Origin of the sequence: Paraburkholderia aromaticivorans, from assembly GCF_002278075.1 — a bacterium.
Lineage (GTDB): Bacteria > Pseudomonadota > Gammaproteobacteria > Burkholderiales > Burkholderiaceae > Paraburkholderia > Paraburkholderia aromaticivorans.
Genome location: NZ_CP022990.1, coordinates 863,829 through 918,970 on the forward strand (window position 1 = coordinate 863,829; position 55,142 = coordinate 918,970).

54 protein-coding genes and 2 pseudogenes (2 of these 56 cut by a window edge) are annotated in these 55,142 nt (G+C 64.5%); 26 read left to right on the plus strand and 30 right to left on the minus strand.

Features of this window, described 5'->3' with window-relative positions:
* Together CJU94_RS23555 and CJU94_RS23560 are read right to left on the minus strand one after the other, a co-directional pair.
* A protein-coding gene (locus CJU94_RS23555) for a CsbD family protein (RefSeq protein WP_095421085.1) crosses the window boundary here: on the minus strand, window positions 1-106 show its 5' portion. It extends 77 nt beyond the left edge of the window; the window shows 106 of its 183 coding nt (coding positions 1-106); it begins with the start codon at window positions 104-106; its stop codon lies beyond the left edge, outside the window.
* 306 nt (window positions 107-412) lie between these two features.
* On the minus strand, window positions 413-1,990 hold the full coding sequence (locus CJU94_RS23560; RefSeq protein ID WP_095421086.1) for a helix-turn-helix transcriptional regulator: 1,578 nt from the start codon (window positions 1,988-1,990) through the stop codon (window positions 413-415).
* 363 nt (window positions 1,991-2,353) lie between these two features.
* Here CJU94_RS23560 and CJU94_RS23565 point away from each other — a divergent pair, with 363 nt between their 5' ends.
* Window positions 2,354-2,794, plus strand: coding sequence for a DUF3429 domain-containing protein (locus CJU94_RS23565; protein ID WP_095421087.1), 441 nt, complete (start codon window positions 2,354-2,356; stop codon window positions 2,792-2,794).
* Between the two features lie 84 nt (window positions 2,795-2,878).
* Here CJU94_RS23565 and CJU94_RS23570 read toward each other — a convergent pair whose 3' ends face one another.
* From CJU94_RS23570 to CJU94_RS23595, 6 genes are all read right to left on the minus strand, one after another.
* Window positions 2,879-4,027, minus strand: coding sequence for an enoyl-CoA hydratase/isomerase family protein (locus CJU94_RS23570; RefSeq protein WP_095421088.1), 1,149 nt, complete (start codon window positions 4,025-4,027; stop codon window positions 2,879-2,881).
* Entirely contained in the window at window positions 4,027-4,842 is an 816-nt protein-coding gene (locus CJU94_RS23575; protein ID WP_095421089.1) for an enoyl-CoA hydratase, read from the minus strand. Before CJU94_RS23575 ends, CJU94_RS23570 begins: the two co-directional genes overlap by 1 nt.
* Entirely contained in the window at window positions 4,839-5,744 is a 906-nt protein-coding gene (mmsB, locus tag CJU94_RS23580) for a 3-hydroxyisobutyrate dehydrogenase (RefSeq protein WP_095421090.1), read from the minus strand. Before mmsB ends, CJU94_RS23575 begins: the two co-directional genes overlap by 4 nt.
* A gap of 37 nt (window positions 5,745-5,781) precedes the next feature.
* Window positions 5,782-7,293, minus strand: coding sequence for a CoA-acylating methylmalonate-semialdehyde dehydrogenase (locus tag CJU94_RS23585; RefSeq protein ID WP_095421091.1), 1,512 nt, complete (start codon window positions 7,291-7,293; stop codon window positions 5,782-5,784).
* A gap of 59 nt (window positions 7,294-7,352) precedes the next feature.
* Complete coding sequence (locus CJU94_RS23590; protein ID WP_095421092.1) at window positions 7,353-9,044, minus strand: AMP-binding protein; 1,692 nt, start codon at window positions 9,042-9,044, stop codon at window positions 7,353-7,355.
* A 160-nt stretch (window positions 9,045-9,204) separates the two neighbouring features.
* Complete coding sequence (locus CJU94_RS23595) at window positions 9,205-10,338, minus strand: acyl-CoA dehydrogenase (protein WP_095421093.1); 1,134 nt, start codon at window positions 10,336-10,338, stop codon at window positions 9,205-9,207.
* Between the two features lie 301 nt (window positions 10,339-10,639).
* Between CJU94_RS23595 and CJU94_RS23600 the strand changes: the two genes are divergently transcribed.
* The 7 genes from CJU94_RS23600 to CJU94_RS23630 all read left to right on the plus strand — a co-directional run bounded on the left by CJU94_RS23600 (window position 10,640) and on the right by CJU94_RS23630 (window position 17,323).
* Window positions 10,640-11,677 (plus strand): AraC family transcriptional regulator, encoded by a 1,038-nt coding sequence (locus CJU94_RS23600; RefSeq protein WP_095421094.1) that lies wholly within the window; start codon window positions 10,640-10,642, stop codon window positions 11,675-11,677.
* An 84-nt stretch (window positions 11,678-11,761) separates the two neighbouring features.
* Entirely contained in the window at window positions 11,762-13,342 is a 1,581-nt protein-coding gene (locus CJU94_RS23605) for an NfeD family protein (protein ID WP_095421095.1), read from the plus strand.
* A complete protein-coding gene (locus CJU94_RS23610; RefSeq protein WP_095421096.1) occupies window positions 13,339-14,112 on the plus strand; it encodes a slipin family protein in 774 nt (257 codons plus the stop codon). Before CJU94_RS23605 ends, CJU94_RS23610 begins: the two co-directional genes overlap by 4 nt.
* Window positions 14,113-14,240: 128 nt before the next feature.
* Window positions 14,241-14,501, plus strand: coding sequence for a DUF4148 domain-containing protein (locus tag CJU94_RS23615; protein ID WP_095421097.1), 261 nt, complete (start codon window positions 14,241-14,243; stop codon window positions 14,499-14,501).
* Window positions 14,502-14,701: 200 nt separating this feature from the next.
* Window positions 14,702-15,199, plus strand: coding sequence for a YaiI/YqxD family protein (locus CJU94_RS23620; RefSeq protein ID WP_095421098.1), 498 nt, complete (start codon window positions 14,702-14,704; stop codon window positions 15,197-15,199).
* A 139-nt stretch (window positions 15,200-15,338) separates the two neighbouring features.
* On the plus strand, window positions 15,339-16,640 hold the full coding sequence (locus CJU94_RS23625; protein ID WP_095421099.1) for an NCS2 family permease: 1,302 nt from the start codon (window positions 15,339-15,341) through the stop codon (window positions 16,638-16,640).
* A gap of 152 nt (window positions 16,641-16,792) precedes the next feature.
* On the plus strand, window positions 16,793-17,323 hold the full coding sequence (locus tag CJU94_RS23630; RefSeq protein WP_095421100.1) for a cytochrome b: 531 nt from the start codon (window positions 16,793-16,795) through the stop codon (window positions 17,321-17,323).
* 222 nt (window positions 17,324-17,545) lie between these two features.
* On the opposite strand, the gene CJU94_RS23635 is transcribed toward CJU94_RS23630, so the two are convergent.
* The gene (locus CJU94_RS23635) at window positions 17,546-17,836 is read right to left on the minus strand and encodes a DUF1488 family protein (RefSeq protein WP_095421101.1); all 291 of its coding nucleotides are present in this window, start codon (window positions 17,834-17,836) and stop codon (window positions 17,546-17,548) included.
* Window positions 17,837-18,258: 422 nt separating this feature from the next.
* Between CJU94_RS23635 and CJU94_RS23640 the strand changes: the two genes are divergently transcribed.
* Complete coding sequence (locus CJU94_RS23640; protein ID WP_095421102.1) at window positions 18,259-20,247, plus strand: sigma-54-dependent Fis family transcriptional regulator; 1,989 nt, start codon at window positions 18,259-18,261, stop codon at window positions 20,245-20,247.
* Window positions 20,248-20,293: 46 nt separating this feature from the next.
* Entirely contained in the window at window positions 20,294-20,593 is a 300-nt protein-coding gene (locus CJU94_RS23645; RefSeq protein WP_095421103.1) for a 2Fe-2S iron-sulfur cluster-binding protein, read from the plus strand.
* Between the two features lie 68 nt (window positions 20,594-20,661).
* Here the strand turns inward: CJU94_RS23645 and CJU94_RS23650 are convergent, their stop codons facing one another.
* From CJU94_RS23650 to CJU94_RS23665, 4 genes are read right to left on the minus strand one after another with little or no spacing between them, the layout of a single operon-like run.
* Window positions 20,662-21,879: an acyltransferase family protein gene (locus CJU94_RS23650; RefSeq protein WP_095421104.1), complete on the minus strand. Its 1,218-nt coding sequence runs from the start codon at window positions 21,877-21,879 to the stop codon at window positions 20,662-20,664.
* Window positions 21,879-22,073, minus strand: a complete 195-nt coding sequence (locus CJU94_RS23655; RefSeq protein WP_095421105.1) for a YqaE/Pmp3 family membrane protein — start codon at window positions 22,071-22,073, stop codon at window positions 21,879-21,881. Before CJU94_RS23655 ends, CJU94_RS23650 begins: the two co-directional genes overlap by 1 nt.
* On the minus strand, window positions 22,074-22,292 hold the full coding sequence (locus CJU94_RS23660; RefSeq protein ID WP_095421106.1) for a DUF1653 domain-containing protein: 219 nt from the start codon (window positions 22,290-22,292) through the stop codon (window positions 22,074-22,076).
* 60 nt (window positions 22,293-22,352) lie between these two features.
* Window positions 22,353-22,997 carry a helix-turn-helix transcriptional regulator gene (locus CJU94_RS23665; protein WP_095421107.1) on the minus strand — a complete coding sequence of 215 codons (645 nt, stop codon included), beginning with the start codon at window positions 22,995-22,997 and terminating at the stop codon, window positions 22,353-22,355.
* Window positions 22,998-23,221: 224 nt separating this feature from the next.
* Between CJU94_RS23665 and CJU94_RS23670 the strand changes: the two genes are divergently transcribed.
* The 3 genes from CJU94_RS23670 to infA all read left to right on the plus strand — a co-directional run bounded on the left by CJU94_RS23670 (window position 23,222) and on the right by infA (window position 24,713).
* On the plus strand, window positions 23,222-23,440 hold the full coding sequence (locus CJU94_RS23670; RefSeq protein ID WP_091807738.1) for a hypothetical protein: 219 nt from the start codon (window positions 23,222-23,224) through the stop codon (window positions 23,438-23,440).
* Window positions 23,441-24,027: 587 nt separating this feature from the next.
* Window positions 24,028-24,309, plus strand: coding sequence for a hypothetical protein (locus tag CJU94_RS23675; protein ID WP_095421108.1), 282 nt, complete (start codon window positions 24,028-24,030; stop codon window positions 24,307-24,309).
* A 131-nt stretch (window positions 24,310-24,440) separates the two neighbouring features.
* On the plus strand, window positions 24,441-24,713 hold the full coding sequence (infA, locus tag CJU94_RS23680; RefSeq protein ID WP_012427521.1) for a translation initiation factor IF-1: 273 nt from the start codon (window positions 24,441-24,443) through the stop codon (window positions 24,711-24,713).
* A 274-nt stretch (window positions 24,714-24,987) separates the two neighbouring features.
* Here the strand turns inward: infA and CJU94_RS23685 are convergent, their stop codons facing one another.
* From CJU94_RS23685 to CJU94_RS23695, 4 genes and pseudogenes are all read right to left on the minus strand, one after another.
* A complete protein-coding gene (locus CJU94_RS23685; protein WP_244221061.1) occupies window positions 24,988-25,731 on the minus strand; it encodes a GntR family transcriptional regulator in 744 nt (247 codons plus the stop codon).
* 167 nt (window positions 25,732-25,898) lie between these two features.
* Window positions 25,899-26,130, minus strand: a pseudogene (locus tag CJU94_RS42540) (alcohol dehydrogenase); the annotation flags it as partial.
* 42 nt (window positions 26,131-26,172) lie between these two features.
* Window positions 26,173-26,343, minus strand: a pseudogene (locus CJU94_RS42545) (hypothetical protein); the annotation flags it as partial.
* Window positions 26,344-26,562: 219 nt separating this feature from the next.
* Complete coding sequence (locus CJU94_RS23695; RefSeq protein ID WP_095421109.1) at window positions 26,563-27,132, minus strand: MarR family winged helix-turn-helix transcriptional regulator; 570 nt, start codon at window positions 27,130-27,132, stop codon at window positions 26,563-26,565.
* A gap of 430 nt (window positions 27,133-27,562) precedes the next feature.
* Between CJU94_RS23695 and CJU94_RS23700 the strand changes: the two genes are divergently transcribed.
* The 4 genes from CJU94_RS23700 to CJU94_RS23715 are packed head-to-tail and all read left to right on the plus strand — an operon-like array spanning window position 27,563 to window position 30,653.
* Complete coding sequence (locus tag CJU94_RS23700) at window positions 27,563-28,432, plus strand: transporter substrate-binding domain-containing protein (protein ID WP_095421110.1); 870 nt, start codon at window positions 27,563-27,565, stop codon at window positions 28,430-28,432.
* Between the two features lie 21 nt (window positions 28,433-28,453).
* Window positions 28,454-29,098 (plus strand): amino acid ABC transporter permease, encoded by a 645-nt coding sequence (locus CJU94_RS23705; RefSeq protein WP_095421111.1) that lies wholly within the window; start codon window positions 28,454-28,456, stop codon window positions 29,096-29,098.
* Complete coding sequence (locus CJU94_RS23710) at window positions 29,095-29,754, plus strand: amino acid ABC transporter permease (protein ID WP_095421112.1); 660 nt, start codon at window positions 29,095-29,097, stop codon at window positions 29,752-29,754. The genes CJU94_RS23705 and CJU94_RS23710 overlap by 4 nt, the downstream gene beginning before the upstream one ends.
* On the plus strand, window positions 29,751-30,653 hold the full coding sequence (locus tag CJU94_RS23715; RefSeq protein WP_095421113.1) for an amino acid ABC transporter ATP-binding protein: 903 nt from the start codon (window positions 29,751-29,753) through the stop codon (window positions 30,651-30,653). The genes CJU94_RS23710 and CJU94_RS23715 overlap by 4 nt, the downstream gene beginning before the upstream one ends.
* A gap of 116 nt (window positions 30,654-30,769) precedes the next feature.
* Here CJU94_RS23715 and CJU94_RS23720 read toward each other — a convergent pair whose 3' ends face one another.
* From CJU94_RS23720 to CJU94_RS23760, 9 genes are all read right to left on the minus strand, one after another.
* Window positions 30,770-31,600, minus strand: coding sequence for a phytanoyl-CoA dioxygenase family protein (locus CJU94_RS23720; RefSeq protein WP_095421114.1), 831 nt, complete (start codon window positions 31,598-31,600; stop codon window positions 30,770-30,772).
* A gap of 74 nt (window positions 31,601-31,674) precedes the next feature.
* The gene (locus tag CJU94_RS23725; protein WP_095421115.1) at window positions 31,675-32,892 is read right to left on the minus strand and encodes an amidase; all 1,218 of its coding nucleotides are present in this window, start codon (window positions 32,890-32,892) and stop codon (window positions 31,675-31,677) included.
* Window positions 32,889-33,278: an oxalurate catabolism protein HpxZ gene (hpxZ, locus tag CJU94_RS23730; protein ID WP_095421116.1), complete on the minus strand. Its 390-nt coding sequence runs from the start codon at window positions 33,276-33,278 to the stop codon at window positions 32,889-32,891. Before hpxZ ends, CJU94_RS23725 begins: the two co-directional genes overlap by 4 nt.
* The gene (locus tag CJU94_RS23735) at window positions 33,275-34,456 is read right to left on the minus strand and encodes a YlbE family protein (RefSeq protein WP_095421117.1); all 1,182 of its coding nucleotides are present in this window, start codon (window positions 34,454-34,456) and stop codon (window positions 33,275-33,277) included. The genes hpxZ and CJU94_RS23735 overlap by 4 nt, the downstream gene beginning before the upstream one ends.
* Before the next feature lie 3 nt (window positions 34,457-34,459).
* Window positions 34,460-35,143 carry an SRPBCC family protein gene (locus CJU94_RS23740; RefSeq protein WP_095421118.1) on the minus strand — a complete coding sequence of 228 codons (684 nt, stop codon included), beginning with the start codon at window positions 35,141-35,143 and terminating at the stop codon, window positions 34,460-34,462.
* Between the two features lie 25 nt (window positions 35,144-35,168).
* Window positions 35,169-35,690 carry a (2Fe-2S)-binding protein gene (locus CJU94_RS23745; RefSeq protein ID WP_095421119.1) on the minus strand — a complete coding sequence of 174 codons (522 nt, stop codon included), beginning with the start codon at window positions 35,688-35,690 and terminating at the stop codon, window positions 35,169-35,171.
* Window positions 35,687-36,523 (minus strand): FAD binding domain-containing protein, encoded by an 837-nt coding sequence (locus CJU94_RS23750; RefSeq protein WP_095421120.1) that lies wholly within the window; start codon window positions 36,521-36,523, stop codon window positions 35,687-35,689. The genes CJU94_RS23745 and CJU94_RS23750 overlap by 4 nt, the downstream gene beginning before the upstream one ends.
* Window positions 36,520-38,928 carry a xanthine dehydrogenase family protein molybdopterin-binding subunit gene (locus CJU94_RS23755; RefSeq protein WP_095421121.1) on the minus strand — a complete coding sequence of 803 codons (2,409 nt, stop codon included), beginning with the start codon at window positions 38,926-38,928 and terminating at the stop codon, window positions 36,520-36,522. Before CJU94_RS23755 ends, CJU94_RS23750 begins: the two co-directional genes overlap by 4 nt.
* A 20-nt stretch (window positions 38,929-38,948) precedes the next feature.
* Window positions 38,949-40,211 (minus strand): amidohydrolase/deacetylase family metallohydrolase, encoded by a 1,263-nt coding sequence (locus CJU94_RS23760; protein ID WP_095421122.1) that lies wholly within the window; start codon window positions 40,209-40,211, stop codon window positions 38,949-38,951.
* 357 nt (window positions 40,212-40,568) lie between these two features.
* On the opposite strand from CJU94_RS23760, the gene CJU94_RS23765 reads away from it, so the two are divergent.
* The 4 genes from CJU94_RS23765 (at window position 40,569) to CJU94_RS23785 (ending at window position 45,046) form a co-directional block, all read left to right on the plus strand.
* Window positions 40,569-41,135, plus strand: coding sequence for a MarR family winged helix-turn-helix transcriptional regulator (locus tag CJU94_RS23765; protein ID WP_095421123.1), 567 nt, complete (start codon window positions 40,569-40,571; stop codon window positions 41,133-41,135).
* A 745-nt stretch (window positions 41,136-41,880) separates the two neighbouring features.
* On the plus strand, window positions 41,881-43,122 hold the full coding sequence (locus tag CJU94_RS23775; protein ID WP_095422763.1) for a cyanate transporter: 1,242 nt from the start codon (window positions 41,881-41,883) through the stop codon (window positions 43,120-43,122).
* Window positions 43,123-43,302: 180 nt separating this feature from the next.
* Entirely contained in the window at window positions 43,303-43,878 is a 576-nt protein-coding gene (locus tag CJU94_RS23780) for an ANTAR domain-containing response regulator (RefSeq protein WP_095421125.1), read from the plus strand.
* A 10-nt stretch (window positions 43,879-43,888) separates the two neighbouring features.
* Window positions 43,889-45,046 (plus strand): CmpA/NrtA family ABC transporter substrate-binding protein, encoded by a 1,158-nt coding sequence (locus CJU94_RS23785; protein ID WP_095421126.1) that lies wholly within the window; start codon window positions 43,889-43,891, stop codon window positions 45,044-45,046.
* Between the two features lie 14 nt (window positions 45,047-45,060).
* On the opposite strand, the gene CJU94_RS23790 is transcribed toward CJU94_RS23785, so the two are convergent.
* Window positions 45,061-46,479, minus strand: a complete 1,419-nt coding sequence (locus CJU94_RS23790; protein ID WP_095421127.1) for a sensor histidine kinase — start codon at window positions 46,477-46,479, stop codon at window positions 45,061-45,063.
* Complete coding sequence (locus CJU94_RS23795; protein WP_095422764.1) at window positions 46,476-47,147, minus strand: response regulator; 672 nt, start codon at window positions 47,145-47,147, stop codon at window positions 46,476-46,478. Before CJU94_RS23795 ends, CJU94_RS23790 begins: the two co-directional genes overlap by 4 nt.
* A gap of 139 nt (window positions 47,148-47,286) precedes the next feature.
* On the opposite strand from CJU94_RS23795, the gene CJU94_RS23800 reads away from it, so the two are divergent.
* The 5 genes from CJU94_RS23800 (at window position 47,287) to CJU94_RS42415 (ending at window position 53,035) form a co-directional block, all read left to right on the plus strand.
* On the plus strand, window positions 47,287-48,375 hold the full coding sequence (locus tag CJU94_RS23800) for an ABC transporter substrate-binding protein (protein WP_095421128.1): 1,089 nt from the start codon (window positions 47,287-47,289) through the stop codon (window positions 48,373-48,375).
* A 102-nt stretch (window positions 48,376-48,477) separates the two neighbouring features.
* Entirely contained in the window at window positions 48,478-50,232 is a 1,755-nt protein-coding gene (locus tag CJU94_RS23805; RefSeq protein WP_095421129.1) for an ABC transporter permease, read from the plus strand.
* Window positions 50,225-51,292 (plus strand): ABC transporter ATP-binding protein, encoded by a 1,068-nt coding sequence (locus CJU94_RS23810; protein ID WP_095421130.1) that lies wholly within the window; start codon window positions 50,225-50,227, stop codon window positions 51,290-51,292. Before CJU94_RS23805 ends, CJU94_RS23810 begins: the two co-directional genes overlap by 8 nt.
* A 54-nt stretch (window positions 51,293-51,346) precedes the next feature.
* Window positions 51,347-52,423: a porin gene (locus CJU94_RS23815; RefSeq protein ID WP_095421131.1), complete on the plus strand. Its 1,077-nt coding sequence runs from the start codon at window positions 51,347-51,349 to the stop codon at window positions 52,421-52,423.
* Between the two features lie 285 nt (window positions 52,424-52,708).
* Complete coding sequence (locus CJU94_RS42415) at window positions 52,709-53,035, plus strand: STY0301 family protein (RefSeq protein WP_095421132.1); 327 nt, start codon at window positions 52,709-52,711, stop codon at window positions 53,033-53,035.
* A gap of 165 nt (window positions 53,036-53,200) precedes the next feature.
* Here CJU94_RS42415 and rhaS read toward each other — a convergent pair whose 3' ends face one another.
* On the minus strand, window positions 53,201-54,208 hold the full coding sequence (rhaS, locus tag CJU94_RS23825) for a rhamnose ABC transporter substrate-binding protein (RefSeq protein ID WP_095421133.1): 1,008 nt from the start codon (window positions 54,206-54,208) through the stop codon (window positions 53,201-53,203).
* Between the two features lie 102 nt (window positions 54,209-54,310).
* Window positions 54,311-55,142, minus strand: partial view of an ABC transporter permease gene (locus tag CJU94_RS23830; RefSeq protein ID WP_095421134.1) — the 3' portion only. The gene runs 185 nt beyond the window's last position; the window shows 832 of its 1,017 coding nt (coding positions 186-1,017); its start codon lies beyond the right edge, outside the window; the stop codon is at window positions 54,311-54,313.

Here is a 55,142-nt window from a genome sequence, read left to right on the forward strand (position 1 = left end):
CCGCGCCTTCGGCCTGCGTCGTCCGGTTGCCGGTGACCTTGCCGATCGCTTCCTTCACGGAACCCTTGACCTGTTTCGCCGCACCTTCCACACGATTCTTGTCCATGACGGTTTCCTTAAAACGGTTGAGTTGCACAGAAACGCCGAGACGCCAGCCGCGCGATGCATGGGTGAGCGTCGCCGCTTCAACCCCTGGCACTCGACGCACGATTGCATTGTCGCCACTCGGCGCGGCTGCCGACAGTCACGCATGCACGTGATCGCCTGGTGCATTTGAACGCGTCTTGCCATGCATCGGTGTGCGGAGCGCCGGCGTGCCTGTCGTCGTCCGCTTCGGGCCGGCCGAACCTCGTCAGCACGGTTCGTTCCCGGCCACCGTTGCCCGCTGAAACCCGGCGGGCCCACAACGGGTTCAGGCCGGTTTGGCGCCTTTGCGGCGCGGCGCGCTGCCGGGAGCAAGCCCGAAATGGCCACGCGCGCGTGCCCATACGATCGCCTCGGCACGACTGTGCACGTCGAGCTTCGCGTAGATCGTGGCGACGTGATTGCGCACGGTGTTCGGCGCCAGCCCCAGTTCGCGCGCGATCTCCTTGTCGGCGAGGCCGCCGCACAGGCAGGCGAACACGTCGCGCTCGCGCGCGGTCAGATCGGCGAGATGGCCGCCCGCGTCGGGCGCATTCGCGCGCCGCACGTTGACCAGCTTTTCGATCAGCGTCTGGCTGAACCACGAGGCATCCTGCATGACGGTTTCGATCGCCGTCACCAGTTCCATTTCGGAACGCTTGCGCTCGGTAATGTCGAGCAAGGTCATCAACACGCAGTCCTTGCCGTGGATGCTGACCGCCTCCGCGGAGACGAGGCAATTCAGCGTTTCGCCCGCGTGGCTCGTCACGATGAACTCCACGTTGCGCAGGCTGCCGCTCTCCTCCAGCGCGGCGCTGATGCGCGCGCAGGCGTCGTCGGTCCACAAGCGGCTTTGATCGAGCGGTTTGCCGAGCAACTCCTCCGGGGTGAAGCCGGTGGTCGCGGTGAAGGCGTCGTTGATATCGAGCGTGATGTAGTCGCCGGCCGCGAAGAGCGCGGTGGACACGGGCGTCATCCTGAACGACTTCTCGAAGCGCTCCTCGCTCTGACGCAGCGCGCTTTCGGCGCGCTTGCGCGGCTCCAGATCCATGAAGGTGAACAGCATGCAGGCCTCTTCGCCGATGTCGATCGGCTGACCGGCCACCACCACGAACTTCGTGCCGCCTTTGGGCAGCCGCAGCGAGGCTTCCATTTGCGGAATAGTCGCGCCTTCGCTGAGCCGTTCGACCGCGAGTTCGCGCCTCTCGGCGCCTTCGAACACGTCGAGCTCGTACACCGAGCGGCCGATCACGTCCTCGCGCACATAGCCGGTCATTTCCAGAAAGCCCTGGTTGACCTTGATATAGCGCTGGTCGCTCAGGCGGCAGATCACCGCCGGCGCGGGATTGGCGTTGAAGGTCTTTTCGAAGCGCTTCTCCGCGCTCGCCCATTCGCTCGCGTCGTGCAGGATCAGCGCGAGACAGTCGGGCTCGCCGCGCGCATTGGTCAGCACGAGGCTGCGCACGCGATGCACCCAGTTCACCTCGTCGTCGTGCGCCGGAAAGACTTCGACGACCACATCGCTGAAGCACTCGCCCGCAACCACGCGTTCGATCGGATAACTGCCTTCCGGCAGCGGATGGTTGTTGCGATAGCGCAACCGGAAACGCTCGCGGTATTCGGTGACGTCGGCGCCCAGTTGCGCGACTTCGGTGATGCCGTGCATGTCGAGCGCGGCCTGATTCGCCCAGACGATCGTCTGGTCCGGTTCGACGAGGATCACACCCTCGGTCAGCCCCGTGATGATCTGGTGCAACTGGCGACGGTCGGTCTGCGAGCGCAGCACCGTGTCGTCGGTGGGCGGCGCGCCGTCGGGTTCATTGGATTGCACCACGGAAGAGAGTGCAGCGGAGCTTGTGGTCGTCATTGTCGATGATGAGCGCGAGTAGCACGCGCGAAAGCCTGTCCAGCATGCAGAATCGCCCAGAACGCGGCCGGGCGCCAATAGCCAATGCACCATGCCGCCTGGTGCACATGCACCAGGCGCAGCGGGCCGAGCCGCCAGGCGAGACTTCAGTGCCAGTTTCGAGGCTTCGGGCGGGAGGACGATGAAGGGCGCCGGCGCAAGTGTCGCGACGTGCAAAAAATACAATTACCGTTTCAACGACTCCATATTCACGTGTCATTTTCCATATTTGACCCATATTTTTGCTTCATGATGCATCCGATATAGCCTATTATCAACCTATCACGAGTCAAATTGCCGCAGTATCGCGCAAGAGGTGCAAACATGACACCGACCGCCACGGCATCGCCGGGACTGCCGATCGCACTGGGTCTGGCGGGGGCGATTCCGTTTGTGGGGCTGGCGGTGCTGGTCAACACGTTCGGCGCGCACGAAGCGTTCTTGCGCCACGCCATGCTGGCGTACGGCGCGTGCATCGTGTCGTTCGTGGGCGCGGTGCATTGGGGAATCTGGCTGGCGGCAGCGGGTTCGCAGCCGCATTCGGCCATGGCGCTCGGCTGGAGTGTTCTGCCGGCTGTCGCCGCGTGGGCGCTGCTGGCGATCGGCACGCGCTACGCGTTGCCGGGCATGGCGGCGCTGCTTGCGGCGTGCCTGCTGGTCGATCTGGCGCTCTGGCGTATCGACGCGCTGCCGGGCTGGTATCTGCGCATGCGCGCGTTGCTGACCACCGTCGGCGCGCTGTGCCTGTTGTCGGCTATGCAATGATGCAGGTGGATGCCTGCGCGGCGTGCGCCACGCAAGCGTCCACTTTTTTCAACCCTTTTTTCAACCCTTTTTTCAACCTTTAGTTCACCCCTCCTCCGCGCCCAACGCGGCGAGCGGATGCGCCTCCCGCTTCCACGGCGAAGCGAGAAAGTGCCTGACGCGTTCGGGCCGCACCTCGGCGAGTGTGGCAGGCGCCCAGCGGGCGTTGCGATCCTTGTCGATCAATTGGGCTCGCACGCCTTCGCAGAAGTCGCCCTCCTCGATCACGCGTTTGACGATGCCCAGCTCCATGCGAAAGCATTCCGCCAGCGTCATCTGCCGGCCGCGCAAAAGCGCCTCACGGGTGACGTAAAGCAGGGTGGGCGAATGGCTCGTCAGCGCGTCGTAGGCGGACTGCAACCATTGCTTCACCTCGCGCGGCGGCTCGCGCTCGAGGTCGTGACGCAGCGTCGCGACCATCCGCTCGATGCTCGAGCGCCGGTCGAAGTGGCGCAGGATCAGTTGCGTGAACGGCCCCAGCGCCGCGTGCGGAACGATATTGCACGGCGGCTCGAACACGCCGCGCAACGCGGCGAGCAGGTCGCCTTCATGCGAGATGCGCTGCAAGCGCTCTTCGAAGCTGGAGAGCCAGTCGGCCGGCACGCATAGATCCGCCAGTTGCAGGCGCAAGGCGTCGGCGCCGGACAAGGTCGCGCCGGTCAGCCCGACATACAGCTCGAGTTCCGCGGGCATCACGCTGAGAAAACGCGTCGCGCCGACGTCCGGCAGGAAACCGATACGAGTCTCCGGCATGGCGATCTTGCTGCGCTCGGTCACGATGCGCAGCCGCGCCGCCTGGCCCAGCCCCATGCCGCCGCCCATCGCAATACCGTCGAGCAGCGCGACCACCGGCTTCGGGAACGTATGCAGCGCGTAGTCGAGCCGGTATTCGTCGACGAAGAACGCGAGCCAGCGGCTGTCGCCGTCGCGGGCAAGCCGCTGCACTTCGCGCACGTCGCCGCCGGCGCAGAAGCCCTTGGCGCCCGCGCCCTTCAGCACCAGCGCGACGATGCCCTCGTCGCTGCGGCAATGCTCGACCAGCACGGCCAGCTCGCGCACCATGGCATGCGAAAGCGCGTTGAGCGCGGCCGGCCGGTTCAGCGTGATGATCGCCACGCGGTTGACGACGCGAAACAGAATCTCGCGTTCCGCTTCGAGACCCGCATCGGGTACGGCGCTTTGCAAGGCGCTCATCAGCTCGTCTCCTGATCGGCCTGCGTGGTCTGCGTGGTCTGCGTCACCTGCCAGCGTGGCGTGCGTTTCTCGAGGAACGCGTTGACGCCTTCGCGCTGATCGGCGCCGTCGAACAGATCGACAAAGCGCTCGCGTTCCAGCGCCAGCGCCGCCGTGCGCGGCACGCCGTTGCGAGCCTGATGGATCAGCGTCTTGCTGAAGCCGACCGCCTGCGGGCTCAACGTGGCGACGCGCGCGGCCATGGTCAGCGCGGCCTCGCGCGCCGCGCCCTTCTCCACCACTTCTTCGACGAGCCCAATGCGCAATGCCGTCGCCGAGTCGACGCGCTCGCCGGTGAGGATCATCCGTTTGGCCCAGCCTTCGCCGACCAGCCACGGCAGCGTCTGCGTGCCGCAACCGCAGGGCAGCAGGCCGACCGCGGTCTCGGGCAGCGCCAGCAACGCGTGCTGTTCCGCGATGCGGATATCGCAAGCCAGCGCGCATTCGAGGCCGCCGCCCATCGCATAACCGTTGATCGCCGCGATCACGACAGGCCGCGCGTTCTGCAAGGTTTCGAATGCCGCGCCGAAGCGTGCCGCCGCCGAGCGTGCGACTTCGCGATCGCCGTCGGCGAACCTATTCAGATCGGCGCCCGCGCTGAAGAACCTGGGGCCGTCGCCGGTAATCACGATTGCCCGCACGCGCGCCTCGCCGTTCAGGCGCTCGACCGTCTGTTGCAATTGCAACAAGCCCTCGGGCGTGAACGCATTGGCGGGCGGCCGCTTGAGCGTGAGCTGCGCGACGGCGCCGTCGTGCGCGTAGTCCAGTTCGATCATGACGCGCCTCCGTCCTTGCCGTCCTGGCGATAGAGCTTGATGACCGCGGAAAAGTCGAGGCGTCCCGCGCCTTTGCTGCTCATCGTCTGATAGAGCTGCTGAGCCAACGCGCCGAGATAGACCGGTTGACGCGCCGCTTTCGCGGCGTCGGTGGCGAGGCCCAGGTCCTTGAGCATCAGATCCGTGCCGAAGCCGCCGGTGTAACCGCGTGTGGACGGCGCCGTCTCGATCACGCCCGGCATCGGGTTATACGTATCGGAACTCCAGCAGCGCCCCGTCGACGTATTGATGATGCCGCCCAGCACTTTCGCGTCGATGCCGAGCGCCTCGCCGAGCGACATGGCCTCCGCCACACCCGCCATCGTGATGCCGAGCACGAGGTTGTTGCAGATCTTCGCGACCTGGCCCGTGCCGGTATCGCCGCAATGCACGATGTTCTTACCCATTGCCGCGAGCACCGGCTTGACCTGCTCAAACGCGCTCGCGCTGCCCCCGACCATGAAGGTCAGCGTGCCCGCCGCCGCGCCGCCAGTCCCGCCTGAAACCGGCGCATCGACGAAGCTGTTGCCGTGCTGCTGCGCGAGTTCGGCGAACGCCTTGACGCTCACGGGATCGATCGTGCTCGAATCGATGATGGTCACGCCCCTGGCGATGCCCGCGAAGATGCCGTCGTCCGCGGTCAGCACGCTGCGCACATGCGCGGCGGCGGGCAGCATGGTGATCACGCATTCCACGTCGGTCACCGCCGCTTGCGGCGAAGCGGCGGCCTTCGCGCCCGCGTCGACGAGCGCCTGCACCGCTTGCGCGTTGAGGTCGAACACATTGACCGCGTGGCCCGCCTTGAGCAGGTTGTGCGCCATGGGCGCGCCCATGTTGCCGAGTCCGATAAAGCCTATTTTCATGATGTCGTCTCCGTGTGTCCGCTCGCTCGCCACGCGCTCAGCGCAGGCTGATGGTCGTGTTGACGCCGTCGTTCACCGTGTCGTCGTCGAACCAGCGGGCGGTGACGGTCTTGGTCTGCGTATAGAACTGCACGACCTGTTTGCCGTACGGGCCGAGGTCGCCGAGCTTCGAGCCGCGCGAGCCCGTGAAGCTGAAGAACGGCACCGGCACCGGAATCGGAATGTTGATACCGACCTGGCCGATATCGATCTCGCTCTGGAACTTGCGCGCCGCCGCGCCGCTCTGCGTGAAGAGGCCCACGCCGTTGCCGAACGGATTGCGGTTCACGAGTTCGATCGCGTCGTCGAGCGAGGCGACGCTCAACACTACTAGCACCGGGCCGAAGATTTCCTGGCGGTAGATGTCCATTTCGGTGGTGACGTCGGTAAACACCGTCGGCCCGATAAAGTTGCCCTGCTCGTAGCCCGGCACCTTGACGTCGCGGCCGTCGAGCGCCAGCGTGGCGCCTTCTTTCACGCCCGTTTCGATCAGGCCGAGAATGCGCTGCTTCGCGGCACGCGAGACCACCGGGCCGATGTCCGTGTTCGGTTCGTTGCCCGCGTTGACCTTAAGCGTCTTCGCCTTCGCCACCAGGTCCGGCAACCATTGCTGCGCGGCGCCCACCAGCACGACTACCGAAGTCGCCATGCAGCGCTGCCCCGCGGCACCGAAACCCGCGCCGGCCAGCGCGTTGAGCGTCTGCTCGCGGTTCGCGTCGGGCAGCACGACCGCGTGATTCTTCGCGCCCATCATCGATTGCACGCGCTTGCCATGCTCGCTGCCGAGGCGGTACACATGCGTGCCGACCGCCGTCGAACCGACGAACGAAATGGCCTTGACGAGTTCATGCGTGCACAGCGCGTCGACCACGTCTTTACCGCCGTGCACCACGTTCAGCACGCCCTTCGGCACGCCGGCTTCGAGCGCGAGTTCGACCAGTTGCATGGTCGAGAGCGGATCCTGCTCGGACGGCTTGAGCACGAACGTATTGCCGCACACGATCGCCATCGGGAACATCCACAGCGGGATCATCGCCGGGAAGTTGAACGGCGTGATGCCGGCGCACACGCCGATCGGCTGACGCAACGTGTACGTGTCCACGCCGCCCGCCACGTTCTCCGCGAATTCACCCTGCTGCAACGTGCCGATCGAACACGCATGCTCGACCACTTCGAGGCCGCGGAAGATATCGCCTTCGGCGTCGGGAATCGTCTTGCCCTGCTCGGCGCTCAAGGTCTTTGCGATACGCGGCATATGCTCGCGAATCAGCGCCTGGTACTTCAGCATGATGCGCATGCGCGCGCCGATCGGCGTGTCCTTCCAGATCTTGAAAGCGGAGTGCGCGCAGCGGATCGCTTCGTTGACCTCATCGGCGGTGGCGAACGGTACGCGCGCCAGCACCTCCTGCGTGGCGGGGTTGACGATGTCGCGCCATTCGGTGGTCTTCGATTCGACGAACTCGCCGTTGATCAACAGCTTGACGGTGGCAATGGCCGCAGTTGCGTTCATGCTGAAACTCCTGTGCAGTGGCCGCGAGGCGGCCGGGCAATGATTGGGGATGAAAAGAATCAACGCAGATCCGGGAAGTCCTCTTCCCAATACTCGCCGGGCAGGCGCGCGGGTTCAGCCGCGCGCTCCATTTCGCGGCGCCGCAATTCGACGCGGCGGATCTTGCCGGAGATGGTCTTGGGCAGTTCGCTGAATTGCAGGCGGCGAATCCGCTTGTACGGTGCGAGTTTTTCGCGCGAGAAAGCGAACACGGCGCGCGCGAGTTCGGGTCCGGCTTCGTAGCCGTGACGCACGGTGACGAATGCCTTGGGCACCGACAGACGCAGCGCGTCGGCGCTCGGCACCACGGCGGCTTCGCCGATCGCCTCATGTTCGATCAGCACGCTTTCCAGTTCAAAAGGACTCAGGCGGTAATCGGACGACTTGAAGACGTCGTCGGCGCGGCCGACATACACGTAGTAACCGTCGTCACGGCGCAGCGCGACGTCGGACGTGCGGTAGAAGCCGTTGCGCATGGCCTGCGCGGTGGCGCTGGCGTTGTTCGCATAGCCGGTCATCAGGCCGAGCGGCCGCTCGGCCAGCGGCAGCGCGATTTCGCCCTCGGTGACGGGCTGATCGTCGGCATCGAGTAGCTCGATCCGGTAGCCCGGCAGCGGACGTCCCATCGAACCGGGCACGACCGGCTGGCCCGGCGAATTGCCGATCTGGCAGGTGGTCTCGGTCTGGCCGAAACCGTCGCGAATCGTAATGCCCCACGCGTGCTTCACCCGTTCGATGATCTCGGGATTGAGCGGCTCGCCGGCGCCGACGATCTCGCGCAGCTTGACCGGGTAATCGGTCAGAGGCTCCTGCACGAGCATGCGCCACACGGTGGGCGGCGCGCATAGCGTGGTGACCTTGAAACGCACCAGCACGTTCAGCGTCTCTTTCGGCACGAAACGCGGGAAGTTGAACACGAACACGCAGGCCTGCGCATTCCACGGCGCGAAGAAGCAGCTCCACGCGTGCTTGGCCCAGCCCGGCGAGCTGATATTCCAATGGATGTCGTTCGGTTGCAGGCCGATCCAGTACATGGTCGACAGATGGCCGACCGGGTAGCTTTGATGCGTGTGTTCGACGAGCTTGGGCTTCGAGGTCGTACCCGACGTGAAGTACAGCAGCATCGGATCCGTGGCTTGCGTGACGCCTTGCGCAGTGAATTGCGGCGACGCGTCATGGGCCGCGGCCAGATCGATCCAGCCGTCGCGCGGCGCGCCGACCGACAGGCGCGTGAGCGGCGTTTCGAGCGTGTCGAATTTGGCAAGCTCCGCGCTGTCGACCACCACGAACTTCGCGCCGCCGATCTGCACGCGGTCGCGCACGTCGTCGGCGGAAAGCTGGGTGGTGGCGGGCAGCACGATCGCGCCGAGCTTCATGGCCGCGAGCATCACGTCCCAGAGTTCGACGCGGTTCGGCAGCATCAACAGCACACGGTCGCCGCGGCCCACACCCACACCGCGCAGAAAATTCGCCATGCGCGCGGAGCGCTCCGACATCTGCGCGTACGAGAGGCGCAAGCCGTCACCGGCGGGATCGTCGACGATCCACAGCGCTGGATTGTGGTTGTCGCGCGCGATCACGTCGAAATAGTCGAGCGCCCAGTTGAACTCGCCCAATGCCGGCCACGCGAATTCGCGGTACGCGCGGTCGTAGTCGGTTCGATGGCGCAGTAACAGATCGCGCGCGTCGAAAAAGTGTTTCGCTGCAGTCATCGTCGTCTCCTGTGTCGACCGGAGTCGGCGCTTTGAACGCTTACTCCGATCCCATGCACTGCCGGCGCGATATGCGCTCCGATTTTTTGGTCCCGCTGCTGCACTACTTGCCTGCTCGACGGGCAAGCTATTTTGCGCTCAAACGCCGCCCCGTCTGTATTTACACGTGGCGTGCAATCACCATGCGCTGCACTTCACTCGTTCCTTCGTAAATCTGCGTGATGCGCGCATCGCGATAGTGGCGCTCCACTGCATAGTCCTCCAGATAACCATAGCCGCCGTGAATCTGGATCGCGTTCGAGCAGATTTCCTCGGCCAGCTCCGACGCGAACAGCTTCGCCTGCGAGGCCTCCGACAAACACGGCCTGCCTTGCGTGCGCAGGCGCGCCGCGTGATGCACGAGCAGCCGCGCGGCGTTCAGACGTGTTGCCATATCGGCGAGCATGTTGGCGATGGTCTGATGCTCCTTCAGCGCCTTGCCGAACTGGATGCGTTCGTTCGCATAGAGACGCGCGGCATCGAACGCAGCCCGCGCGATGCCGACCGCCTGCGCGGCTATGCCGATGCGCCCGCCTTCGAGATTCGACAGCGCGATGCGCAGGCCCTCGCCCGGTTGGCCGAGCAGATTGGCCTCGGGTATGGCGCAGTCGTCGAGCGAGATCGGGCAGGTGTCGGAGGCGCGAATGCCGAGCTTGTGTTCCGGCTTGCCGACGTTGAAGCCCGGCGTACCGGTCGGCACGATGAACGCCGACAGGCCGCGTTTGCCGCGATCGGGGTCGGTGACGGCGAACACGATCGCGACGTCGGCGCGTGAGCCGTTGGTCACGAACTGCTTGCTGCCGTTGAGAATCCACTTGCCGTCGCGCAGCACGGCGCGGGTGCGCAGGTTGTTCGCTTCGGAGCCCGCCTGCGGTTCGGTCAGGCAGAACGCGCCGATGCGGCGGCCGGTCGCGAGGTCCTGCAGATAGCGGTCTTTTTGCGCGTCCGTGCCGAAGTTGAGGATCGGTCCGCAGCCGACCGAGTTGTGCACGCTCATCAGCGTGGCGCAGGCGGCGCAGCCCGCGGCGATCTCTTCGAGCGCGAGCGCGTAGGCCACATAGTCGGTGTAAGAGCCGCCCCACTCCGCCGGCACGATCATGCCGAGAAAGCCGAGCTCGCCCATTTGCGTGACGACTTCGGCGGGCAGTTGCGCGTCGCGGTCCCACTGACCCGCGTAAGGCGCAAGCCGCTCGGTGGCGAAGTCGCGCGCGGCGTCGCGAATCATCCGTTGTTCGTCGGTGTAGAAGCTGTCCATGGCGCTCGGTCCTGTGCTGTGCTGTGCGTCTGATCGCGGCTGGTTTGCCGCCTCGCGGTGGCCTCCCGGGACGCGTTGCACGCGATCGGTTCGGGCTCAGTGTAGGCAAGCCGCAGCGCCGGTTCGATGCTCAGCCCGATCATTATGAGTGAGCGCATTTACCATACTGGTACGATGCGAAGCTGACTCCAGCCGCAATTTCAAGGACTTGGCGAATCGCCACGGGCAAAATGCTGAGCGATTTTGCCAGCTTGACCCGATCATCCAAACACGCCGAACACGCCGGAGACACCGCATACGCATGAAAAACGATAAGGGCACGATTTCCGTCAGCATGGTCGAGGAAGCGCTCGCGCTGGCGCACGCGCGCGGCCTCGACGCGCTGCCGCTTGCCGAAGCCGCCGGCATCGCGGCGCCGATGCTGACGTCGCCGAAAAGCCGGGTGTCGTCGGCGCAATACGGCGCGCTGTGGGCCGCGATTGCGCGCGCGCTGGACGACGAATTCTTCGGCCAGGATTCGCATCGCATGAAAAGCGGCAGCTTCATCGCCATGACGCAAACCGCGCTGAGCGCGCGCAACGGCGCGCAGGCGCTGGCGCGCGCGGTCGGCTTCATGCGGCTGGTGCTCGACGATCTCGGCGTGCAGGTCGACACCGACGCGCAGCGCGTCCGGCTACGCTTCGTGGAAAACCCTGGCGCGCCGCCACCGGCCATGTTCGCCTATGCGACCTACTTCATCCTCGTGTACGGCCTGCTGTGCTGGCTGGTCGGGAGGCGCATTCCGTTGCTCGAAGCGCGCTTTCGCTGCGCCGAGCCGCCCGCCGCGCACGAGTATCGCCTGATGTTCTGCGATCAGATGAGCTTCGACCAGGCCGAGTCGTACGTCGACCTCGCACCGCTTTTCCTCGATCTCCCCGTGATCCAGACCACCAAGTCGGTCAAGCCTTTCCTGCGCGACGCGCCGGGCAGCTTCATCGTCAAGTATCGCAATCCGGGGTCGCTCGCGGCGCGCGTGCGCAAGATGCTGCGCGCCATGCCGATGGCCGGCTGGCCCTCCGCCGATCAGATGGCCGACCGGCTGCATGTGGCCGAGGCCACCATGCGGCGGCGTTTGAAACAGGAAGGCTATACGTACCAGTCGATCAAGGACGACCTGCGGCGCGACATCGCGATCGGCGAATTGCAGGACACCGATCGCACCATCGCCGATATCGCCACCTCGGTGGGGTTTGCCGAACCGAGCGCGTTTCATCGCGCGTTTCGCAAATGGACCGGCATGCGGCCGACCGATTACCGGCCGGCGCGCGCGGATTTCACGCGCCGGGCGGAATCGGACTAAGCTGTAAGGAGCAAGCCAGCCTTCTTGTGGGGTATCGGCCCGCTCCAGTCGAAACGTGTCGACAGGGTGCGGCAGCCGTCAGCGATGAGCACGGATCCGCGTCTCCCGTTCCGGCAGTCTGGCTCGCGCATGTCGCTTATCCGCGGCGATATCGTGGGCCGGTTGATGCGCGGCGTGACCGTGCTCGGCGCGCTATTGGCATTCGGGTTCGCGTCGTGCGAATCGGAGGTGCCGGTTCGCGCCGCCGTCGCGCCCAACAGCGTGGTGGTCATCCCGGTGAACGGCGCGATCAGTCCGGCGAGCGCCGACTTCATCGTGCGCAGTCTGCAGCGCGCCGCCGACGACCGCGCGCAACTGGCCGTGCTGCAACTCGATACCCCTGGCGGGCTCGATACGTCGATGCGGCAGATCATCAAGGCGATTCTCGCCTCGCCGGTACCGGTCGCCACCTTCATCGCGCCGGGCGGCGCGCGCGCGGCGAGCGCCGGCACTTATATCGTCTATGCGAGCCACATCGCGGCGATGGCGCCGGGCACCAATCTCGGCGCGGCGACGCCGATCCAGATGGGCATCGGCGGCGCCGAGCCGCCGGGGGGCGGCGCAGCGCCGGGCTTGCCCGGTGTGGGCGGCGGCGCCGGCGGCGGGCCGGCCAAACCCGCCGCCTCCGCGCCCGACGGCGCCGCCAGCGCCCTGCCGCTCGACACCCAATCGACCGAAACGCGCAAGCAGGTCCACGACGCCGCGGCCTATATCCGCGGCCTCGCGCAGATGCGCGGGCGCAACGCCGACTGGGCCGAACGCGCGGTGCGCGAAGCCGTGAGCCTGACGGCGGCGGACGCGCTCGCGCAGCATGTCGTCGACCTCAATGCGCGCGACGTACCCGACCTGCTGCGCCAGGTGGACGGCCGCACACTCGTCACGAGCGTCGGCAACGTCACGCTCGGCACGGCCCACGCGCCGATCGTCACGCTCGAAGCCGACTGGCGCAGCCACTTCCTCGCCGTGATCACCGATCCCAACGTCGCGCTGATTCTGCTGATGCTCGGCATGTACGGCCTGTTCTTCGAATTCGCCAATCCGGGCTTCGTGCTGCCCGGCGTGGTCGGCGCGATCAGCCTGCTGCTCGGCCTCTTCGCGATGCAGATGATGCCGGTCAACTACGTCGGCCTCGGCCTGATCTTTCTCGGCATCTCGTTCCTGATCGGCGAGGCGTTTCTGCCGACCTTCGGCTCGCTCGGCTTCGGCGGCGTGGTCGCGTTCGTGATCGGCGCCCTGATGCTGATCGACACCGACGTGCCCGGCTACGGCATCCCGCTGCCGATGATCGCCGCCGTGACCGTGTTCAGCGTGCTGTTCGTGCTCGGCGTGTCGAGACTCGCGCTGCGCGCGCGGCGCCGGCCGGTGGTGACGGGTTCGGAAGCGCTGATCGGCAGCGTCGGCGTGGTGCTCGACGGCGGCCTGTTGCCGGAGAACGCCCCCGCAAACGCGAGCGCGGACCTGAGCGCGGGCGGCGCGCTGGGCGGTTGGGCGCGCGTGCATGGAGAGCGCTGGCGGGTGTCCAGCACGGCCCCGGTCGCGGCGGGCCATGCGGTGCGCGTTACCGCGCGGCGCGGCCTGACGTTGACCGTGGTGCCCGCGGAAGCACAACAAGGAGAAAACTCATGATCGGTTTCACATTCGGCTTCAGCAGCATTCTGATTCTGCTGGTGGCCGCGCTGATTGCTTCGTCGATACGGATTTTCCGCGAGTACGAACGCGGCGTCGTGTTCATGCTCGGACGCTTCTGGAAGGTCAAGGGGCCCGGCCTCGTTCTGATCATTCCGATCGTGCAGCAGGCCGTGCGCATGGACCTGCGCACTGTCGTGTTCGACGTGCCGCCGCAGGACGTGATCACGCGCGACAACGTGTCGGTGAAGGTCAACGCGGTGGTGTATTTCCGCGTGGTCGATCCGGAGAAAGCGGTGATTCAGGTGGCTCGTTATTTCGAGGCGACCAGCCAGCTCTCGCAGACGACCTTGCGCGCGGTGCTCGGCAAACATGAACTCGACGAACTGCTGGCGGATCGCGAGCAGCTGAACGCCGATATCCAGAAAGTGCTCGACGCCCAGACCGATGCATGGGGCATCAAGGTATCGATCGTGGAAATCAAGCATGTGGATATCAACGAAACGATGATCCGTGCGATTGCTCGCCAGGCCGAAGCCGAGCGCGAGCGGCGCGCCAAGGTGATTCACGCCGAAGGCGAATTGCAGGCCTCGCAGCACTTGCTGGAAGCGGCGCAGACGCTGTCGCGCCAACCCCAGGCCATGCAATTGCGCTATCTGCAAACGCTGACCACGATTGCCGCGGACAAGAACTCGACCATTGTGTTCCCCCTGCCAATCGACCTGTTGAGCACCGTGCTGGAGCGTTTCAGCAAGCCGTCGTCGCCCTGACTGGCAGGATTGTTCGTGCAGTTTGATTCGCTGGGTGAAATGGTGCATTGCCTTCAATCGCCTTACTCGAAATGCATGCAAAAACTAGAATTCGGGGGTCGTTTTTAACCGCTCCATAGGAGCTCGTCATGAAAATCGTTTCCAGAGTTGGACTCGGCGCGCTGTTGGCCGCCGTGAGCATGAGCACCGCGTTGGCGCAGACTTCGGCGCGGCCTTACGACCCGTCGGCGCCGAAAACGCGCGCCGAAGTGAGGGCTGATCTGACCGAATGGCGTGCCGCCGGCTACGATCCGCTCGACTGGATCGACTATCCGCAGAATGCGCAACGCGCGGGCCGCATCGTCGCGGCGCGGCGGGCGCAGCAGTCGGGTGCGTCGCTGACCCAGTAAGCGCGAGCCGCCGCGCGGCATGCGGCGCCGCCTGCGACTGCAACGGTCGTGGGCGAGGTTGGCACCGCATGCCTTTCCCGTTCCACCGCTTCACCGCTGTCCCGCGCCCCCACCGCGTAAATTCGCTTGCCGCGCCGCCCCGGCCGCTGGCCGGGGTATCATCTCGCCCCTTCGACAACCCCGCTGCCGGAATCCGAACCATGCCAATCTGGGTTGACGCCGACGCCTGTCCGGTCGTGATCAAGGACATGCTGTACCGTGCCGCGCGCCGCACCGGCATCACGCTGACACTGGTCGCCAATTCGTTTCTGCGCGTGCCGCCCTCGCCGCTGATCCGCGCGATCCAGGTGCCGGCCGGCTTCGACGCCGCCGACGATCTGATCGCCGAGCGCGTGGCCGCCGGCGATCTCGTGATCACCGCCGACATCCCGCTCGCCGCCGCCGTGCTGGCAAAAAATGCGCAGGCGCTCGATCCGCGCGGCAACTGGTACACGCCCGGCACGATCGAAGAGCGGCTGCGCATGCGCTCCATGCTCGATCAGTTGCGCAGCAGCGGCGTCGACACCGGCGGCCCGGCCGCCTTCAGCGCGCGCGACAGCAAGAGCTTCGCGGGCGAGCTGGACCGCTGGCTGGCGCGGCAACGGCCGCAGCCTGATGCGCCGGCGCCACAAAGTCCCGGCGCACCGCCCGCCGCATGAGCTTTGCACGGCGGCTCGCCGACACAAGGCCGCACGCCGCCGCCAATCCTGACTACAATCCGCCCGTAACGCCGGCGACGCGGCGCACGTACCGCTCCAACCACAAAAAACGCTTTCTGAACGACGAGAGACTCGCCTCATGGACTCCATAAAACGCTACTTCGGCTTCGAAGCCGCCGGCACCAACCTGCGCACCGAAGTGCTCGCCGGGCTGACCACCTTCCTCACGATGGCCTACATCATCTTCGTGAACCCGGCGATTCTCGGCGACGCCGGCATGCCGAAGGACGCCGTGTTCGTCGCGACCTGCATCGTGGCCGCGCTGGCCTCGCTGATCATGGGTCTGTATGCAAACTATCCGATTGCGCTTGCGCCGGGCATGGGCCTGAACGCGTATTTCGCGTACACCGTCGTGAAGGGCATGGGCTTCACGTGGCAGGCAGCGCTCGGCGCGGTGTTCATCTCCGGCTGCCTGTTCCTGATCGTCACGCTGTTCCGCGTGCGTGAAGTGATCGTCAACGGCATTCCGCATTCGATACGCATTGCCATCACCGGCGGCATCGGCCTCTTTCTCGCGATCATTTCACTGAAGTCGGCCGGCGTGGTGGTCGGCAATCCGGCCACGCTCGTCACGCTCGGCGATCTGCACAACCCGCACGTGATTCTCGCGGTGATCGGCTTCTTCGCGATCGTCACGCTCGACCATCTGCGGGTGCGCGGCGCGATCCTGATCGGCATTGTCGGGGTGACGGTGCTGAGCTTCTTCTTTGGCGGCAATCAGTTTCACGGCATCGTCTCCGCGCCGCCGTCGATCGCGCCCACGCTGTTCCAGCTCGACATTCGCGGCGCGCTGTCGGGCGGCGTGCTGAACGTGATCCTCGTGTTCTTCCTCGTCGAACTGTTCGACGCGACCGGCACGCTGATGGGCGTGGCCAATCGCGCCGGACTGCTGGTGGAAGGCAAGATGCACCGGCTGAACCGCGCGCTGCTCGCCGACAGCACGGCGATCCTGGCGGGCTCGATGCTGGGCACCTCGTCGACCACCGCGTACATCGAAAGCGCGTCGGGCGTGCAGGCGGGCGGACGCACGGGCGTGACCGCCATCACCGTGGCCGTGCTGTTCCTCGCGGCGCTCTTCTTCGCGCCGCTGGCGGGCGTGGTGCCCGGCTACGCGACCGCGCCGGCGCTGCTGTACGTGTCGTGCCTGATGCTGCGCGAAATGCTCGACCTGCCGTGGGACGACGCCACCGAAGTCGTGCCGGCGGCGCTCACCGCGCTTCTGATGCCGTTCACCTATTCGATCGCCAATGGCGTCGCGTTCGGCTTCATCTCGTATGCGGGGCTGAAACTGCTCACCGGTCAGGCACGCAAGGTGAAACTGGTAGTGTGGATCATCGCGGCGATTTTCCTGTTCCGCTATTTCTATCTCGGCAGCGAATAGGCACCGCGAGCACCGCGGCGGGTGCTGACCGGGCGCACCGGGTCACTGGATCGAATCACGGATGGTGTTTGAGAGTGCCCATTCGGGCCGGGCACCGTTTATCATCTGATGATTAATAAAAACGATCGACCAGGTCTCGGGAGCCCCCTTTCATGTCTTACAGCCGCGCCCCGGAGCGCTACACGCCGCCCGCCATTTTCTTTCACTGGGTCATGTTTCTGCTGATCGCGCTAGCCTATCTGGCAATCGAGATTCGCGGGCCCAAGGGCAGCGACAGCCGCGCGCTCTGGAGCAGCGTGCACTGGTGGTGCGGCACACTCGTGCTGGCGCTGGCCTGCTTGCGTCTGCTGTGGCGACTGTGGGCCGGCGCGCCCGCCGAAGTCGAAGGCAACCGCCTGCTCGCATGCCTGGCGCGCGCCGCGCATCTCGCCCTCTACCTCTTCATCTTCGCGCAGCCGCTGCTCGGCATCCTGATGATCAACACCGGCGGACATCCGGTCACGCTCGCGTGGGTCAATCTCCATTACACGCTGGTCGGCGCCGATCCTGTTGCGCGACCATGGCTCAAGAGCGCGCATGAATGGCTCGGCAATGCGTTCTATTGGGTGATAGGCGTGCACGCACTGGCGGCGCTCGGGCATCACGTGGTGTTCAAGGGTCGCACGCTGCGGCGGATGATTTGAGCGCGTTCGCACACACGGGCGACAGCGTGCGCGCGTATTGTGCGTGGCTTGTGTCGGGGCTTGTATCGTGGCTTGTGCCATCTTGACGCCGGCGACACGCATGGCCGCGGGCGGTTTTGAATGATCGATTGATGCCGCGCACTGGTTACCTCTTTCTGATTCTCGCGCGGCGTTCCTGCTGCGTCCGGCGTTGGCACTTGCGGCCGCCGGAAACGCCCTCAATCAATTACGCCAGTTGGCCTCGTAAAAGCGCACATAACCGCTCCTGAGCACGAGACATTGCGCCCTCGTTTCCGATAGCAAACGCCGCGTGGCGGCTTCGATCCGGGCGCGATGCGTATCGAATGCGCCGACCATGTCTTCCAGGCGCGGCGAGGCGGCGCCGAAGTGGTCTTCCAGTGCCTCCGCCGTGATCATGCACTCCACCCTCTGCCCATCGACCATCGCCGGGAACGCCAAGGTAAGTTCGCGACCTGAATATTCAGGGGTTTCATTCGGGAAATGGATCTGCATGGGAGTTCACCTGGAAGATAGGTGCTGCGCATGGTCTGGCCTGGTAATGCGCATGCTGGTTGCATCTGGTCGCGTCTGCAGCGCCAACCTCCTTGTCCAATACTGACGACGCGGGCTCGTCACCTGGCGGCAGCGACGCTCGAGTTCGCAGCCCGCGGAGGTGATTTGATTCACTTTAGACGAGTTCGGGCGCGGCGCAAGTTTTCCTTTTGATTGGCCTGATGGTTTGCCTGGGTTTGCCTGGTTTTGGTGCCCCGCGCATTTTTTCGACGCATACCGTGAATGCCGCCTCCGTTTTTTCCCTGCCGCGCGCTGCGCGCTTCGTCCTGTAAGATCGGTGTTCGGCAGTCCGCGCGCATGTTGCGCTGCGGCATCGCGCGGAGGGCAACGTACCCGCCGTGTCCGTTTACCGGAGACATGCCTTGACTCAACGTTCTGCCACGCCGCCCGCCGTCGGTCGGCCTGATGTGATCGCGCAGGCTCACGCCCGCTCGCTCGAACTCGGGCTGCGCGCGTCCGAGACGCCGGACTTTCATCCGCTGCGGCGGCCCGCGCTGCGTGAGCTCGTCGATCGCAATCAATCGCTCTACACACATGCGCTTCCCGTCATGGAAACGCTGCACGCGCAGATCGTCGATACGCAAAGCATGGTGCTGCTCACCGACAATCACGGCGTGATCCTTCACAGTCTGGGCGACAGCGACTTCGTCGAAAAGGCCAATCGCGTCGCGTTGTGTCCGGGCGTGTCGTGGGCCGAGGCGGATCGCGGCACCAACGCGATCGGCACGGCGCTCGTCGACGGACAGCCGACCGTCGTGCACGCGGGAGAGCACTTCCTGCACGCCAACCGCATTCTCACCTGCTCGTGCGCGCCGATTGCCGATCCGTTCGGGCGCACCATCGGCGCGCTCGACGTGAGCGGCGACACGCGCGGCTTTCATAAGCACACGCTCGCGCTCGTCAGGATGTCGGCGCAGATGATCGAAAATCATCTGTTCTCCAATCAATTCGTCGACGCGATCCGCGTTCACTTTCACGCGCGCGCGGAATTCATCGGCACGCTGTTCGAAGGGCTCGCGGCGTTCGCGCCGGACGGCACGTTTCTGTCAGCCAACCGCAGCGCGCTGTTTCAATTCGGGCAGCCGCTCGCCGAACTGCAAAGACAACCCTTCGAGGCGCTGTTCGGTATCGCGTTCGCCAGGTTGCTGCAGCAGACCACGCGCGCGCCTGGCGAGACCGTTCTGCTGACGCTGCCAAGCGGCGTGCGCGTGGTGGCGCGCGGTGAATACACGTCGGCCCGATATGCCGCGCCGGCGCGCGGCCTCGACACCTCGCGCGCGCCGCTGACCGGTAACGCGCGCGAGGCGCCGCACACGGCCGACCCGGTACCGCTCGCCACGCTCGAAACGCTCGACACGGGCGATGAGCAGGTCGCCGCGATCCTGCGGCGCGTGGCCAAACTGCGCGGCCGCGATATTCCGATTCTCGTGCTCGGCAAGACCGGCACCGGCAAGGAATGGCTCGCGCGAGCCATCCATCACGATTCGCCGCGGCGGGCCGCGCCTTTTGTCGCGCTGAATTGCGCCTCGTTGCCGGATACGCTGATCGAAGCGGAGTTGTTCGGCTATGAAGACGGCGCGTTTACCGGCGCGAAAAAACGCGGCAGCGTCGGCAAGATCGTGCAGGCCGACGGCGGCACGCTGTTTCTCGACGAAATCGGCGACATGCCGCTCGCCCAGCAAGTGCGTCTGATGCGCGTGCTGCAGGAGCGCACTGTGGTGCCGCTCGGCGGAACCCGGGCGATTCCGGTGGATCTGCGCATTGTCTGCGCGACCCATCGGAATCTGCGCGCGATGATCGAGGCCGGCACCTTCCGCGAAGACCTGTATTACCGCATCAACGGACTCGTCGTCACCTTGCCCGCGCTGCGCGAGCGCACCGATCTTCGCGCGCTCGTCACGCGCATGCTGGCCTTGCAGCCCGATGGCGAGCGCCTGCCGCGCCGCGTGTCGGCCGAGGTGCTCGAGCGATTTACGCAATGCCGCTGGCCGGGCAATCTGCGGCAACTGGCCAATGTGTTGCGCACCGCGAGCATCATGGCCGAAGGCGCGCAACAGATCGAACTCGACGATTTGCCCGAGGACTTCTTGCAGGATTGCGCCGACGCTGACGCGGCGCAAAGCGTGCAATCCCCGCTGACGCCTGCGGATCCAGGGGCGGCCGGCGACGGCCGTGCCGAGGCGCGAACGCAAGGCCCGCCGGCATCGGGCAAGATGGAAGCGTGGCAGGCCACGTTGATTGCGCAAACGCTGGAGCGGCTCGACGGCAACGTGTCGGCGGCGGCGCGCGAGTTGGGATTGGCGCGCAATACGGTGTACCGGTATTTGCGGCGCGGCGGCACGACGCATTGAAGCGGCAACGTGTAAAGTGTGGCGCAATCCGTCACCGACTCACACGATGTCCGACTCCAGCCGTCCGCCTCTGGTTCGCGTCGAACCACTTGGTCAAACCTTCGAAGCGCCCGATTCGCTCACCATTCTCGAAGCCGCAGGCTTTGCGAATCTGCGTTTGCCGCGCTCGTGCAGGAATGGGACGTGCCGTACCTGTATCTGCCGTCTGGTCAGCGGAACGGTGTCTTACACGATCGAATGGCCCGGCCTGAGCCGGGAAGAAAAGGCGGAAGGTTTCATTCTGCCGTGCGTCGCCATTGCGGCGTCTGACCTCGTGATCGACGTCCCGGACGCTACCCGGACGTAATCCATCCGCCTCATGGAGCGGGCGTTGACGGCGCGGCCGCTCCGCGGGAATCGCCACGGCGGGTGGCATCAACCCGTGGCGTTGTCAGACAGACGCGGCCGCCCGTCCACCGGTTCCAGCTTCTTGTTCGACGAAAAACGCTTGATCATTGGCAGTTCGATCTTTCGATAGCTGAAGTCCGCGGCCACGAAAGAGAGGCACACCACCGCGAATGCAGAGGGCGGGAACGTCCAGACGGGCGACAGGTTTTCGAACCCGGGTATGCCGGCTACCACCTTCCTCAGGCAAAAAATGACGGAGAAATGGCACAGGTAAAGCGAGTAGGACCGCTCGCCAATCCATTCGAGCACGCGCGAGACACGCGCGGGGTAGGTCAGGCCCACGCTCAAGGTCGAGAACAGAGCGATCCCTGCGCCGATGCTCACGGCCGGAATCACAAACGGCTCGCTCAGATGATTGGGCGCGCAAAACGTCACGAGCAGCCCCAGAAACAGGACTGAACGCTTGAACCACGCGCTTTGAACCGAAGGCCCAACCACCCATCCAGGGTGCGCCTGTACGACCACGAAGATGAGCGCACCGAGAAAGAATGCCTGAGGACGTAAAGCCCATGCGTAGCTGAAACTCGGCGCGGAAAACAACGATGCGATCAAGGCAATCACAGCAAATATGGCCATCGCGGTTCTCAGCCGGAAAAAGGCGACGAGCAAAGCGAGCAATATGTACAACTGCCATTCGAGCGCAAGAGACCAGAAGTGACTGTTGTAATCCGCTTGAACGCAGTGGGACGCTCCGTGCTGTGCGCAATATGTCCAGTAGAGGTTTGCAACGCCAAACACGCCGACGATCGCGCCTTTGGTCGCGTCCCATGCGCCCTGAGCCGCCGAGGCGCCCACGAATGCGCCGACTGCAATCGAGGCGGCCGCCCAGAAGATCAGGGCCGGCAGCAATCTGGCACAGCGTCTGCGCCAAAAGTTGGCAAAAGCGGATCCCCTCGCCTCGCGTCCCAGATGCTCGATCAAGGTCTTGCAAACGAGGAAGCCGGAAATCGCAAAGAAGAGATCCACGCCCGTCCACGGCGCCACGAAGTCGAACAATGTGTGATACAGCGGCGGCGTCGGCAGGCGATTTCGATAATGCTGCAACATCACAAAGATAATCGCGACCGCACGAAGACACTGGATGTCGACGTTCTTACCGGCTCTCTTGCTAGATAGGGTATCCATAAGGTCTTCACGTTGCGGCTCAGTGTTTGTGACGACACCGATCCGCCCTTCAACACCCATTAACGCCAGCTACCCATCGCCCGGGCGATTTTCTTGTCGGTGTTGTACTGGCTCAGCGCATACACCGACCAGATCGCAGCCGGAATCCAGCCGATCAGCGTGATCTGCAGGATCAGGCAAATGATCCCCGCGAACGGACGGCCGATCGTGAAGAACTGAAACCACGGCAAAAAGATCGCAAGCAGTAGACGCATTCAGATTCCTGGTGTTGGTGGTGCCGGGTTGATCGGTGCGAAGCGCGGCACCCTGGCGCCGTTCACTTCGATCAATTCGAAAAATACCGAAGCCGGACGCGTCCAGATCGTACCATTGCCGGCTTTGTACACGATCATCGTGACTGTCGGATCGGACTCGAGCGTGGCCTCGCAAACCAGTTCGTAAATCCCGCCTTTGTAGTGCCGGTAACGCACCATTCGCATCTTCCTCTTGAGTTGAAAAAACGCAGCGCCTGTGCGCGGCTTGCGGTCGAATCGTCAGCCGCCCTCTTTCATCTGCTTCAGAATCTTGTAGACGGTGGCGCGTCCCATGGTCAGCACCGCGGCCACGTAGTTCGCGGAGCTGCGGCCGCGAAACGCGCCCTGTGCGTGCAGCGCCTCGACGATCTCCCGCTTATGTTCGCGCGTGAGCGCATTGATGCCGATCTGCCGTTCGCGCAGCCACGTGTGCAGGTACGTGTTGATGCGGTCCTGCCAGTCGTCGCGGAACAGTTCCTCCGCGGGCGCGTCCGTCAGATTGCCGCCCTTGATGAACAGATCGAGTGTGGAACGCACATCTTCGAACACCGCGATATTGAAGTTGATACACAGCATGCCGGCCGGCTTGCCGTCGTCGTCGAACAGGATGTTGCTCACGCAACGCATGCGCCGGCCGTCCCAGTTGAGCTTTTCGTACGGTCCGATCGTCTGGCCGCGCGCCGCGTAATGGACTTCGTCCAGCACCGACGGGCCGCCCACTTCGAGCTTCGACAGGTTGTTCACGAGGTACGCGATGGTTTGATCGCGCAGGTCGTGAATCACCACTTCGGCGCACGGATAGAACAGCGCCGCGATGCCGTCGGCGATCGGAGCGTAGCGCTCGAGCAGCAGGTCTTTCACAGGAGACACGTTTGGGTTGCGCATGGGGAAATCGCAGTGTTCGGAGGATGCGGCAACTCGCCATTGTAGCCACCCGGCCCGGCCGCGGCGAACACGGCGCCGATCACGCCCTCAAAAAAACGGGCGCGGCAGCCGGCCCTTCGACGCCACCCGGGCAGTCGCCCCTTTGTCACGCGGCGAATTTTGTCCGCTTGGCGAGCGATTTTTTTTCGTGCGATAAAAGGAACATCTATTTCACGGAGCCACAGATGGCCACGCTCGAAGCGTTTCGCGCCGTGCTCGATGACGAAGGCACGCCGGAGATCATTCGCAATCACATCATCGATTCGCTGCAATACACGCTGCGCAATCACGGACAGATTTTCACGTCGAAGGAAGTCGAATGGCTGGCCGGCTGGGACGACGCCCGCATTCCGCTGGCGGCAACACGCGAGCTGCAGAAGCGCGTCGCGGAAACGTCCCGCTGAAACACGAGACTGTCGCCCGCGAGCGTGCGCGCCGCGACGGCGCAGCCCCACACCCGGCGTGCCACTCATGGCGAGGCATGCCGCGCGCGACCGCCGTGTCGCCTTGCAGGCCCCGCCGGCTGGGCGGTTTGCCCCTGTGCGGAAGTTTTTGCTATCCAATTAGCCCCATTTAGTGCATCATATTGGAATAGCTCTATCCGCATTCGTAGTTCCGGCGTTGCCAGGCAAGACCGCAGGTAGAACCACAGGCAATACCGGGCAGGCTCAAACCGGCATCTCCGCACCACCCCCGACTGTTCGACCGCCGCCTGTTGGCGGTCCCGTCATTCCGGCAATGCGCCGCATGCATTCGCCGTCGCGAGTTGTGCAGCTGAGGGTTCATTCACGCGCCCGATGTCCGCGCGACATCAGCGTGTTTCTTCTCCATCGAATCCGCGATTTTGCGCGGCCGCGCTCAAGCCCTTGTCACCGGGCCTGTGCCAACCTTTTTCCATGGCGGCGCGCCTCAAGGTGCTGCGCTGCCCGGCCTGTCTTGCCTCGCGTAACACGCGTGACACGCCGGCCACGTAATACAGGACACAAGCTTCATGAATTCAGCTGTCAAGACGTACAAGGGTTACGAAATTCACCCGCTCGTCTATCCGCGCCGCCCGACGGACGGTCAGACGAGCCGCAACCCGGACGCCGGTTACGACGCATCGGTGCGCATCTGCCGCGTGGGCGCCAATCCGGCCGCCGACGGCCGTGTGTTCCGTCTGCAGTACCTGTTTCCGTTCGACGGCACGGGCAAGGCGCGCATTGCGTGCATGGCCCACGCCGAGCAATTGATCGACGGCCGTGTAGACGGCCAGTCCGTCGCCGATCTTTGAGCGGTACTATCAGCGCATAGGCTGATGCCGCAGGACAGCGGGCTCGAAAAACCCGCTATCGCCCCAATCTGATGTTGTGCTGCCCGGCGTGGGCGACCAACACCCCTTATCCCATCGACCAGGAGTTATGCATGGCGAAAGAAGAACTGCTTGAACTTGACGGTATCGTCGACGAAGTACTTCCGGATAGTCGTTACCGCGTGACGCTCGACAACGGCGTCGTGGTTGGCGCTTACGCGTCCGGACGCATGCGCAAGAACCACATCCGTATTCTCGCGGGCGACCGCGTGACGCTTGAGTTGTCCGTCTACGATCTGACCAAAGGCCGGATCAATTTCCGTCATAAAGACGAGCGCGCCACCGGTGGCGGCGGTGCTCGCAACACGCAATTCCGTCGCCGTTAAGGCCGGCGGCACGCTGACCGCGCTCCGCACGGTCCCGGCGTGACCCATTGCGATTGAGTTGTACGCGAAGCCATTCGCGCGCTTCTCCGGCTTGACTCGCTGATTCATCGACTCGAGCCTGAGCGGCGCGCTGCGGCGTCGCTTCGTTGCAGCCTGGTTTTGACGGCTTGTGTGCCGCACCCGGCGCTTTCCTTCTGCTGCCGGCAGCGGTTTTACCGCATTCCTCGCTTTCTTCCTTCCTCGCTTCCGTCCTCGCTTCCTTCCCTGGTCGTGCTCACAGACCGAACACCGTCCCGAGATCTTCTCCGGCGGCGCTCCTGCGCACCTGCTCGACCACCCGCTCCTCCAGTTCCGCCAGATGCTCGCGCATGGCCGTCAGTGCCGCGGCGAGCTCGCCCGCGTCGAGCGCGTCGATGATTTGCGTGTGTTCGTCCGCGGAGCAGCTGGAGCCCTTCGACGGGTCGAACAACGCTTTGTACAGTTCCGTTTTGGCGACCAGTTGCCCGACCAGTCCCAGCAACTCCGTGCCGCCCGCCAATTCGGTCAGCAGCACGTGAAACTGGCCGGCAAGACGCACGGAATCGTCGACCGCCCCCGCGCGCAACGCCTTCTCCTCGCTGCGAACGTGCGCGCGCAGACGCCGCTTGTGCTGCGGGCTCAAGGCCCCGCACAAAGCGGCGACGATGCCCGCCTCGACGATCTGCCGCGCGCGATACACCTGGCGAATATCCTCTTCCGACGGCGACGGCACGAACGCACCGCGATTCACCGCCAGCACGAGCTTGCCTTCGAATCCCAGTCGCGCCAGCACCTTGCGCAGCGCCCCGCGCGTGCAGCCGAAGGCGGCGGCGAGATCCCGCTCGACCAGTTGCGCGCCCGGCCGCAGGCGCCCTTGCAATAACGCCGTGGTGATCGACGCATAAATACGTTCTTCGACGCTGGCCGAGTCGTCTTCGCGTGTGGGTTGAATGGGCGGTTCGGTGGCGGGAGACGACGAACGCCGGGGACGTGAGGACATGGATTCAGTAATCGGGAATGGAGCGGTATCGGCAGGCATTCTAGCCGCATGTTTCCCGTCTCGCCGCAGACTTTCTCGCCGACTGTCCAGCACGGCGCGGCATCGTCGGCGCGTCGAGCGCGCCGACCTGAAGGCCTCGGCCCGGTTGGCCGCCGTACCGCCGTAAGCTAACGCCGCGTGTTGAGCACCACCCTGAACCGTGCGCGTCGCTCATCATCCGGTCGTAGGCTTCGGCCGCTTGCGTGAGTGAGAATTCCTCGATCATCGGTTTGATTCCGGATAGCGCGCTGAAAGCGAGCGTGTCCTGAGAATCCGCCGACGTGCCCGACGCCAGCCCTGCACCGAATTTCGCCCCATGATGAACTGCGCGATCGGCACTTCGACGGGCTCTTCCGAGAGCACCCGCGGATATTCCTGGCCCGGCCACTGTCCCTCTTTGGTCAACACGTCACTGTGGCAGATACCGCACGCCTGGATCTTGATGAGCACCTGTCCGGCACCTGGTTCCGGCACCTCCCGTTCGACCAGTTCCAGGGGCGCATTGCTTTGCTCCTCCGTGAAAGAGACGAACGCGAGTCGATCGAACCCGCTTCGCAGATTTGCCGCCCACACTGCCCGCCAGTGAAGCGCTCGGCTTACGCCATCTTTTTCGGCGCCATGTCCGGCTGCCAGTCAGGCAATGGACGTCGGCTCTGTTTCGGCACACGGCCCCATGCGATCCCTCTGAAGTCATTGCACCACCGCTCGTGGAAGCAGGGGCCAGTCTCCCACCCGCTGCGCGCCATGGCCGCAATGATCGAGCGCTTCGATCTCGCGCCCGCAAGCGTCACACTACACGTCGATCGCCCCGTCTTTGAGCGGCCCATCAGAACCGGAGGGTGTGCGCGTTACAGGAGTGCGACTGAGTTCGTTGTTCGTATCGACCAGCAGAAGCAAATGCCGCAGGAAGGTCGCTCGCTCATCGGGTGGCAACGCAGCAATGGTTCGCTCGTGCGCACGGGCCACGCGCGATTCGAGACGGTCCAGAAGCGCATGTCCGACTTCCGTCAGTTCCGCGACCTTCTTGCGCCGATCCGCGCGTGAGACGCGGCTGTGTACGAAACGCCGCTGCCCAAGGCGAGTGATCACGTCGGCCGTATTCGCGCGATCGAGTCCCACCGCCCGCGAAAGAACAACCTGCTCCGAAGGCCCCAGCTGTTCGAGCGCAGTGAGAATGCTGTACTGCACCGGCGTGATGCCTTCGGGCGCGCACTCCTCCATGAACAGCGCAACGTGGATCTGATGCAAGCGCCGTATGAGGAAACCCGGCCGTTCATTGAGCGCTGTGTTGCGCCATGCCAGTACCGGGTCCGCTACGAGTTCGGGTTCGTCTGCGCTTGTGCGGGTTGTTGGCGCGTCCATGAACAAAGGGTTCCTCTTGCGATAGATACGGGTCATTCACGCGTCACGCGCGACGATCATCAGCATACAGCGTATTCATGCGCACGCTTAGGAGCGCCGCCGAAAAAAGGTCGGGCCCGTGAGCCACGCGCCTTGCCACCGAACCATGCGCAATTCTGAGGTATGCCGCAAGTCGGTGCGTCAATGCACGATTCAATCGCTTTTAAAACATATGTGGTGCACCACGCTTTTTCCTCGCCGGTATCCCGCGCTCTGCTCTTCCCATCAGCCAACAACCTGCGACCTGGCAGGTCGTTGGCATACCCCTTGCATATTCGAACGACGAATCGTCAGTACCCAAACGAATTTTCGATTCGACAACCGTCATCCATCGTTCGCGTGCATTCGAAGCGTTGTGCGCCGACGTAACCACCACGAAGGGGGGCTTTTCATGTCAGTCCGTCTCAACCGCAGCGATTTGCGCCAGTCGAAGCAGCGCGGCGTCGTCACGTTCCTGCGCACGTGCGCGTTCGCGCTAGTCGCCGCCATTAGCGTGAGCCATGTCGCGCATGCGGCGAGCGCCGAAGAAATCAAGGCACGCGGCTATCTGAGCGTCGCGACCGAGGACGACTACACCCCGTTCGAATTCGTCGCCGACGGCAAGAACACCGGCTACGACAACGATCTGCTCGCGCTCGTGCGCAAGAAAATCGGCGTCGACGTGAAGCAGCAGGTCATGCCCTGGTCCGGCATTCTTCCCGGCGTGACGACGGGCAAGTACGACATGGCGCTGACCGCCGTGCTCGTCACGGACGAACGCAAGAAGACTTTCGATTTCGCGTCGCCGACCTGCGAGGCCGTCACGTTCTATGCGGTCAAGAAGGGCTCGACGATCAAGAGTCCGGACGACCTGGTAGGCAAGGTGGTCGGCGCGGAAACCGGCAGTGCGATGCTCGCGGACCTCAAGCTCTTCAACGAGGAACTGAAGAAGAAGCATGGCGGCAACGGCCTCAAGCAGATTGTCGAATATCAGTCCTATCCGGAGGCCTATCAGGATCTGGGGCTCGGGCGCGTCGATGCCGTGGCCAACACGCAGATCAGCCTGAACTCCCTCGTGAAGACGCGGCCGGATACCTTCGTTGTCGGCCAGGCAATCGGCAAACCGACCTACATCGCGTGGGCCGTGAAGAAGGGCAACAGCGACGTGCTGAAAATGGTCGATACCGCGCTGCTCGAACTGCGCAAGAGCGGCGAGATGTACCAGCTCCAGCAGAAGTGGCTCGGCGCGACCTACAAAGACATGCCGCCGTCGGTCAACTGATGTCTATCTAATCGCTCATCGATGAACGCCTTCGACTACTGGAGCATCACTCAGGGCGCGCTGGCGACCGTGGTTCTGTCGGTCTCCAGCATCGTGCTCGGCGTGCCGCTGGGCCTCGGTCTCGCGCTGATACGCTGGGCGCGCGTGCCGTTTCTGAATCGTGTCGTGATCGCATACGTGAGCCTGATTCGCTCGTGCCCCGCGGTGACGCTCACCTTGCTGATATTCTTCGCGCTGCCGCAGTTCGGCATCTCGCTGGACCCGACGCCCGCTGCGATTCTCGCGCTCACTATCAGCACCGCCGCCTTCAATTGCGAAATCTGGCGTGCCGCGCTGATGAATTTTCCGCGCGACCAGTACGACGCCGCCCTCGCCTTCGCAATGCCGCGCGCGCTGCGCTTTCGCCGCATCGCGCTGCCGCAGATCTGGCGCGCGAGCCTGCCGGGCCTCGTGAACGAAATGACTTTGCAGATCAAATCGACGCCCGCCGTCGCGGTGATCGGCATCGTCGAGATCACGCGCGCCGCGCTGCGCGTCGGCGCGCGCACGTACGATCCGCTCCCGCCTTTCGTCTTCGCACTCGTACTGTATGGGCTGATCGTGTTCGTGCTGATCCGGGCGCAACGCATGATCGAGCGGCGGCAGCCGCTGGAGGCACGTCCATGATCGACCATTTCATGATCGTCTGGCAACAACGCGCGGACGTGCTTTCGGGCCTCCTCGACACGCTCGGGCTGCTTGCGGTCGCCGCCGTCGCGTCGCTCTTCTTCGGCGCATTGCTCGCGCCCGCGCTCATGTCCAGGCGCCCCGCCATCGCTCGGATCGCAACGCTTTATGTCGATGCGATGCGCTGTGCGCCGTTTCTGCTGTTCGTCTATCTGATCTACTTCGGCCTGCCCACCGCGGGCATTCGCCTGTCGAACTGGTGGGCCGGCGCGATCGCGCTGATTCTCTACAACACCGCCTACATGGCCGAACTGTTACGCGGCGCATGGGCCGGCCTGCCGACGCCGATGATCGAAGCGGCGTCCGCGTACGGCTTTCATGGCTTCAGCCTGGTTCGCCGCATCATCCTGCCGCAGGTCTTTACCGTCGCATTGCCCATGATCGGCAATCAGCTTGTGCAGATCGTGAAGGACAGCGCGTTCCTCACGGTGATCGCGGTCGGCGAACTGACGCATCAAATGAACGGCATTCAGGCCACCTATTTCATTCCGTTCGCCGCGTTCGCCACGGCCGTGCTGCTGTACTGGGCCATCTGTCTCGTGATCGAAGGCGGCAGCGGAATCCTGTCGAGATTTGCCGAGGAACGCAGAGCATGAATCTTTCGAATGACGTCCCGCCCACCATCAGGCTCGCCGCCGATGCCGCCGCGCCTTCGGCCGGCGTCGCCGGCCAGGCGGCGCGCCCCGTGGCGGACACGGTCCTGCAACTCAACGGCATTTCGAAGTCGTTCGGCGAGAACCACGTGCTGCGCGATGTGTCGCTCACCGTGCACAAGGGCGAAACGGTGTGCCTGCTCGGGCCGTCCGGTTGCGGCAAGTCCACGCTTCTGCGCTGCGTGAACTGGCTGGAGATTCCCGATGCGGGCACGGTCTACGTGTCGAATCAGCGTATGGGCGTGCGCGAAGGCTCGGCGATCAAGCTGCGCGATGCCGAGCTCGCCCGTTCGCGCGCGCGCATCGGCATGGTGTTTCAGCACTTTGCGCTTTGGCCGCATCTGACCGTGCTGCAGAACGTGATGGAAGCGCCCTTGTATGTGTTGAAGCGTCCGCGCGACGAAGTGCGCGCGCAAGCCGAGCGTCTGCTCGAACGCGTCGGACTGGCGGGCAAGATGGATGCGTTCCCGTCGCGTCTGTCGGGCGGGCAGAAGCAGCGTGTGGGCATCGCCCGTGCGCTCGCGATGAACCCGGATATCCTGCTCTTTGACGAACCGACCAGCGCGCTCGATCCGATGCTCGTAGGCGAGGTGCTGAACGTGATGCGCCTGCTCGCCCAGGAAGGCGCGACGATGGTGATCGTCACGCACGAAATGGAGTTCGCGCGGCAGGTGGCGAGTCGCGTCGTATTCATGGATGCGGGCCAGGTGATCGAGACCGCACATCCCGAGCAGTTCTTCAGCGCGCCGCAGACTCCGCGCGCGCGGCAGTTCCTCGCGCGCTTCCGCGCGCCGCATCTGGCAGACGACGAATGGAAACAGCCTTCGGAGCTGCCTGATTAATGCGTGACACAAAGACGCTCATCGAGTTGATGAGCGTCTTCCTGCCGTTGCCAACGCAAGCGGGTTCTCGGTGGACGCATGCGTCATGTCAATGCAACCGACGCATGCGTGGTCCGTCACTGCGGCGCGACCATGTCCGCCGCCTGCTTCACTTCGCCATCCTTATACTTACCCCAGGTCGCCTTCAGTTCGCTCATCGAGCGCGGATCGCAATCGTATTCGGGGAGTGTGTCCGGGTCCCAGTGATCGAAGCGGTCGACGCCGCGCACCAGCGTCGCGCGGCGGCGGCCCGTGGTCGACTTGACGTGCGCCGGCACATAGAAGAACGCGAAGCCGATGCGCCGGTCGTCCGAGCGGTTCGGCAACGAGCTGTGCGCGGTGCGTTCGTGATGCATCGAGAATTCGCCGGGCTGCAGTGGCATTTCCACCGCGAGGTTCTCGTCGATGCCGACGAGCGTCTGCCCCTTCGCGAGCATGTTGTCCGCCGCATACGTCTCCACGTGCTTCAGATCCGGGCCGCTGTGCGAGCCGGGCAGCACGCGCAGCACGCCGTTCACCGAATTCGCCGGCGTGAGCGCGACCCAAACGGTCACCTCCTCGTGCGGCGTAAGGCCGAAGTACGTCGAGTCCTGATGCCACGACACGTAGCGCGGATCACGCCCGTTCTTCGCGAAGATCGACGCGCCGAACAGCATGATGTCCGGTCCGATCAGATCCTCGACCGCATCGAGAATAGCCGGATGGCGCCCAAGCTCGACGATCGCGGGCAAGGCGAGATGCCCCTTGATTTTCAAGGTCCTGTTGACGTCCTCGCCGGAGGTCGCCTCATATTGCTCGATCACGCGTCTATACTCCGCCGCCTGCGCCGCGCCGATCGCGCGCATCGGATAGATGTAGCCGTGTTGCTTGAAATGCGCTACCTGGTCTTCGGTCAAGTGCTTCGTCATGAACGTTCCTTCGGAGTGGTTCGATCGGAGAGTGGTTTCTCAACAATTCGCCAGGCAATGCCAGGCGGAAAGCTTCATCGCAGCGACTGGCGCATCGCTTCATGCACTGTGCGCGCGACACGCAACACGCCTTCGTCGGTGCCGCGCCCACCGATCACCGAGATGCCGACGGGCGCGCCGTCGAACCTCGTCCACGGCATGCTCACTTGCGGCAGACCCGCGAGGCCCGCGACACACAGCATCTGCTGTGAACGCGCGCGCGTGTGATCGACCGCTTGCGCCGAAGCATCGGCGCGCGGCGCGACGCCGGGCACCGTCGGCACGAGCCAGTAGGTACCCGGCGCGAGCGCTTCGGCCATCGCGCGGTTCGCTTCGACGCGCACACGTTGCGCATCCGCGACCTGCTCGCGCGTGATGCTCAGGCTCGCCGCGAAACGCGCGCCCACATCGGCACCGAAGCTCGATGCATGCTCGCGTGCCCAGGGTCCGTAACGTTGCGCGATTTCCGCCGCCTGAAGCACGCGAAACGCCTGTGCCCACTGCGCGAGCGACGCAGCCGGCGAAACGAACGACAGGTTGTCGCCGAGCGCTTGCAGCGATGCTTCGAAACGCGTCGCGACGTCCTCGTCCGCGCATGCGAGCATGTTGCGCGGGACGTGCAGCGTAAACGGTTCATCCTCCCCGCCAACGACACTGCGCGCCAGAACTTCGAACACGTCCGCGAGCGTGCGCGCATCGCGCGCGAACCAGCCCACCGTATCGAAGCTGTGCGCAAGCGTGAGACAGCCGTCCCCCGCGATGCGGCCGTGCGTCGCGCGCATACCCCAGATGCCGCAGTAGCTCGCGGGCAAACGCACCGAGCCGCCGCAATCGGTACCCATGGCGATATCCGCGTATTGCGCCGCGACCGCCACTGCCGATCCCGAGGACGAGCCGCCCGGAATACGCGCCGGGTCCGCGGGGTTCACGGGTGTGCCGTAATGCGCGTTCACGCCGGCGAGGCTGTAGGTCAGTTCATCGGTGACGGTCTTGCCGATCCAATCGGCGCCTTCTTCGAGCAACGCGCGAACCGCCAGCGCGGTGCGCGCGGCAACCGGCTGCCCGGCGCGCCAGGCGGGGTTCCCGCTGCCTGTGCGTAGCCCCGCGATATCGAACACATCCTTCACGGCGAGGCTGCGGCCCACCAGCCTCGTGCCCGTGCGCGGCAGCAACGCGGCGGCGGGCAATGCATCGAATCCGTCGGCGACGAATGCTCCGTGCAGGCCTGGTTGAAGCAACTCATTTCCCGTCATGACGGATCCATCCAGCTGACATGCGCGGCCACGACGCGCCATTGACCGTCGATGCGCGCCCACGTCTGCGACTGACGTCCGGCGCGCGCCTCGCCTTGACGCGAGAACGTGATGTTGGCGACGGCGAAGTCCGTGCCGAACGTCGTCACCGAGCGATCGATGATCGTGCGCATCAGGCCCTTGCCCGGACGCATTGCGCGAAACTCGCGGATCGCGTCATAGCCTTGCAGGTTTTCCGTCGCGCCGTAGCGCAGCGTGTGCGGGCTGTTCCAGAAGAGCGTGTCGAGCACGGCTACGTCATTGGTCGTGAGCGCCCGCTCGTATTCTTCAAAGGCGGCCTCGACGGCGGCGCGCGTCGCCGGATCGTTGATCGTTTCGGGAGTCATGCCTGGTCGGCCGGGAAGTTTTTCACCGCGCGTTCGAACAGTTCGCGCGGCGCGCTGTAAAGGCCGCGTCCGAGCAAACCCGCGCGGCCGTCGGCGCCGATCATCGCGATGGCGGCCAGCGGCGCAATGCCTTGCTCGACGACGCGCGCGGCATCGAGCACACCGGGCAAGCGTTGGAATGACGGATGCGGTTCCGTGTGGATGCGCGGCTGCTTCTCGCGCCAGCCGGCGGGCAGATACGCTTCGAAGGCTTGCGCAGGTTCAGCCGCGAATGCGAGCGCTTGCGCGCCGAAGCCCGCCGCGTCGATCACACCGCTGTCGCCGGTGAGCCGCGCCGCGAGGGCGTGCTGCTGCGGATCGAGGCGTGGACCGTGTGGCGCACCCGCTTCAGCGGTGAACCAATGCGACGGCGAACCCGCAAGCCGAATGCCCACGCGCTCGCCGTTGCCCGCCAACGCCACCACGAGCGTCGATGCCGATGCCGATGCCGCCGCAAGCATCAACTTGCAAGCGGCCATCCACAGCGTAAGAAAAAACAGTGGCGTTTGCGCGAGCATCGCGTCGATATCCGCATGATCGACTCGCGGCGCGAGCAGCGTGCGCAACGCGGCGCTTGCGCTCGTCGTGCGCGCGTGCAGATCGTCGCCGCCATCGATACCGGTTTGCGCGAGTGGGAAGAGATCGATCGGCCCTTGCGCCAGCGCGTCGCTCAAAGCAGGCGCGAGCACGTCGTCACGCCACTTCAGTCGTTCGACGATGCGCCCGTCGCGGCCGCCGAAGCGAATCTGCGGACCCGCGCCGCTGCCGAGCAGCGACCATGCGCGCGACTCGTGATCGTTCGCATCCGTTACTTCGACCAGCGTCGTGCGCGGCGAGATCACGGCGGCAAGCGGCGTCACCACGCCGTACGCTTGCGCGCTCTCAAGCCGCACTTCGCCCTGCGCGATCAAACGTTCGGCGTGCGCTTCATCTTTCGCCCAGCCTTCGTACAGGCAGCACAACACGGCGGAAGACAGCACCGGCGCCGATGGCTTGCCCGCATCGTCGAACGGCGGTCCCGCATGAAGCAGGGTGAATTCGGGCAGCTCGACCGCTTCGCGCGCCGTGACGACGCCGCTCCATCGCGGACGCACCGCGTGAATCCGGCTCAGCGCCAGCGCATTGGCATCCGCGTGCATGGTTCAGCGGCTCCCGAAGCTGAAGACGCCGCGCAAGCGCGACCACAGCATCTTCCAGAACAGATTGCCCAGGTCGAGCGGCGCGTTCTTCGGTTGAGTACGCAGCGCGGGTCGCGGTTCGACGCGCGGCTGCGGCGCGGACGCCGGCACCGCTTCGACGACAGAAGGCCTCGCGACAGCTGGCTCAAGCGTCGGCTCAGCCACGGGCGGTTCCACACCGGCAACGCTCACCGGTCCCGCCTCGTCGAGCTTCGCCCGCAGACTCCCCGCGAACGCTTCCGTCATGCGCGTCGCCAGTTCCTTGACGATGCCGCCGCGCGAGAATTGCGCGAGGCTGCCGCCGATCGTGTAATCCACCTTCACGTCGACGCGCGTCTCGCTCGCCGTCACCGCTTCGAGCGAAAACGACGCCACGCCCTTCACGCGCGATGAGCTCTTGCGATCTACGCCTGTCCCCGAAATACTGCCGCGATACTGCTCATCGTCGAGCTTCATCTCGCCGTCGCCCGCAAAAGACGCGACAATCGGCCCGAGCTTGACCGTCATTGCCAGCTTGAGCAGGCCGTTCTCGACCGGTGCCGTGAGCGACGCGCCCGGCAGGCACGCGACAACCCCGGGCGTATCGTGAAAGCGCGCCCACACGGCGTCGCGCGGATACGGCACGGCGAAGCTTTGTTCGATTTCCATTGCGTATAGGTCCGTAGTCGATGGTTCAGGCCGTCACCGCAACCGATGCGAGCGGCGTCGCCGCACGGTCGCGTCGCGCATCGAGCACGCGTCGGATCGCGCGCACGATGCCCACATAGCCCGTGCAACGGCATAGATTGCCGGACAATTCCAGACGCACGCGTGCGTCGTCGGCATCGGGCAAGCGAGTGACGATGTCGCGCGCCGTCATCAACATGCCCGGCGTACAGTAGCCGCATTGCAGGGCGTGTTCCGCCGTGAAGGCCGCGCGCAGCTCGTTCATGGTGGCGTCGTCGTCGAAGCCTTCGATGGAACGCACCGTGCTGCCCGCGCAACTGATTGCGGGCGTGATGCACGAGCGCGTCGGCACGCCGTCCACGTCGATCGTGCACGCGCCGCACACGCCCTGCTCGCAGCCAATGTTGGTCCCGCACAGCATGCGCTGTTCGCGCAGAAAATCCGCGAGACTCGTGCGCGGCTCCACGCGATCCACGACCTTCGATTGATTGACGACGAGTTCGATCGTCTTGATGAATGCGTCGCTCATGATGCGTTTCCGCCCTGATTGCGAATGATCGCCGCCGCGCGCATGAGCGCGACGCGATGCACCTGATGTTCGTATGTCCCCGCTTCGACGCCCGCCGCTTCGAGATGCGCATCGTAGGCGTGCGTGTGCGGGTCGGCGTCGTCGATGAGCGTGCGGGCGTCGTCGATCGCATACGGCGGCCCGTCAATTGCGCCGATCACCGCGCGGCACACGCCCCGCGCCGCGTCGTCGATGAACACGGCGATCGCTTCCGCGAACTCGCCCGGCTTGCGATTGAACTTGTAGTAGCTCCAGCGCGCATCGGCCGAAAGACGCTTGAAGCGCACGCCGGTGAGTATCTCGTCGGGTTCGAGCGACGTGGTGAACGCGCCGGACATCCAGTCGCTACTGGCGACGACGCGCGCGCCGTTCGCGCCCGCCACCAGACACTGCGCATCGAGCGCGCGCATCGTGTTGATCCAGTCGGCGGCGGGATCGGCATGCGCGAGACTGCCGCCGAGCGTGCCGCGATTGCGCACCGCGCGATACGCGATGCCGCGCGCGACATATGGCATTAGTCCGCGCGTGCCGGTTTCGATCTTGCCGTCCTCGATTTCCGCGTGCGTGATACACGCGCCGAGCGTGACGACCTCGTCTTCGATGCCGCATGCGCGCAACGCCGCGATGCCGCGCAGATCCACGAGCATCTCCGGCTGCGCGAGACGCAGGTTCATCATCGGCCCGAGCGACTGGCTGCCGGACACGAACTTGGCCATGCCATCGGTGGGCGTGACGAGCGCGATCGCTTCATCGCAGGCGAGCGGCTTTGCGTAGTCGTAGGTGGCGGCCTTCATGCGGTCATTCCTTTGAGCGCGCTCGTTTGCGTTTCACGCTGCTGCGCGAGCGCTTCGACGATCAGGCGCGGCGTGATCGGCAACTGATCGATGCGCACGCCGAGTCCGCGCAGCGCATCGTTCACGGCATTGGCGATCGCGGCGGGCGGTCCGATCGCGCCGCTTTCACCGATGCCCTTCTGGCCGAACTCCGTATAAGGCGCGGGCGTTTCCATGTGGTCGATGCGGATTGCAGGCACCTCGGTCGCGCCGGGCAGGATGTAGTCCGCGAGTGTCGAGGCGAGCGGCTGGCCGTCCTCGCTATACGGCATCGCCTCGTAGAGCGCCGTGCCGATGCCTTGCGCCGCGCCGCCATACACCTGACCGTCGACCACCATCGGATTGATCAGCACGCCGCCGTCCTCGACGATCGCGTAGTCGAGAATCTCGGTCTGACCGAGCGCGGGATCGACCGCGACGACCACCGCGTGACACGCGTAGCTGAAGGTGCCCGAATCGCGTTTCGCCTGATACGACGTCGACACTTCAAGACCGCGCGGATCGACATCGTGCGGCAGCAGTTGCGGCGCGAGATACCACGTGCGCGCCATGTCCTTCAGCGTGCGGCGCGCGTCCTTGCCGACGACCGCGCCATTCTCCCAGCGCACCTCGCTCAACGGCTCGCCGAGCAGATGCGCGCCGATCTTCATCAAGCGCTCTTTCAGCTCTTTCGACGCGCGGCCCACCGCGCCGCCCGCCATCACGATGGAACGCGAGCCCCACGTGCCGGTGGAATACGGCGTGACGCCCGTGTCGCCGAGCACGATGCGCACGCGGTCCGTATCGATGCCCAGCACCTCGTGCGCGATCTGCGCGAGCGTGGTCTCCATGCTCTGGCCGTGCGAGTGCACGCCCGCGCGCACTTCGAGCACGCCGTCGGGCGTGAGGCGAATCACAGCGGGCTCGCGGCCCGGCACCATCGGAATGCCCCAGCCGTGATACACCGACGTGCCGTGCGCGCCCTGCTCGCAGAAGACCGACATGCCGAAGCCAATACGCCGTCCGTCCGGCTCGCCGCGACGCTGGCGCGCGCGCACGGCGGGCAGATCGATCGCGGCCATGGCGCGGCGCACCGCTTCGGGATAGTCGCCGCTGTCGAAGTGCTTGTTCGTAATGTTGTCGTACGGCATTTCGTGCGGCCCGACGAGACTGCGCAGGCGCACTTCGTAGGGCTCGATGCCCGCTTCCACCGCGATCGCGTCCATGATGGTTTCGATCGCATAGCACACGCCGGTTCGCGCGACACCGCGATACGGCAGGATCGGTGGCTTGTTGGTCGCGACCGACCACGTGCGGCAACGGAATCGTTCCATCTTGTACGGCCCCGGCAGAATGCTGCCCACCTGCGCCGCTTCCAGACACGCGGAGAACGGATACGACGAATACGCGCCCGAATCGACATGCGCCTCGCAATCGATCGCCAGCAGGCGGCCGTCGCTATCCGCGTAGCCGGTGATGTCGTAATCGTGTTCGCGGCAGTTGGCGTTTGCCGTAAGCTGCTCGCGCCGATCCTCGATCCAGCGCACGGGCCGTTCCAGCTGCATGGCGAGCCAGCCGCAGCACACTTCCTCGGGCAGCAGAATGCCCTTGTAGCCGAAGCCGCCGCCGACGTCCGGCGCGATCACGCGCACCTGGCCTTCGTCGAGGCCCAGACACTCCGCGAGCCCGGTGCGCGTGATGTGCGGCATCTGCGCCGACGTGTGCACGATCAGTTGCGAGAGTCTGCGATCCCAGTGCGCGACCACGCCGCGCCCTTCCATCGGTGCCATGCTCTGACGCGCGGTGCGCAGCTTGCGACGCACGCGGATCGGCGCATCGCGGCGAATCGCGTCGAGGTCGACCTCGGGTCTCGCATCGACGAACGTTTCCAGGAAAACGTTGTCGCCCCAGTGCTCATGCACGAGCGGCGAGCCTTCGCGGCGCGCATCGAGCATGTCGACCACGGCGGGCAGTTCCTCGAAATCGACGAACACCTGCGCGGCGATGTCTTCCGCTGCCGCGCGCGTCGCGGCCACGCACATCGCGATCGGCTCGCCCACCTGGCGCACCTTGCCGCTCGCGAGCACGGGCTGCTGCGAACTCTTGAAACCCGGCAGCGCCGAATTCGCGACGATGGGCCGCACGCTTTCGAGATCGGCGAGCGTATAGATCGCGTTCGCGAACGCTTGCGGCTTCTCGATGCCGACAATATGCCCATGCGCGATCGGGCTGCGCACGAATGCCACATCGACCATGCCGACCATGCGGATGTTGGGCACGTATTCGCCGCGTCCGTGCATGAAGCGCTCGTCTTCCTTGCGCGCCAGCGATGCGCCGATGCCTTGCGGCCTGTTGACGTCGCTGTGTTTCGGCGGACGTTTGATCATCGTGTCGGGCCTCGCGTCTTTCAAGCGGCGCGCGCGAGCGGCAGCGTGGGCGAGACGGCGTCGTAACGCACGCCGTCCCGCAAGCAGAACAGGGGAGACAGCATGCGGTCGGTGATGACCTGCGTGCCTTCGTTGTCCTCCAGCACCCAGCGGCCGCGCCGGTCGTCGAGCACGCTGATGTCGGCGCCGCGCCCCACTTGCAGCGTGCCGATGGTGTCCTCCATGCCTATCATCTTCGCGGCATTGCAGGTCGTCATCGCGACGACGTGATTCAGCGGCAGGCCGAGCGCGAGCATGCTCGTCATCGCGCTGACGAGACTGAACTGGGTGCGGCCGAGGAACGAGTGTTCCTCGTCGGGATGGCTATCGGGCGTGCCGGCGGGAGCCGGAACGTGCGTGTTGTAGCCGTGCATGTCGGCCCCCAGCGTGTCGGGTACGACGCCCTCGCCGAGCACGACGCGCGCCGTCTTGAAGCTGAAATGCGAACCGTGACCGACGTCGATCTTCAGACCGTGCGCGACCGCTTCATGCACCAGCGGATGCAGTTTTCCGTTCTCCTCGACGAAGCCGCCCGGATGGCGGCTGAACGGATGCGCGAGAATATCGCCGGGCTTGAGCGTCTCCACGACCTGCCTGAAGATCGAATCGGGTTGCACGGGCAGAGCGCCGCTTTCGGGCTTCGGCCACAGTTGACCGAAGTGGATATACAAGGGCAATTCGGCGGCACGACCGATCTTCGCCGCGATCTTCATGACGTCGAGCCCCCAGCGCGCGAAGCCGCCAATTTCCGCGTGCGCTTTGATGCCCTTCACGAGATCCGGATTCGCGCGGATCGACTTGATGGTCGCGTCGGCATCGAGGCAATCGGGACGATAGAGGTCCGGGTAATAGTGGCCTTCCAGACCGCCGACCAGATAAGCTGAGACATAAGCGAGCACGCGGGTGGCCGAGCGCTCCACCACGTAGTGCCGGAACCCTGGAATCGTGATGCAGCTCGAACCGCCCTGATCGACAATGGTCGTCACGCCGGACTGCACGCCGCACTGGTCCGCGTTCAGTCCGAAGCGTCCGGTGACGTACTGATACACATGGCCATGCGTATCGATGAGGCCGGGCAGCACCAGCTTGCCGCTGCAATCGACCTGTTCGGCGTGCGGCGCCTCGCTCCCGAGATCGGCGCCGAGCGCGGCGATGACGCCGTTGTCCACCAGTACGTCGAGGGTTGCGTCGATTTTCTGGGCGGGGTCGATCACGCGGCCCCCTTTGAGCAAAACTTGTGACATATACGGTACGTTCGATGTCCGTTGAGATGCGTGGTGTACCGCAAATTGTGTGCCGGTTTTTTGCCGCGTCGTTGAAAACGACGATTTCCGTTTTAGAACAACCATTTACAAGATCGAACTCGCCCAGATGCGTGCCGTACCACACAAATCTGCGAAAGCATGCGCACCAATTCGGAGAGCTCGCGCCGGGCCGCGCACCTCGAACAGCCATCATGCCTTCTTATGGTGATTTGATGGTGTACCCCGGAATTTGCGACAGCCCGTCGATTCGGCCTAGAATGGCGTAGGTAAAGTGCGCCGCGACGGTTATGCGCGCACGCGCCCACGCTCGTCTATTTCTGACCCGAGATCGTTCCTATGCGAACCACCCCTACCGAACATATCGACATTCAACGTATCCGCGCGGAACTCTCCGAGCGGCAGGCGCGCTCGCCTCTGTTTTCGCGGCCGGGTTTTCTCATTCGCCGCATGCATCAGATCCATACCTTTCTGTTCGCGCAGGAAACGAGCGAGTTCAACATCACGCCCGTGCAGTACAGCCTGCTCACCGCGCTCGATTCGTTGGGCGAGATGGACCAGAACACACTCGCGATCGAAGTCGGGCTGGAGCGGTCGAGCGTCGCGGAAGTGATTCCGCGCCTGACCGCGCGCGGTCTCGTGAGCCGTACCCAGGCCGAGCACGACAAGCGGTTGAGGCTCGTCAAGCTGACGCCTGCGGGAAAGCGCCTGGTGAAGAAAATGGCGCAGGCCGTACAGCGCGCGCACGATCGCACCATCGAGCATCTGTCGCCCGTCGAGCGCGATATGTTCATGCTGCAGATAATCCGCCTCGTCGAGGCGAACAACTCGGACAGCCTCGTGCCCTTCCGTCTGCCGGACAGCCAGTTGCTCGCGCAGGACGAAAGTTCGGTCGATGTGACCTGAACTCAATGCCTCGCTCCGGATGGCTCATCAATATCGATGCCGCATCATCGATGGTTTCAGGCGCAGCGGATCGCTAAAAGCGCTTGCTAGCGCCTCGCACGAAGCCACGGAATCCGGATCGGGCACTCGCAAGAATTCTTCGACGCGGCCGACGCGTAGCCAACGCGAATCTTCAACACTGCGCGATGATTCGGCAGAGAACCCATCTCGCCGAAGAGCAAACCAACAACCGCACCCCGCAGGTCTATCCTGCCGTGATTCCGCCACGACCATTTGAGAAAGACACCGCGGCTCGATGACTTGCCGCGTTGCGACCGCGGTTCACCACCTTTGGCGCGCGGCCAGTTTATTTCGGTTAGCTGATTATTCACAGTCTGGCTCCCGTGACTGCGCGGAGCCTGGCAATCGGGCGTCGACGTCAATTCAACTGTGCGCCCGAGCCCCACACCGCGCGCGCTGGGTCCCGCCGCGCTCCAGCACCGCTCGTTCGTGACGTTCTCGAGGTTAGCCTGGAATGAGGCACGCTTGCCGCAGACCCGGCGAACGTCTTTCTCCACGAACGCCCTGCTATACCGGATATCACAAAAAATGGTTAACCATTTTTGCTATTATGGTTGACCAAACAGCTTTGACCAAACGGTTGACCAAACTGAGCATCGCGCGTTTTTATGCCGCCGCGACGCGCCAGTTCCATAGCTGCGCTTGCACACCGCTCACCGCCCCTTCTTTCGCGACCAGGATCATTGTGAATTCGCACCCCCGCGCCAACCCGACCGGCATTCCCGCCCGCCACGCCACTGTGGCGCTAAAGTGGCAAGACGTCGTGTGGCTGGGCGCGATCGTCTCGATCGGCGTCAATCTGCGCCCGCTGCTGACCTCGATCAGCCCGTTGATGACGACGATCCGCGACGCAACCGGCCTCAGTTTCTATGGCGCGTCGCTGCTAACCAGCCTGCCGGTCGTCGCGATGGGCATCGGCGCATTCGGCGCGGGCGGATTGGCGCGGACCATCGGCGAAACACGCGGCGTCGCGCTCGGCTTGCTGGCGATCGCGCTCGCCTGCGCGGCACGGTGGACGGCATCGAGCGGCGTGGCGCTATGGGCTACGGCGTTGCTGGCGGGCGCGGGCGTCGCTGCGATTCAGGCGTTGCTGCCGGCCGTGATGAAGCAGCGCTTTCAGGCACGTGTGCCGCTCGCAATGGGTGTGTTCTCCGCGTCCATTATGGGCGGTGGCGGGCTGGGCGCGAGTTTGAGTCCGTGGGTAAGCCGCGCGCTGCAGTCATGGCAGGCAGGGCTCGCCGTATGGACGATTCCGGCTTGCGGTGCACTGGTCTGCTGGTGGGCATTGCATTGGCGCTCTTCCGGGACCGCCGCCGCGGCAAAGCCCGTTGCCGCACGCGCCGACACCCTTTCGCTATGGCGCACGCGCCGCGCGTGGACGCTCGGACTCTACTTCGGCATCGTCAACGGCGGCTATACGAGTCTCGCCGCGTGGCTGCCGGCGTTTTATCAGCAGCGCGGCGTGAGCGTCGCGGCGAGCGGTTCGCTACTGGCCGGCATGACGGTGTTTCAGGCCACCTCGGCGTTATTGCTGCCGCTCGCCGCGGCATCGTTCCGGGATCGCCGCCCGTGGCTGATACTCGGCCTCTCCGCGCAACTGGTCGGACTGTTCGGCTTGATTGCCTGGCCTGATGTCGCGCCCTTGCTGTGGGTCGGCGTAGCCGGCGCGGGATTGGGCGGGACTTTTTCGCTGACGCTCGTCACCGCCATGGATCATTCAAGCGACCACCGCTTGGCCGGCGAACTCGTCGCCTTCATTCAGGGCGTGGGCTTCATCGTGGCAGCCGTCGCACCCGTCGTGGCCGGCCTCGCGCGCGGTTGGAGCGGCGGCTTCGGCGCCGCGTGGATCATGCTGGCCGGCTGCGTGGTCGCCATGATGGCGGTGAGTTTGCTGTTCTCCCCACGCAGCTGCGGACAGTGGCGCTGAACAACTGAGCGCCGGCTCATGCGCCACTTCGGTGCACCGACCTCACACGCACCCCACAGGTGCAGCGGTGCACGTACGCGCCACGGATAAGTCCGTGATTGCACGAGTTTCACCTCATTATGCGTGGACTGGCATGACCGTTGCTTTATCTCTGGTCAGCCGTCGATAAAGCCCCACTCCATGCTGCGCGTACTCCTCGTAACCGACACCGATAAGCCCATCGGCGACCTTCGCGACGCCCTTGCCCGACTCGGCTACGAGATGCTGGCGGGTACCGCCACGCCGCAAGCGCTGCATCGCGTGGTACAGAGCGAGCGGCCCGATGTCATCATCATCGATACGGAATCGCCGTCGCGCGACACGCTCGAGCAGCTTGCGGTGATGAACGCCACCGCGCCGCGCCCGGTATTGATGTTCAGCCACGACGCCAACCAGCAGCTGATCCGCGACGCCGTCGGCGCGGGCGTCACGGCCTATCTGGTCGAAGGTCTTGCGACCGAACGTCTCGCGCCGATCCTCGAAGTCGCGCTCGCGCGTTTCGCGCAGGAATCGCAATTGCGCGAGCGTCTCGCGCAAGTCGAAAGCGAACTCGCCGAGCGCAAGTTGATCGATCGCGCCAAACGGCTCCTGATGGATCAACAAAAGATCACTGAACACGCCGCCTACGCCAACCTGCGCAAGCGCGCGATGAATCAGGGCGTCAAACTCGCCGAAGTCGCGCGCGCCATCCTCGCGTCGGCCGACTCGCTCAAATGAAGCGCCGTCCATGAACTCTCCAACCTCCACTGCACCCGCCGCGTCGCTCACTTCGGGGCCGCTCGAGAAGACCCATTTGCGGCTCGGCTTCGTCGCGCTCTCGGACGCCGCGCCGCTCGTGGCCGCCAAGCTGCTCGAATTCGGCCACGCGCACGGCCTCACGCTGGAGCTGTCACGCCAGCCGTCATGGGCCGCCGTACGCGACAAACTGCTGTCGGGCGATCTGGATGCGGCCCACGCGCTCTACGGCCTCGTGTACGGCGTGCAACTGGGTCTTGGCGGACCGCAAACGGATATGGCCGTGCTGATGGTGCTCAACCGCAACGGCCAGGCCATCACGCTGTCGAACCGGCTCGCCGATGCGCTCGCCGAACATGGCACGCTGCCCAAGGCGCTCGCGACGCTCGGCCGCAAGCCGGTGTTCGCGCAGACCTTCCCGACCGGCACGCATGCGATGTGGCTGTACTACTGGCTCGCGTCGCAAGGCGTGGATCCGTTGCGCGAGATCGAGAGCGTGGCGATTCCGCCGCCGCAAATGGTCGCCGCGCTCGCCGAAGACAAACTCGACGGCCTGTGCGTCGGCGAGCCCTGGAACACCCAGGCCGAAGCGCAAGGTGTCGGCAGAACGATCGCCTATACGAGCGACGTGTGGCCCGATCATCCCGAGAAAGTGCTGGCGTGCCGGCGCGATTTTGTCAGCGCGAATCCGCATGCCGCGCGCGCGCTCGTGCAAACCATGCTCGAAGCATGCCGCTGGCTCGACGGCGCGGGACATCGCGAGGAAATCTCGCGTTGGCTGGCGCGGCCCGACTACGTGGGTATCGACGCGGCGTTGATTGCGGCGCGCCTCGGCGACGAGATCGCGGCTTGCGCGCCGCGCGGCTTGCCCGTGCGTTTCTTCGACCACGGCACGGTGAACTATCCACGAGCGATCGAAGGCGCGTGGTTTCTCACGCAGTTCGAGCGCTGGGGCATGATCGACGCGCGCGCGGATTATGCGGACATCGCCGCGCGGATCAACCAGACACAGTTGTATCGCGAAGCGGCCGCCGGCGTTAACGTGGCGGTGCCGGAAGAAGGCGCCCCACGCGTTTTGATCGACGGCGAAACGTGGGGCGGCGACACATCACCCACCGGTTACGCTCGGCGCTTTCCGATTCGCCGCTAGGTTCGGCGCCGGCGTTACGCCGGCAGCAACGGCGGAAACAGCACGCTCACGACCAACCCGCCGCCAGCCGCATCGGTGAGCCCGACCAGCGCGCCGTGCACGCGCGCGATTTCCCGCACGATCGACAAACCCAGCCCGCTGCCTTCCACTGCCTGCGTCGCCTCGCTGCGATAGAAGCGCTCGAACACCGCCTCGCGTTCCTCGGCCGCAATGCCCGGCCCGTTGTCGACGACCTGCAGCAACGCGTGCTCGCCTTCGCGCGCGACACGCACGGTAATCACCGCGCCATCGCCTGAATAACGGATCGCGTTGTCGATCAGATTGCCGACCAGTTCCGCGAGCAGATCGTTCTGCCCCATTATCTCCACACGCGCGTCCTGTTCGAAACCGAGATCGATGCCGCGTGCGCGCGCCACCGGCGACCAGTCGAGCGTCACGCTGCGCGCCACCTTATGCAGCGGCAGCGCCGCATGCCTGACCGTATAGCCGCTGTGGGCGTCGAGCCGCGAGAGCGAGAGCAACTGCTGCACGATGCGCACCGCGTGCTGCACCGCGCGATTCAGCCGCCGCAAATGCACCCCTTGCCGGCGATCGCTACCCGAACCCGCTTCCATGCCGTCGATATCGCGCAGCGCCAGTTCGGACTCCGCCTGAATCACCGCAAGCGGCGTTTTCAACTGATGCGCGGCGTCGTTGAAAAAACGCCGGCGCGACGACTGCATCGACTGCGTGCGGCCGATGTACTGATTGATCGAATCGACCAGCGGCGTCACTTCGCTTGGCAGTCCGACGGTATCGAGCGGCGTCGGATCATCCTCGGCACGCGCGGCCACTTTCGCCGACAGACGGTTCAACGGCCGCAAGCCGCGCGCCACGCCCAGCCACACGATGCCGAGCGCGAGCACCACGAGCAGACCCTCCTGTTGCAGCGAACCGGTCAGAATCTCGCGCGCCAACGCCTGACGCTGCTCGATCGTTTCGCCGACTCTCACCAGCACCACCCGCGTTTGCGCGCTCGGCACGTCGTGCACGGGCAGCCGGAGCATCGCGACGCGCAGCGGACGGCCGCGAAACACGTCGTCGTAGAAACGCACGCTGTAGGGCTCGCCCGGCACTTTGCCCGCGTCCGGCAAGTCGGGATAGCCGGTCACCACGCGGCCGCCTTCCTCGCGAATCTGGTAGTAGATGTTGCCGCCGCCATTCGATTCGAACATCTCCAGCGCGAGGTACGGAAGATCGACTTCGATCTCGCCGCCGCGCAGGCGGATGCCGTCGCGAATCGAGCGCAGCGAAAATTCGAGCGTGCGGTCGAAGGCCGCGTGCGCCGCGCTCATGGCGCGTTGATACGTGAGCCATGCGTCGAACGCGAGCAGCAAAAGCAGCGGCACCAACAGCCACAGTGCGACCCGTACGCGCAAATTCGGCTGCGTCATGCGCTTTTTGCTTCCAGCAGGTAGCCCAGTCCGCGCAACGTCACGATGCCGACCGAACTGTGTTCGAGTTTCTTGCGCAGGCGGTGCACATAGATTTCGATCGCGTCCGCGTTCACCGATTCGTCGAGCCCGAAGATTTTTTCCGACAGCGTGTCCTTGTTGATCGCCCGGCCGTTACGCAGGATCAACACTTCCAGCACCGAACGCTCGCGCGGCGTGAGCGCGAGCGCTTCGCCGCCGAGCGTGAAGCCGCGATCCACGCTGTCGTAAAGCAGCGTGCCGCATTGCGCATCGAGCGGTTCCTGGCCGTGACTGCGGCGTAATAGCGCACGCGCACGCGCTTCGAGTTCGGTGAGCGCGAAAGGCTTCGCGAGGTAATCGTCGGCGCCGAGATCGAGACCGCGCACGCGCTCCTCCACCGCGCCGTGCGCGGTCAGCATCAATACCGGCACGGCGTTGCGGCGGGCGCGCAAACGGCGCAGCACCTCGAGGCCGTCGAGCTTCGGCAAGCCGATGTCGAGAATCACCAGTGCGTAGTCCTGCGTACGCAGCACGTGATCGGCGGATTCGCCGTCGTGCATGCAGTCGACAGTGAGTTTCGCGCTGGTCAGCGCGTCGGTGAGCGAGCGGGAAAGAATCGGATTGTCTTCGACGAGCAGCACACGCATGAGCAGAATCCCAGGGAAATCCATAAGGCGAATTCGGCCATTGTGACGCATTTCTTTCGAAAATTGAAAGCATTCGGAAAGCATCGATCTCTTACCATTCGCCTACACAAAACCAACACGAAGTTTTCTGGAGGAAGACGTGCAAAACGCTTTGAAGGGACTCGCAGTGGCTGTCGCATTCGCCGCAAACTCAGCATGGGCGGCCATTCCGGCCGGTTATCCCAGTGATTATCAAGCCACTGTGGACGGGGCTAGAAAGGAAGGCAAGCTGATCGTCTACTCAGTCACGGACACCGCGCTGGTGCGTCCGCTCATCAAGGATTTTGAAAGCCTGTACGGTGTCAAGGTCGAGTACAACGACATGAACAGCACCGAGCTGTACAACCGCTACATCAGCGAAAACGCGGCGAGCAGCACCAGTGCCGACGTGCTGTGGAGCTCGGCCATGGACCTGCAGGTCAAGCTCGTCAACGACGGCCTGATGGCCGCCTACGAATCGCCGGAAGCGAAGCAGTTGCCGCAATGGGCGCAGTACCAGAAGCAGGCTTACGGCACCACCTACGAGCCGCTCGCGATCGTCTACAACAAGCGTCTCGTGCCGGCCGGCGACGTGCCGCAAACGCGCGCCGATCTGATCAAACTGCTGCAGGGCAAGCCCGACCAGTTCAAAGGCAAGGTCACCACCTACGACATCGAAAAGTCCGGCGTGGGCTTCAACTATCTGACCCAGGATGCGCGCGTCAACCCGCAGGTCACGTGGGATCTGGTGAAGGCGATGGGCGCCACCGGACCCAAGCTGCAATCGAGCACGGGCGCCATGATGGAGCGCATCTCCTCGGGAGAGAACCTGATCGGCTACAACATTCTCGGCTCGTACGCGCTGACCAAGGCGAAGAAAGATCCGTCGATCGGCTACGTCTATCCGAAGGACTACACCCTGGTGGTGAGCCGGCTCGTGACGATTTCGAAGAAGGCGCAAAACCCGAACGCCGCGAAGCTGTGGGTCGACTATCTGCTCTCGCAACGCGGCCAGACACTGCTGGCGAATCAGGCAAGCCTGTTCTCGATTCGCGCCGACGTGGAAGGGGAAACGTCAATGGCGGGTCTCACGAAGCAGCTCGGCGACTCGCTCAAACCGATCCCGATCGGCGCGGGCCTGCTGGTCTATCTCGACCAGTCCAAACGCCTCGAATTCCTCAAGCAATGGCAACAGTCCATCAAGCGCTAGCCGTTCGCGCTTGACACACCGGCGGCCGCGCCGACCAACGCGGCCGCCAGCCCTTCCTTCCATACCTGTCGATATGCGGCTTTGCGCCGCAGGGGGACACTCATGCTTTCCACTAGCGCAACCGCACGCCGCGCGGCACCGCCGCACGCGGCGGACGGCGGCTCGATCGGCGCGCTGCAGCCGTTCATGGGACTGCTGCGCTGGCTCGTCGTCGCGGTGCTGACCGTGGCGGTGGCGCTGCCGCTTGGCTTCATCCTGTTGCAGAGCGTGCTGAACGCGCCGTTCTTCGACGCGAAACGCACGTTCGGCCTCGCCGGTTTCGAATTCATTTTCAGCGACCCGGACTTCTGGTCCGCGTTGAAAAACTCGTTTGTCATCGCGGCCGGCATGCTGTTCATTTCGATTCCGCTCGGCGGCATTCTCGCCTTCCTGATGGTGCGCACCGACCTGCCCGGCCGCCGCTGGCTCGAACCGCTGCTGCTCACACCCGTGTTCGTATCGCCGATGGTGCTGGCATTCGGCTACGTAGTCGCGGCCGGCCCGGTCGGCTTCTACTCGGTCTGGTGGATGGAACTGTTCGGCACCGCGCAAGCCCCGTGGACCGTCTATTCGGTCTTCGCCATCACCGTGATCGTCGGCCTCACGCATGTGCCGCACGTATACCTGTATTCGTCGGCGGCGCTGCGCAATCTCGGCTCGGACGTCGAAGAAGCAGCCCGTGTGGCCGGCGCGCGGCCGTTTCGCGTCGCGCTCGACGTGAGCCTGCCGATGACCCTGCCCGCGCTGCTGTTCGCCGGCGTGCTGGTGTTCTTCCTCGGCTTCGAAGTCTTCGGCCTGCCGCTCGTGCTCGGCGATCCCGAAGGGCACCTCGTGCTGGCCACGTATCTCTACAAGCTCACCAACAAGCTCGGCGTGCCCTCGTATCATCTGATGGCCGCGGTCGCGATGTGCATCGTCGCGATCACGTTCCCGCTCGTGCTGCTGCAACGCAGGCTGTTAAAGAGCGCGAACCGTTTCGTCACCGTCAAGGGCAAGGCGGGACGTCAGACCGTGCTGCCGCTCGGCGTGTGGCGCTGGGTCGCGCTCGCCATCGTCGCACTCTGGCTGCTGCTGACGGTCTTCGTGCCGCTCTCCGGCATCACGTTGCGCGCGTTCGTCACCAACTGGGGCCAGGGCGTGCATCTCGGCGATGTGCTGACGCTGGCCAACTTCACCGAACTGTTCGAGCAGGACAACCTGGTGCGCGCGATTCTGAACACGCTCGGCATCGGCGTGTTGGGTGGGGCGCTCGCGGTGGGCTTCTATTCGCTGGTGGCGTTCGCCGGCCATCGCCGCAACGACTGGGCCACGCGCCTGCTCGATTACCTCGTGCTGCTGCCGCGCGCGGTGCCGGGCCTGCTCGCCGGTCTCGCTTTTCTGTGGATCTTCCTCTTCGTGCCCGGCCTGAAGGAACTGAAGAACTCCATGTGGAGCATCTGGATCGCCTACACGGTCGTGTGGCTCGCGTACGGCATGCGTCTGATCCAGAGCGCGCTGCTGCAAGTCGGCCCGGAACTGGAAGAAGCGGGACGCAGCGTCGGCGGCACGCGCTCGCGCGTCAGTCTCGACGTGACGCTGCCGCTCGTGCGCTTCGGCTTGCTTGCGGCGTGGCTGCTGATCTTCATGATTTTCGAGCGCGAGTATTCGACCGCCGTCTATCTGCTCTCGCCCGGCACGGAAGTGATCGGCGCGCTGCTGGTGTCGCTGTGGGCGACCGGCGCGGTCGACCAGGTCGCGGCGCTTTCTGTCATCAACATCGCGATGGTCGGCGCCGGCCTCGGCGTCGCACTGCGCTTCGGAGTGAAATTGCATGGATAAGCTCTCGGTCGACAACCTCTTTCTGAGCTATGGCGACAACCCGATTCTCAAAGGCGTGTCGTTCGAACTGAATCCCGGCGAAGTAGTCTGCCTGCTGGGCGCCTCGGGCAGCGGCAAGACCACGCTGCTGCGCGCGGTAGCCGGTCTCGAACAACCGTCGTCGGGTCGCATCGAACTGGACGGCAAGGCGTTTTTCGACGGCGCGGCGCATGTCGATCTGCCGGTCGAGCAGCGCTCGCTCGGGCTCGTATTCCAGTCGTATGCGCTGTGGCCGCATCGCACGGTGGCGGATAACGTCGGCTATGGATTGAAGCTGCGGCGCGTCTCGCCAGCCGAGCAGAAAAAGCGTGTGCAGGCCGCGCTCGATCAGCTCGGCCTCGGCCACCTTGCCGCGCGTTATCCGTATCAGCTTTCCGGCGGCCAGCAACAGCGTGTCGCGATCGCGCGAGCATTGGTCTACAACCCGCCCGTGATTCTGCTCGACGAACCGCTCTCGAATCTCGACGCCAAGCTGCGCGAAGAAGCCCGCGCCTGGCTGCGCGAGTTGATCGTGTCACTCGGCCTTTCTGCGTTGTGCGTGACACACGATCAGACCGAAGCGATGGCGATGTCCGACCGCATCCTGTTGCTGCGCAACGGCCGCATCGAACAGGAAGGCACGCCCGCCGAACTGTACGGCGCGCCCCGCTCGCTCTACACCGCCGAATTCATGGGCAGCAACAACCGCATCGAGGCACGCGTGGCCGCGGTCGACGGTGAACGCGTGACGCTCGCCGGCGACGGCTGGCAACTGCAGGCGCAAGCACGCGAAGCGCTCACGGCCGGACAGCACGCGCAAGCCGTGATTCGCCTCGAACGCGTGCAGGTCGCCGACGGTCCCGGCGCGAACCGGCTCGAAGCGGACCTCATTACGTCGATGTATCTCGGCGACCGCTGGGAATACCTGTTCCATTGCGGCGAGCTGCGCCTGCGCGCGTTCGGTCACGTGCCGCGCGCCGCCGGCCGCCACTGGATCGAATTTCCCGCCAACGACTGCTGGGCCTTCGCTCAGGCGAGCTGAGACCGGCGCCCCATCCCCAACCGAAGTAAAAAGACCAACCACAGGAGACTGTTGATGAAGTGGAGCATGAAGAAGGCGGCCCTCGGCGTCACGTGCGCTGGGCTCGCCGGTATTGCAGCCGGCGCGCACGCGCAATCGAGCGTGACCTTGTACGGCATCGTCGACGCGGGTGTCGAATACGTGAACCATGCGAGCAAAGATGGCGGTGCCGCGCGTCTCGTGTCGGGCGGCAAGAACACCTCGCGCTGGGGTTTGCGCGGCGTGGAGGATCTCGGCGGCGGCCTGAAGGCGGTGTTCCAGCTGGAAAGCGGCATCAACATCGCCAACGGCCAGTTCGACGACAGCTCCGGCGCGATCTTCGATCGCCGTGCGACCATCGGCCTGAAAAACCGCTTTGGTCAAATCACGCTCGGCCGCAATTTCACGACCACGTACGACTACATGCTGCAGTTCGACCCGATGGGTTATGCGCCGAACTACTCGTGGGCTACCTCATCCACGGCGACGGGCGGGCGCAAGGACGGTCTGTTCTCGCGCTCGTCCAACGCGGTTCGTTATGACGGCACCTTTTCCGGCTTCAAATTCGGCGCGATGTATGGCTTCGGCAATGTGCCCGGCAGCATGAAGTCGAGTTCGAAATACGACTTCGGTTTCGGCTACGAGAATGGTCCGTTCGCCGCGGTCGCAACCTTCGACCGGCAGAATGGCGCCAACGACAGCGTAACGCCCGCCGATACCACCAACTATATTCAAGGCATTCACGCCGGCGTGAGCTACGACTTCGGCGCCGTCAAGGCAATGGCCGGTTATCGGAACTACCGGCGCACGTTCCACACGGCCGCGCCGACGCTGCGCAGCGACATGTACTGGCTCGGCGGTCAATACGATGTGACGCCGTTCTTCTCGCTGTTCGCGGCGGTCTATCACCAGGACATCAAGGACGCGAGCGACGCCGATCCGACGCTGTTCTCGCTGCGCGCGCAGTACGCGCTGTCCAAGCGCACGGTGCTGTATATGGCGGGCGGTTATGCGATGGCCAAGCATGACAATGCGGTGAGCCTGTCACGCGATCTGACCGGCGCGGCGGATACGCAAGCGGGTGTCACGGCCGGTATTCAGCATCGGTTCTGACGATTTTCGCTCGCCGAGCCGCCCGGCGACCAAGCGGACTCACTCGATGAATTCTGCTACCTGCAAAGCAGATTTTACTCAAATCAAAGGGTGCTAATGTGAAATCGCAATTGATTCGCCTACCGCGCCCACCGTGACATGAGTCCACACTCACGGGTGTGGACGGACACCGAAACCACCTGAACAAGCCGGGTAGGGAATGTTTTACATAGCAAATGTGCTTGAAGCACATTCTCTTAAAGGGCGACTTGTCGGCAACGGACAGGACAATGTGTGACCCGTTCTATGTGGTCGAGTAAGAGCCTTTGCGTGCTGTTCTGCGCGCTCACAAGCGCCGCCGCATTGGCAGCGCCGCTTGCGTGCCCGGCCAATGTGCTCGATTCGGGAGTCCGCCATGTGTTGAGCAACGCAGCTTTGTACGACGGGCCGCCCGGCCGGACGGTGGCCCTTGCACCCTTACCCGCTGGTCGGGTAGATCGCTGGGACACCCATGAGATCGACCCATATCTCATCTGCAAATACAAGGGCACAGCCAGGACTGTAACGCTGCATGCGAAGAACGTGAGCATGTGTGCGGCAGGCATGAAACCATTCAGCGCACACTGCAAGTAACACGCGGACCGCTGAAGATCGCGGTCGATCTGATTAGCCTTGATCCGCTGCGCCAGTCAGCACCCCAAAAAAGGCGCGTGGACATTTGCATCGCCCACGCGCCTCGCGTTTCGTTTCCTGCCGAACGCTTTAGCCGCGCAACATCGCCCGGCATTGCATCGCCGCTCAGAAATTGAAGTTGTCGATATTGCTCGAATCGAACGTGGTCGGCGGTCCGAGAATGATTTCGCCTTGCGGCCCGATGGTGCGCTTGCCGAGCTTGCCCGCGTCGAACGACTCGCCTTCCTTACCGCTGATCGTGCCCGACGCCAGCGCCGCCGCGGCATAGGCAGCCAGATAGCCGAGTTGACCCGGATCCCACAACTGGAACGCCTTCACGGTGCCGTTCTTCACAAACGCGCGCATCTGGTTCGGTGTGCCCAGACCGGTCACCGCCACCTTCCCCTTGCTCGACGAAGTCGAAATATAACGCGCGGCTGCAGCAATGCCGACCGTGGTCGGCGCGACGATCGCCTTCAGGTTCGGGTATGCCTGCAACAGACCTTGCGTTTCGGTGAACGACTTCTGATCGTCGTCGTTACCGTAGGCGATCTTCACGAGCTTGATCTTCGAATACTCGGGCTTTTTCAGTTCCTCCTGCATCCACTTGATCCAGGTGTTCTGATTGGTTGCGTTAGGCGTGGCCGACAGCACGGCGAACTCGCCCTCGCCGCCCATCAGTTTCGCGACCAGTTGAACCTGGCCACGGCCGATGCCTTCCGCATTCGCCTGGTTGACGAACAGTTGCCGGCCTTCGGGCGCCGTGTCCGAGTCGAAGGTCACGACCTTGATGCCTTGCGACATCGCTTTCTTCAGATACGGCACCACCGCATTGGCGTCGTTGGCCGCGATCACGATCGCATCCTGCCGCTGCGTGATCAGCGTGTTGATGTACTGCACCTGCGACGATGCGCCCGCATCCGAGGGTCCCACCGCTTTGCCCACGCCGCCGAATTCCTTGATCGCGCTCATGCCGCCGTCGTCGGCGATCACTTCGTAGGGGTTATTGATCTGTTTCGGCACGAATGCGATTTTCAGACCGCTTTTCAGGCCCGCCGCGGACGCGGCGCAACTGATCGCGATCAACGCGACGCAGAGCGCCGCGGCGCCGGTGTGACGGAGTGGTTTGAACATGGAGTGTCTCCTGCCTTGTTGTTGGACGTGGGGTTGTCCGGGTTATCCGGGGTTATCGATTGTTCGACTTTCTCTTCGCAGACGCGGGCATTGCCAAAGACCTTATAGGGAAGAAGCGGACTTCGCGATGAAACGCCGGTCGCGCGCCGCGCGCCAGCGGGCCACCAGATTCGGTATCAGTACCGATGCCAGCAGCAGCACGCCGGTGACGATGGTGAGCGTTTCGCTGGACACGTCGTCGAGCGTCAATGCGTTTTTCAGCACGCCGATAATCAGCAGCGACAGCAGCACGCCGATCATCGAACCGCGTCCGCCGAAAATACTCACGCCGCCGAACAGCACCGCCGCGATCACCGACAACTCGAAACCCTCGCCGTTGTCGCCGCGCGCGCTGGTGAAGCGCAGCGTATAGACCACGCCCGCCAGCGCGCTCATGGCGCCTGACAACACGAACAGACGCAAGCGGATCTTCGCCACTTCGATGCCGGAAAACGCCGCGGCGGTCGGATTCGCGCCGATCGCATAGAGACTGCGGCCGAATGCCGTGGACTGCAGCAACACGGTGAACACCGCCGCGCCGACGATCACGATCGCAAACGGCAGCGGTATGAAACTCGCACCCACGGTGTCCATGCCGAACGCCGTGTAAGCGGCCGGAAAATCCGCCACTGCCTGATCGCCGAGCAGCACATAGGCGAGGCCGCGAAACAGCGCCAGCGTGCCGATCGTGACCGCGAGCGAAGGCAGATTGAGCTTGACGATCACGAGACCGTTCAGCAGGCCCGCCAATGCGCCGGCAATCAACACGAGCACGATTACGAGCGGCATCGGCAACCCCATGTGCCACAGCACGCCCATCAACGCGCTGGATGCGCCGAGCACCGAGGCCACCGACAAATCGATTTCGGCCGCGACGATGATCAACGTCATCGGC

What these genes read in the sequence shown, in the direction of transcription:
- CJU94_RS23750 (WP_095421120.1), bottom strand. Translation starts at nt 36,523, where the DNA reads ATGAAGGCCGCCACCTACGACTACGCAAAGCCGCTCGCCTGCGATGAA.
- hpxZ (WP_095421116.1), bottom strand. Translation starts at nt 33,278, where the DNA reads ATGACTCCCGAAACGATCAACGATCCGGCGACGCGCGCCGCCGTCGAG.
- CJU94_RS23725 (WP_095421115.1), bottom strand. Translation starts at nt 32,892, where the DNA reads ATGACGGGAAATGAGTTGCTTCAACCAGGCCTGCACGGAGCATTCGTC.
- CJU94_RS23785 (WP_095421126.1), top strand. Translation starts at nt 43,889, where the DNA reads ATGAACTCTCCAACCTCCACTGCACCCGCCGCGTCGCTCACTTCGGGG.
- CJU94_RS23685 (WP_244221061.1), bottom strand. Translation starts at nt 25,731, where the DNA reads ATGTCCTCACGTCCCCGGCGTTCGTCGTCTCCCGCCACCGAACCGCCC.
- CJU94_RS23620 (WP_095421098.1), top strand. Translation starts at nt 14,702, where the DNA reads ATGCCAATCTGGGTTGACGCCGACGCCTGTCCGGTCGTGATCAAGGAC.
- CJU94_RS23585 (WP_095421091.1), bottom strand. Translation starts at nt 7,293, where the DNA reads ATGAACGCAACTGCGGCCATTGCCACCGTCAAGCTGTTGATCAACGGC.
- CJU94_RS23740 (WP_095421118.1), bottom strand. Translation starts at nt 35,143, where the DNA reads ATGGAAATCGAACAAAGCTTCGCCGTGCCGTATCCGCGCGACGCCGTG.
- CJU94_RS23780 (WP_095421125.1), top strand. Translation starts at nt 43,303, where the DNA reads ATGCTGCGCGTACTCCTCGTAACCGACACCGATAAGCCCATCGGCGAC.
- CJU94_RS23700 (WP_095421110.1), top strand. Translation starts at nt 27,563, where the DNA reads ATGTCAGTCCGTCTCAACCGCAGCGATTTGCGCCAGTCGAAGCAGCGC.
- CJU94_RS23735 (WP_095421117.1), bottom strand. Translation starts at nt 34,456, where the DNA reads ATGCACGCGGATGCCAATGCGCTGGCGCTGAGCCGGATTCACGCGGTG.
- mmsB (WP_095421090.1), bottom strand. Translation starts at nt 5,744, where the DNA reads ATGAAAATAGGCTTTATCGGACTCGGCAACATGGGCGCGCCCATGGCG.
- CJU94_RS23705 (WP_095421111.1), top strand. Translation starts at nt 28,454, where the DNA reads ATGAACGCCTTCGACTACTGGAGCATCACTCAGGGCGCGCTGGCGACC.
- CJU94_RS23760 (WP_095421122.1), bottom strand. Translation starts at nt 40,211, where the DNA reads ATGTCACAAGTTTTGCTCAAAGGGGGCCGCGTGATCGACCCCGCCCAG.
- CJU94_RS23590 (WP_095421092.1), bottom strand. Translation starts at nt 9,044, where the DNA reads ATGACTGCAGCGAAACACTTTTTCGACGCGCGCGATCTGTTACTGCGC.
- CJU94_RS23795 (WP_095422764.1), bottom strand. Translation starts at nt 47,147, where the DNA reads ATGCGTGTGCTGCTCGTCGAAGACAATCCGATTCTTTCCCGCTCGCTC.
- CJU94_RS23715 (WP_095421113.1), top strand. Translation starts at nt 29,751, where the DNA reads ATGAATCTTTCGAATGACGTCCCGCCCACCATCAGGCTCGCCGCCGAT.
- CJU94_RS23710 (WP_095421112.1), top strand. Translation starts at nt 29,095, where the DNA reads ATGATCGACCATTTCATGATCGTCTGGCAACAACGCGCGGACGTGCTT.
- CJU94_RS23790 (WP_095421127.1), bottom strand. Translation starts at nt 46,479, where the DNA reads ATGACGCAGCCGAATTTGCGCGTACGGGTCGCACTGTGGCTGTTGGTG.
- infA (WP_012427521.1), top strand. Translation starts at nt 24,441, where the DNA reads ATGGCGAAAGAAGAACTGCTTGAACTTGACGGTATCGTCGACGAAGTA.
- CJU94_RS23805 (WP_095421129.1), top strand. Translation starts at nt 48,478, where the DNA reads ATGCTTTCCACTAGCGCAACCGCACGCCGCGCGGCACCGCCGCACGCG.
- CJU94_RS23565 (WP_095421087.1), top strand. Translation starts at nt 2,354, where the DNA reads ATGACACCGACCGCCACGGCATCGCCGGGACTGCCGATCGCACTGGGT.
- CJU94_RS23615 (WP_095421097.1), top strand. Translation starts at nt 14,241, where the DNA reads ATGAAAATCGTTTCCAGAGTTGGACTCGGCGCGCTGTTGGCCGCCGTG.
- CJU94_RS23560 (WP_095421086.1), bottom strand. Translation starts at nt 1,990, where the DNA reads ATGACGACCACAAGCTCCGCTGCACTCTCTTCCGTGGTGCAATCCAAT.
- CJU94_RS23630 (WP_095421100.1), top strand. Translation starts at nt 16,793, where the DNA reads ATGTCTTACAGCCGCGCCCCGGAGCGCTACACGCCGCCCGCCATTTTC.
- CJU94_RS23610 (WP_095421096.1), top strand. Translation starts at nt 13,339, where the DNA reads ATGATCGGTTTCACATTCGGCTTCAGCAGCATTCTGATTCTGCTGGTG.
- CJU94_RS42415 (WP_095421132.1), top strand. Translation starts at nt 52,709, where the DNA reads ATGTGGTCGAGTAAGAGCCTTTGCGTGCTGTTCTGCGCGCTCACAAGC.
- CJU94_RS23605 (WP_095421095.1), top strand. Translation starts at nt 11,762, where the DNA reads ATGAGCACGGATCCGCGTCTCCCGTTCCGGCAGTCTGGCTCGCGCATG.
- CJU94_RS23575 (WP_095421089.1), bottom strand. Translation starts at nt 4,842, where the DNA reads ATGATCGAACTGGACTACGCGCACGACGGCGCCGTCGCGCAGCTCACG.
- CJU94_RS23655 (WP_095421105.1), bottom strand. Translation starts at nt 22,073, where the DNA reads ATGCGTCTACTGCTTGCGATCTTTTTGCCGTGGTTTCAGTTCTTCACG.
- CJU94_RS23765 (WP_095421123.1), top strand. Translation starts at nt 40,569, where the DNA reads ATGCGAACCACCCCTACCGAACATATCGACATTCAACGTATCCGCGCG.
- CJU94_RS23665 (WP_095421107.1), bottom strand. Translation starts at nt 22,997, where the DNA reads ATGCGCAACCCAAACGTGTCTCCTGTGAAAGACCTGCTGCTCGAGCGC.
- CJU94_RS23755 (WP_095421121.1), bottom strand. Translation starts at nt 38,928, where the DNA reads ATGATCAAACGTCCGCCGAAACACAGCGACGTCAACAGGCCGCAAGGC.
- CJU94_RS23650 (WP_095421104.1), bottom strand. Translation starts at nt 21,879, where the DNA reads ATGGGTGTTGAAGGGCGGATCGGTGTCGTCACAAACACTGAGCCGCAA.
- CJU94_RS23720 (WP_095421114.1), bottom strand. Translation starts at nt 31,600, where the DNA reads ATGACGAAGCACTTGACCGAAGACCAGGTAGCGCATTTCAAGCAACAC.
- CJU94_RS23635 (WP_095421101.1), bottom strand. Translation starts at nt 17,836, where the DNA reads ATGCAGATCCATTTCCCGAATGAAACCCCTGAATATTCAGGTCGCGAA.
- CJU94_RS23660 (WP_095421106.1), bottom strand. Translation starts at nt 22,292, where the DNA reads ATGGTGCGTTACCGGCACTACAAAGGCGGGATTTACGAACTGGTTTGC.
- CJU94_RS23810 (WP_095421130.1), top strand. Translation starts at nt 50,225, where the DNA reads ATGGATAAGCTCTCGGTCGACAACCTCTTTCTGAGCTATGGCGACAAC.
- CJU94_RS23670 (WP_091807738.1), top strand. Translation starts at nt 23,222, where the DNA reads ATGGCCACGCTCGAAGCGTTTCGCGCCGTGCTCGATGACGAAGGCACG.
- CJU94_RS23570 (WP_095421088.1), bottom strand. Translation starts at nt 4,027, where the DNA reads ATGAGCGCCTTGCAAAGCGCCGTACCCGATGCGGGTCTCGAAGCGGAA.
- CJU94_RS23645 (WP_095421103.1), top strand. Translation starts at nt 20,294, where the DNA reads ATGTCCGACTCCAGCCGTCCGCCTCTGGTTCGCGTCGAACCACTTGGT.
- CJU94_RS23595 (WP_095421093.1), bottom strand. Translation starts at nt 10,338, where the DNA reads ATGGACAGCTTCTACACCGACGAACAACGGATGATTCGCGACGCCGCG.
- CJU94_RS23625 (WP_095421099.1), top strand. Translation starts at nt 15,339, where the DNA reads ATGGACTCCATAAAACGCTACTTCGGCTTCGAAGCCGCCGGCACCAAC.
- CJU94_RS23745 (WP_095421119.1), bottom strand. Translation starts at nt 35,690, where the DNA reads ATGAGCGACGCATTCATCAAGACGATCGAACTCGTCGTCAATCAATCG.
- CJU94_RS23675 (WP_095421108.1), top strand. Translation starts at nt 24,028, where the DNA reads ATGAATTCAGCTGTCAAGACGTACAAGGGTTACGAAATTCACCCGCTC.
- CJU94_RS23815 (WP_095421131.1), top strand. Translation starts at nt 51,347, where the DNA reads ATGAAGTGGAGCATGAAGAAGGCGGCCCTCGGCGTCACGTGCGCTGGG.
- CJU94_RS23695 (WP_095421109.1), bottom strand. Translation starts at nt 27,132, where the DNA reads ATGGACGCGCCAACAACCCGCACAAGCGCAGACGAACCCGAACTCGTA.
- CJU94_RS23600 (WP_095421094.1), top strand. Translation starts at nt 10,640, where the DNA reads ATGAAAAACGATAAGGGCACGATTTCCGTCAGCATGGTCGAGGAAGCG.
- rhaS (WP_095421133.1), bottom strand. Translation starts at nt 54,208, where the DNA reads ATGTTCAAACCACTCCGTCACACCGGCGCCGCGGCGCTCTGCGTCGCG.